Annotated in this window: 48 protein-coding genes and 1 tRNA gene (1 of these 49 only partly in view); 18 read left to right on the top strand and 31 right to left on the bottom strand. The window is 73.2% G+C overall.

From position 1 onward, the window contains the following. The 4 genes in view from ACFWOG_RS02625 to ACFWOG_RS02610 are tightly spaced (at most 35 nt apart) and all read left to right on the top strand, a layout consistent with a single transcriptional unit that may run on beyond the window. A protein-coding gene (locus ACFWOG_RS02625) for a metal ABC transporter substrate-binding protein (RefSeq protein WP_329951510.1) crosses the window boundary here: on the top strand, positions 1–921 show its 3' portion. Its footprint begins 42 nt before the window's first position; only the last 921 of its 963 coding nucleotides appear in the window; its start codon lies off the left edge, out of view; it ends in the stop codon at positions 919–921. Between the two features lie 17 nt (positions 922–938). Continuing rightward, positions 939–1,706 (top strand): metal ABC transporter ATP-binding protein, encoded by a 768-nt coding sequence (locus tag ACFWOG_RS02620; RefSeq protein ID WP_329879026.1) that lies wholly within the window; start codon positions 939–941, stop codon positions 1,704–1,706. After that, a complete protein-coding gene (locus ACFWOG_RS02615; RefSeq protein WP_355402302.1) occupies positions 1,703–2,623 on the top strand; it encodes a metal ABC transporter permease in 921 nt (306 codons plus the stop codon). The genes ACFWOG_RS02620 and ACFWOG_RS02615 overlap by 4 nt, the downstream gene beginning before the upstream one ends. Positions 2,624–2,658: 35 nt before the next feature. Further along, on the top strand, positions 2,659–3,069 hold the full coding sequence (locus ACFWOG_RS02610) for a Fur family transcriptional regulator (protein ID WP_327676752.1): 411 nt from the start codon (positions 2,659–2,661) through the stop codon (positions 3,067–3,069). A 98-nt stretch (positions 3,070–3,167) separates the two neighbouring features. Here ACFWOG_RS02610 and ACFWOG_RS02605 read toward each other — a convergent pair whose 3' ends face one another. From ACFWOG_RS02605 to leuA, 4 genes are all read right to left on the bottom strand, one after another. Beyond that, positions 3,168–4,037 carry an isoprenyl transferase gene (locus ACFWOG_RS02605; protein ID WP_329885197.1) on the bottom strand — a complete coding sequence of 290 codons (870 nt, stop codon included), beginning with the start codon at positions 4,035–4,037 and terminating at the stop codon, positions 3,168–3,170. Positions 4,038–4,041: 4 nt separating this feature from the next. Then, the gene (gene recO, locus ACFWOG_RS02600; RefSeq protein ID WP_329885196.1) at positions 4,042–4,788 is read right to left on the bottom strand and encodes a DNA repair protein RecO; all 747 of its coding nucleotides are present in this window, start codon (positions 4,786–4,788) and stop codon (positions 4,042–4,044) included. 334 nt (positions 4,789–5,122) lie between these two features. Continuing rightward, positions 5,123–5,662, bottom strand: coding sequence for a TerB family tellurite resistance protein (locus ACFWOG_RS02595; RefSeq protein ID WP_355402299.1), 540 nt, complete (start codon positions 5,660–5,662; stop codon positions 5,123–5,125). A gap of 435 nt (positions 5,663–6,097) precedes the next feature. Further along, positions 6,098–7,894: a 2-isopropylmalate synthase gene (leuA, locus tag ACFWOG_RS02590; protein WP_380353974.1), complete on the bottom strand. Its 1,797-nt coding sequence runs from the start codon at positions 7,892–7,894 to the stop codon at positions 6,098–6,100. 334 nt (positions 7,895–8,228) lie between these two features. Between leuA and ACFWOG_RS02585 the strand changes: the two genes are divergently transcribed. Continuing rightward, complete coding sequence (locus tag ACFWOG_RS02585; RefSeq protein WP_380353972.1) at positions 8,229–9,248, top strand: M4 family metallopeptidase; 1,020 nt, start codon at positions 8,229–8,231, stop codon at positions 9,246–9,248. 67 nt (positions 9,249–9,315) lie between these two features. Continuing rightward, the gene (locus ACFWOG_RS02580) at positions 9,316–9,582 is read left to right on the top strand and encodes a protealysin inhibitor emfourin (RefSeq protein ID WP_329885193.1); all 267 of its coding nucleotides are present in this window, start codon (positions 9,316–9,318) and stop codon (positions 9,580–9,582) included. 132 nt (positions 9,583–9,714) lie between these two features. On the opposite strand, the gene ACFWOG_RS02575 is transcribed toward ACFWOG_RS02580, so the two are convergent. The 15 genes from ACFWOG_RS02575 to hrcA all read right to left on the bottom strand — a co-directional run bounded on the left by ACFWOG_RS02575 (position 9,715) and on the right by hrcA (position 24,335). Beyond that, positions 9,715–10,428 carry an alpha/beta fold hydrolase gene (locus ACFWOG_RS02575; RefSeq protein WP_355402292.1) on the bottom strand — a complete coding sequence of 238 codons (714 nt, stop codon included), beginning with the start codon at positions 10,426–10,428 and terminating at the stop codon, positions 9,715–9,717. 46 nt (positions 10,429–10,474) lie between these two features. Further along, positions 10,475–11,404, bottom strand: coding sequence for a GTPase Era (gene era, locus ACFWOG_RS02570; RefSeq protein WP_329885191.1), 930 nt, complete (start codon positions 11,402–11,404; stop codon positions 10,475–10,477). A gap of 55 nt (positions 11,405–11,459) precedes the next feature. Then, complete coding sequence (locus tag ACFWOG_RS02565; RefSeq protein WP_329951505.1) at positions 11,460–11,621, bottom strand: hypothetical protein; 162 nt, start codon at positions 11,619–11,621, stop codon at positions 11,460–11,462. A 207-nt stretch (positions 11,622–11,828) separates the two neighbouring features. After that, complete coding sequence (locus ACFWOG_RS02560) at positions 11,829–12,182, bottom strand: cytidine deaminase (RefSeq protein ID WP_329885189.1); 354 nt, start codon at positions 12,180–12,182, stop codon at positions 11,829–11,831. A 35-nt stretch (positions 12,183–12,217) separates the two neighbouring features. Then, complete coding sequence (locus ACFWOG_RS02555; RefSeq protein ID WP_329885188.1) at positions 12,218–12,757, bottom strand: DUF4383 domain-containing protein; 540 nt, start codon at positions 12,755–12,757, stop codon at positions 12,218–12,220. Positions 12,758–12,769: 12 nt separating this feature from the next. After that, the gene (locus tag ACFWOG_RS02550; protein WP_329885187.1) at positions 12,770–13,006 is read right to left on the bottom strand and encodes a hypothetical protein; all 237 of its coding nucleotides are present in this window, start codon (positions 13,004–13,006) and stop codon (positions 12,770–12,772) included. 33 nt (positions 13,007–13,039) lie between these two features. After that, complete coding sequence (locus tag ACFWOG_RS02545; RefSeq protein WP_329885186.1) at positions 13,040–14,365, bottom strand: hemolysin family protein; 1,326 nt, start codon at positions 14,363–14,365, stop codon at positions 13,040–13,042. Positions 14,366–14,384: 19 nt separating this feature from the next. Continuing rightward, a complete protein-coding gene (ybeY, locus tag ACFWOG_RS02540) occupies positions 14,385–14,879 on the bottom strand; it encodes an rRNA maturation RNase YbeY (RefSeq protein ID WP_238741059.1) in 495 nt (164 codons plus the stop codon). 14 nt (positions 14,880–14,893) lie between these two features. Beyond that, complete coding sequence (locus ACFWOG_RS02535) at positions 14,894–16,012, bottom strand: PhoH family protein (RefSeq protein WP_380353965.1); 1,119 nt, start codon at positions 16,010–16,012, stop codon at positions 14,894–14,896. 230 nt (positions 16,013–16,242) lie between these two features. Beyond that, positions 16,243–17,166 carry a ribonuclease Z gene (locus tag ACFWOG_RS02530; RefSeq protein ID WP_329885185.1) on the bottom strand — a complete coding sequence of 308 codons (924 nt, stop codon included), beginning with the start codon at positions 17,164–17,166 and terminating at the stop codon, positions 16,243–16,245. A gap of 4 nt (positions 17,167–17,170) precedes the next feature. Further along, entirely contained in the window at positions 17,171–17,524 is a 354-nt protein-coding gene (locus ACFWOG_RS02525) for a histidine triad nucleotide-binding protein (protein WP_329885184.1), read from the bottom strand. A 311-nt stretch (positions 17,525–17,835) separates the two neighbouring features. Further along, a complete protein-coding gene (locus ACFWOG_RS02520; protein WP_380353962.1) occupies positions 17,836–21,111 on the bottom strand; it encodes a S41 family peptidase in 3,276 nt (1,091 codons plus the stop codon). Between the two features lie 137 nt (positions 21,112–21,248). Then, positions 21,249–21,998: a 16S rRNA (uracil(1498)-N(3))-methyltransferase gene (locus ACFWOG_RS02515; protein WP_380353959.1), complete on the bottom strand. Its 750-nt coding sequence runs from the start codon at positions 21,996–21,998 to the stop codon at positions 21,249–21,251. Positions 21,999–22,088: 90 nt separating this feature from the next. Further along, complete coding sequence (gene dnaJ, locus ACFWOG_RS02510; RefSeq protein WP_380353957.1) at positions 22,089–23,225, bottom strand: molecular chaperone DnaJ; 1,137 nt, start codon at positions 23,223–23,225, stop codon at positions 22,089–22,091. 75 nt (positions 23,226–23,300) lie between these two features. Beyond that, a complete protein-coding gene (gene hrcA, locus ACFWOG_RS02505) occupies positions 23,301–24,335 on the bottom strand; it encodes a heat-inducible transcriptional repressor HrcA (protein WP_329885179.1) in 1,035 nt (344 codons plus the stop codon). Between the two features lie 259 nt (positions 24,336–24,594). Here hrcA and htpX point away from each other — a divergent pair, with 259 nt between their 5' ends. From htpX to ACFWOG_RS02490, 3 genes are read left to right on the top strand one after another with little or no spacing between them, the layout of a single operon-like run. Then, positions 24,595–25,515, top strand: a complete 921-nt coding sequence (htpX, locus tag ACFWOG_RS02500; protein ID WP_329885178.1) for a zinc metalloprotease HtpX — start codon at positions 24,595–24,597, stop codon at positions 25,513–25,515. Between the two features lie 30 nt (positions 25,516–25,545). Next, positions 25,546–26,130, top strand: a complete 585-nt coding sequence (locus ACFWOG_RS02495) for a hypothetical protein (protein ID WP_329885177.1) — start codon at positions 25,546–25,548, stop codon at positions 26,128–26,130. Between the two features lie 30 nt (positions 26,131–26,160). Further along, the gene (locus tag ACFWOG_RS02490) at positions 26,161–26,988 is read left to right on the top strand and encodes a DUF3097 domain-containing protein (protein ID WP_329885176.1); all 828 of its coding nucleotides are present in this window, start codon (positions 26,161–26,163) and stop codon (positions 26,986–26,988) included. A 50-nt stretch (positions 26,989–27,038) separates the two neighbouring features. Here the strand turns inward: ACFWOG_RS02490 and hemW are convergent, their stop codons facing one another. Together hemW and ACFWOG_RS02480 are read right to left on the bottom strand one after the other, a co-directional pair. Next, positions 27,039–28,268 carry a radical SAM family heme chaperone HemW gene (gene hemW / locus ACFWOG_RS02485; protein WP_329885174.1) on the bottom strand — a complete coding sequence of 410 codons (1,230 nt, stop codon included), beginning with the start codon at positions 28,266–28,268 and terminating at the stop codon, positions 27,039–27,041. A gap of 57 nt (positions 28,269–28,325) precedes the next feature. Further along, positions 28,326–30,248, bottom strand: a complete 1,923-nt coding sequence (locus ACFWOG_RS02480; RefSeq protein WP_380353952.1) for an AMP-dependent synthetase/ligase — start codon at positions 30,246–30,248, stop codon at positions 28,326–28,328. Positions 30,249–30,587: 339 nt separating this feature from the next. Between ACFWOG_RS02480 and ACFWOG_RS02475 the strand changes: the two genes are divergently transcribed. From ACFWOG_RS02475 to ACFWOG_RS02460, 4 genes are all read left to right on the top strand, one after another. Then, the gene (locus ACFWOG_RS02475; protein ID WP_329885172.1) at positions 30,588–32,321 is read left to right on the top strand and encodes an ABC transporter ATP-binding protein; all 1,734 of its coding nucleotides are present in this window, start codon (positions 30,588–30,590) and stop codon (positions 32,319–32,321) included. 242 nt (positions 32,322–32,563) lie between these two features. Then, entirely contained in the window at positions 32,564–34,462 is a 1,899-nt protein-coding gene (locus tag ACFWOG_RS02470) for an ABC transporter ATP-binding protein (RefSeq protein ID WP_329885200.1), read from the top strand. A 282-nt stretch (positions 34,463–34,744) separates the two neighbouring features. After that, positions 34,745–35,683, top strand: coding sequence for an RNA polymerase sigma factor SigJ (gene sigJ, locus ACFWOG_RS02465; protein ID WP_380353949.1), 939 nt, complete (start codon positions 34,745–34,747; stop codon positions 35,681–35,683). 137 nt (positions 35,684–35,820) lie between these two features. Next, on the top strand, positions 35,821–36,888 hold the full coding sequence (locus ACFWOG_RS02460) for an FAD-dependent oxidoreductase (protein ID WP_329951498.1): 1,068 nt from the start codon (positions 35,821–35,823) through the stop codon (positions 36,886–36,888). A 79-nt stretch (positions 36,889–36,967) separates the two neighbouring features. Here the strand turns inward: ACFWOG_RS02460 and lepA are convergent, their stop codons facing one another. Next, entirely contained in the window at positions 36,968–38,836 is a 1,869-nt protein-coding gene (gene lepA / locus ACFWOG_RS02455) for a translation elongation factor 4 (protein WP_329885169.1), read from the bottom strand. A gap of 294 nt (positions 38,837–39,130) precedes the next feature. Between lepA and ACFWOG_RS02450 the strand changes: the two genes are divergently transcribed. The 3 genes from ACFWOG_RS02450 (at position 39,131) to ACFWOG_RS02440 (ending at position 41,082) form a co-directional block, all read left to right on the top strand. After that, positions 39,131–39,436: an antibiotic biosynthesis monooxygenase gene (locus ACFWOG_RS02450; protein ID WP_329951497.1), complete on the top strand. Its 306-nt coding sequence runs from the start codon at positions 39,131–39,133 to the stop codon at positions 39,434–39,436. A 180-nt stretch (positions 39,437–39,616) separates the two neighbouring features. Continuing rightward, complete coding sequence (gene rpsT, locus ACFWOG_RS02445) at positions 39,617–39,886, top strand: 30S ribosomal protein S20 (protein ID WP_329885167.1); 270 nt, start codon at positions 39,617–39,619, stop codon at positions 39,884–39,886. 509 nt (positions 39,887–40,395) lie between these two features. Then, positions 40,396–41,082, top strand: coding sequence for a hypothetical protein (locus ACFWOG_RS02440; RefSeq protein WP_380353945.1), 687 nt, complete (start codon positions 40,396–40,398; stop codon positions 41,080–41,082). Positions 41,083–41,226: 144 nt separating this feature from the next. Here ACFWOG_RS02440 and holA read toward each other — a convergent pair whose 3' ends face one another. After that, positions 41,227–42,225 carry a DNA polymerase III subunit delta gene (gene holA, locus ACFWOG_RS02435; protein ID WP_329951496.1) on the bottom strand — a complete coding sequence of 333 codons (999 nt, stop codon included), beginning with the start codon at positions 42,223–42,225 and terminating at the stop codon, positions 41,227–41,229. A gap of 71 nt (positions 42,226–42,296) precedes the next feature. On the opposite strand from holA, the gene ACFWOG_RS02430 reads away from it, so the two are divergent. Further along, positions 42,297–42,590, top strand: a complete 294-nt coding sequence (locus ACFWOG_RS02430) for a hypothetical protein (protein ID WP_329885164.1) — start codon at positions 42,297–42,299, stop codon at positions 42,588–42,590. Positions 42,591–42,814: 224 nt separating this feature from the next. Here ACFWOG_RS02430 and ACFWOG_RS02425 read toward each other — a convergent pair whose 3' ends face one another. From ACFWOG_RS02425 to ACFWOG_RS02390, 8 genes are all read right to left on the bottom strand, one after another. Then, complete coding sequence (locus ACFWOG_RS02425; RefSeq protein ID WP_380353941.1) at positions 42,815–45,184, bottom strand: ComEC/Rec2 family competence protein; 2,370 nt, start codon at positions 45,182–45,184, stop codon at positions 42,815–42,817. Positions 45,185–45,486: 302 nt separating this feature from the next. Then, positions 45,487–46,617, bottom strand: a complete 1,131-nt coding sequence (locus tag ACFWOG_RS02420; protein ID WP_380353938.1) for a helix-hairpin-helix domain-containing protein — start codon at positions 46,615–46,617, stop codon at positions 45,487–45,489. Between the two features lie 273 nt (positions 46,618–46,890). Next, positions 46,891–47,736, bottom strand: coding sequence for a DegV family protein (locus tag ACFWOG_RS02415; protein WP_380353935.1), 846 nt, complete (start codon positions 47,734–47,736; stop codon positions 46,891–46,893). 53 nt (positions 47,737–47,789) lie between these two features. Then, positions 47,790–48,587, bottom strand: coding sequence for a hypothetical protein (locus ACFWOG_RS02410; protein ID WP_380353934.1), 798 nt, complete (start codon positions 48,585–48,587; stop codon positions 47,790–47,792). Positions 48,588–48,991: 404 nt separating this feature from the next. Next, entirely contained in the window at positions 48,992–51,901 is a 2,910-nt protein-coding gene (leuS, locus tag ACFWOG_RS02405; protein WP_380353931.1) for a leucine--tRNA ligase, read from the bottom strand. Positions 51,902–52,364: 463 nt separating this feature from the next. Continuing rightward, complete coding sequence (locus ACFWOG_RS02400) at positions 52,365–53,954, bottom strand: hypothetical protein (protein WP_380353928.1); 1,590 nt, start codon at positions 53,952–53,954, stop codon at positions 52,365–52,367. 164 nt (positions 53,955–54,118) lie between these two features. Next, positions 54,119–54,191: transfer RNA gene (locus ACFWOG_RS02395), tRNA-Ala, on the bottom strand. A 206-nt stretch (positions 54,192–54,397) separates the two neighbouring features. Further along, positions 54,398–55,870 carry an MFS transporter gene (locus tag ACFWOG_RS02390; RefSeq protein WP_380353926.1) on the bottom strand — a complete coding sequence of 491 codons (1,473 nt, stop codon included), beginning with the start codon at positions 55,868–55,870 and terminating at the stop codon, positions 54,398–54,400. A gap of 103 nt (positions 55,871–55,973) precedes the next feature. On the opposite strand from ACFWOG_RS02390, the gene ACFWOG_RS02385 reads away from it, so the two are divergent. Next, entirely contained in the window at positions 55,974–56,963 is a 990-nt protein-coding gene (locus tag ACFWOG_RS02385; RefSeq protein ID WP_380353923.1) for a helix-turn-helix transcriptional regulator, read from the top strand. The last annotated feature ends 172 nt before the right edge of the window (positions 56,964–57,135 follow it).

Raw genomic sequence — 57,135 nt, 5'->3', positions numbered from 1 at the left:
GCCACCGCCCTCACCGCCGCCCTCGCCCTGACGGCCTGCGGCAGCACCGGCAGCGCCCAGGGCTCGGACGGCAAGCTGAACGTCGTCGCGTCCTTCTATCCCATGGAGTTCCTCGCCACCCAGATCGGCGGCGAGCACGTGAAGGTCACCGGCCTCACCGCCGCCGGCGTCGAGCCGCACGACCTGGAGCTCACCGCCAAGCAGGTCGCCAACGTCAAGAAGGCCGACGCGGTCGTCTACCTCAAGGGCCTCCAGCCCACCGTCGACAAGGCGGTCGCCGACTCCGGCGCCAAGCACAAGGTCGACGCCACCGCCGCCAGCCCGCTGGAGGACCACCACCTGGCGGAGGGCCACTCCGAGGGCGACGGCCACGACCACGACGAGGCCGCGGGCGACCCGCACATCTGGCTCGACCCGACCCGCTACGCGGCGGTCGCCAAGAGCGTCGGCGCCGAACTGGCCAAGGCCGACCCGGCCCACGCCGCCGACTACCAGAAGAACACCGACGAGCTGGTCGGCCGGCTGACCACCCTGGACCAGGAGTTCCGGGACGGCCTCAAGGACGTCAGGACCCGCACCTTCGTCACCAGCCACGCCGCCTTCGGCTACCTCGCCGAGCACTACGGCCTCACCCAGGTCGCCATCAACGGCGTGGACCCGGAGTCCGAGCCCACCCCGGCCCGCCTCGCCGACGTGCAGAAGGCCGCCAAGGAGAACGGCGTCACCACGATCTTCTTCGAAACCCTGGTCAGCCCCAAGCTCGCCGACACCGTCGCCAAGGACCTCGGCCTCAAGACCGCCGTCCTGGACCCGCTGGAGGGCGTCAAGGACCCGGCCAAGGACACCTACCTCACGGTCATGAAGCAGAACCTCACCAACCTCCAGGCCGCCCTCGGCGCGACCACCAGCGCCGCTAGCTGACGGGACGACACCACGCCATGACCTCCCCGACACCCCCGGCCGTCCGCCTCCACGACGCCGTCGCCTCGCGCGGCGGCCGGCCGGTGCTGCGCGGCGTCGACCTCACCGTCCGCCCCGGTGAGGTCGTCGCGCTGCTCGGCGCCAACGGCTCCGGCAAGTCCACCACCGTCAAGGCCGTCACCGGCGCCGTCCCGCTGGAGCGCGGCGGGCTGGAGCTGTTCGGCACCCCGTTCGCCCGGTTCCGCTCCTGGCACCGCATCGGGTACGTGCCGCAGCGCACCACGGCCGCCTCCGGTGTCCCGGCCACCGTCCGGGAGGTCGTCTCCACCGGGCGGCTGCCGCTGCACCGCCTGCTGCCGTTCCGGCGCCGGGACCGCGCCGCCGTCGACCGCGCCCTGGCCGCCGTCGGCATGCTGGACCGGGCCCGGGACGGCGTCGCCGACCTCTCCGGCGGCCAGCAGCAGCGGGTGCTGATCGCCCGCGCCCTGGCCGGCACCCCGGACCTGCTGATCATGGACGAGCCGATGGCCGGGGTGGACTCCGCCAGCCAGCAGGTACTCGCCGACACCCTGCGCACCGAGGTCGCCCGCGGCGCCGCCGTGCTGCTCGTGCTGCACGAACTCGGGCCGCTGGAGCCGCTGATCGACCGCGCGGTGGTGCTCCGCGACGGCTGCGTCGCGCACGACGGTCCGCCCGTCCCCAACACCGGCCTGCACGCCCTGCCCGGCCACGACCACGTCCACCCGCACGCCGATCTTCACCACACCCGGGGACTGCTGGCATGACCGAGATGCTCAGTTACGACTTCATGCAGCGGGCGCTGCTCGCCGCCGTCCTGGTCGGCATCACCGCGCCCGCCGTCGGCATCTACCTGGTCCAGCGGCGCCAGGCCCTGCTGGGCGACGGCATGGGGCACGTCGCGATGACCGGCGTCGGCCTCGGCTTCATCTTCAACACCAGCCCGGTCTGGATGGCCGTCCTGGTCTGCGTGCTCGGCGCCGTCACCATGGAGCTGGTCCGCTCCCGCGGCAACCAGCGCGGCGACATCGCCCTGGCGATGCTCTTCTACGGCGGCATGGCCTGCGGGAAGCTGCTGGTCTCCAAGTCCGCCCAGGCCGGGGCCGGCTCGCTGGAGAGCTACCTCTGGGGCTCCATCCTGACCGTCTCGCCCTCCGACCTGGCCACCATCGGCGCACTCGGCGCCGTCGTCATCGCCGTCACCCTCGGCCTGCGCCGCCAGCTCTTCGCGATCTGCCAGGACGAGGACTTCGCCAAGGTCACCGGCGTACCGGTGCGGTTCCTCAACCTGCTGCTCGCCGTGATGGCGGCGGTCACCGTCACGGTCGCCATGCGGGTGGTCGGCCTGCTGCTGGTCAGCGCGCTGATGGTGGTCCCGGTGGTCGCGGCCCAGCAGCTCACCCGGTCCTTCGCCGCCACCCAGGCCGGCTCGATCGCGGTCGGCGTGCTCGTCGCGCTGGCCGGCGTCACCGGCTCCTACCACCTGGACGTGCCCTCCGGCCCGGCCATCGTGCTGCTCGCCATCGCGGTGTTCGCCGTGTTCAGCGCGATCGCCGCACCCCTGGCCAGGCGCAGGCACCGGGACACCCCCGACGCGGGGCCGCAGGTCTGCGACGTCCAACTGCCCGGCCCGGACCGGTCCGACGCGACCGCTCCGACGTCGAGTGCGGGGCTGGCACAATGAGGTGCGAGACGCCCACCACCCCAGGAGGACCCACGGTGACCACCGCAGGCCCGTCGCCGCGTGCCCGCTCGACCCGGCAGCGAGCCGCCGTCTCGGCGGCCCTGGACGAGATCGAGGACTTCCGCAGCGCGCAGGAGCTCCACGACATGCTCAAGCACCGGGGTGACTCGGTCGGCCTGACCACCGTCTACCGGACCCTGCAGTCACTCGCCGACGCCGGCGAGGTCGACGTGCTGCGCACCGCCGACGGCGAGGCCGTGTACCGCCGGTGCAGCAGCGGGCACCACCACCACCTGGTCTGCCGCCAGTGCGGTGCCACCGTCGAGGTCGAGGGTCCGGCGGTGGAACGCTGGGCCAACTCGGTCGCCGCCGAGCACGGGTTCAGTGACATCGCACACACCCTGGAGATCTTCGGCACCTGCGCGGAGTGCGCCAAGAAGGCCTGAACCGGCCGACGCGGAAGGGCCCGTGGGAACCGTCCCACGGGCCCTTCCGCACGCCCGGGAGGACCGGGCCACCACCGCCGTGGCGCAACGCTGCGGGCTCAGCGCTGCGCCGGCAGCTCGGGCCCGGCCTCGACCTCGTTCGGCACCGCCCCGCCGAACCGGCGGTCACGCCTCGCGTACTGCTCGCAGGCCCGCCAGAGGTCCCGGCGGTCGAAGTCCGGCCAGAGCACGTCCTGGAACACGAACTCGGCGTACGCCGACTGCCAGAGCAGGAAGTTCGACGTCCGCTGCTCGCCGCTGGGGCGCAGGAAGAGGTCCACGTCCGGCATGTCCGGGTGGTACAGGTACTTGCCGAGGGTCTTCTCGTTGACCTTCTTCGGGTCCAGCTTCCCGGCCGCGACATCGGCCGCGAGGGCCGCCGCGGCGTCCGCGATCTCGGCCCGGCCACCGTAGTTGACGCACATGTACAGCGTGACGGCGTCGTTGTCCCTGGTCTGCTCCTCGGCGACCTGGAGCTCCTGGACGACGCTCTTCCACAGCTTCGGCATCCGGCCGGCCCAGCGGACCCGCACGCCCATCGCGTCCATCTCGTCCCGGCGGCGGTGGATGACGTCCCGGTTGAAGTTCATCAGGAACTTCACCTCGTCGGGCGAGCGCTTCCAGTTCTCGGTGGAGAACGCGTACAGCGAGATGTTCTTCACGCCGAGCTCGATCGCGCCCTTGAGGACGTCCAGCACCACGGCCTCGCCGACCTTGTGGCCCTCGGTGCGCGGCAGCCCGCGTTCCTTGGCCCAGCGGCCGTTGCCGTCCATGACGATCGCGACGTGGTGGGGGACCAGCTCGGCGGGGATCTGCGGGGGCCGGGCGCCGCTGGGGTGCGGGGTCGGGGGGAGGTACTCGCCCCCGGCCTTCGGCCGGGGGGACCCCCAGCTGCTTTCGCCTCCACCGAAGAGCCGTCGCGCTGCCATGTGCTCACTTCTCCACGTATCTCATCGAGCGGATGCCCCGCTCCAGGTGCCACTGCAGGTAGGCCGCGACCAGGCCGCTGCCCTCCCGCCAGTACCTCGGCTCGCAGGCGTCGGCCGTCTGCCAGTCCCCTGACAGCAGTGCCCCGAGCAGTACCAGTGTCTCAGGGGAGGGTACGGCACATCCGGGCACCCGGCAGTCCGGGCAGAGCACCCCGCCCGCCTGGAGCGAGAAGAACCGGTTGGGGCCCTCCAGGCCGCACTTGGCACAGTCGTCGAAGGTCGCGCCGTACCCGTTGACCGCCAGCGAGCGCAGCAGGAAGGCGTCCAGCACCAGGTGCGACTCGTGCAGCCCGGCGGCCAGCGTGCGCAGCCCGCCGACCAGGAGGAGGTACTGCTGGACGGCCGGCTGGCCCTCGTTCTCGGCGAACCGCTCCGCCGTCTCCAGCATCGCGGTGCCGGCGGTGTAGCGGCCGTAGTCGGTGACGATAGAGCCGCCGTACGGGGCGATCGTCTCCACCTGGGTGCAGAGCGGCAGCCCGCGGCCGATCAGGTCGCTCCCCCGGCTGAAGAACTGCACGTCCACGTGCGAGAACGGCTCCAGGCGCGCACCGAACTTGGACTTGGTCTTGCGCACCCCGCGCGCCACCGCGCGGACCTTGCCGTGGTGGCGGGTGAGCAGGGTGATGATCCGGTCGGCCTCGCCGAGCTTCTGTGCCCGGAGCACCACGCCGTCGTCCCGGAACAGGCTCATGCCACCGCCTCGCCGCGGCCGTCGAACAGTGTGGACATCCCACCATTCTCCCCCACCGGCGGGGACAGCCGTGTGCCCGCACCGGGGCCGTGGGGGGACGCCCGATCGGTGCGGGTCACGGCGGGCCCTGGGGGGGTAGGGCCCGGTTTGTGGGGGTCCGGGGTCGGCCGGAGTCGTTCCTCACGGCCAGGTGGTGCGGACGGAAGGGCGGGGACGGGAAGGCGCGGGCGGGAGAACACGGACCCGAGGGCGGGCCGGACGCGGGAGAGGACGGACGGGAGGGCGGTCGGGTCCGGGTCTAGTGCGAGGTCCGGGTCTAGTGCGAGGTGCGGGTCTAGTGCGAGGTGCGGGTCGCCGCTTCCAGCAGCACCCCGACCCGCGCCTGCGGCAGGTCCAGACAGCGCCCGACGGCGGCCAGCGCGTCCCGCTCCTGCGGCCGGTAGCGGCCGTCGGCCAGCGCGATCGCCGCGCCCTGGAGCAGCAGCCGTTCACGGCCCTGGTGGGCCAGGTGCGGGGCGAGCGGTTCGAGCACGGCGTGCAGTTCCACGGCCAGGCCGCCGGAATCGTCCAACCTGTCGCCGGGGGCTCCCCCCACCTCGTGGGCCTCGTACAGCTCCCCGCCGAGGCCGGAGAGCGCGGCCAGGGCGGCCAGCACCTGGGCCTCCCCGCAGTCCTCGAAGCCGGCGTCCCGGACGGCCGCGCAGGCCGCCTCGCGGGCCGCGCGGTGCGCGGTTCCGCCGGCCGCCAGCATGACGAGCGCCACGGTGTACTGCGCGTCGCGCAGCATCCCGCCCAGACGCACGCAGGTGGGCTGCTCCAGGCTCTCCACGCCGAACCGGCCGTGGCAGCTGGTGCACTGCACGCTGCCGACCACCGGACCGAGCGGAAGCACCGGGGTCCCCAACAACCGCAGCCACCGCCGGCCGTGCTGCCGGCGGTAGTTGCGGTCGCCGCCGCAGCCCGGACAGTAGAAGTCACCGAGAACGTCAGTCCGCCACCTCGGGCGAACACCCCACATCCCTGTCACGGCGCCACTCCCCAGACATGGCAGGCGGCCTGCACAACAATGGGCAGGTCACGCGACCGGCCACCGGGCCGTCCCACCGACCCGGCTTACCGGTGGGTCGATGTTGCCACGGTTGCCGACACGTGTCAGTACCTCGAACGGCTCGATCACCGAAAAAATGTGGCGCAGGCCACAACCTGCCAGACCGGGCCGCCCGCAGCCCCGCCCCGGCCTCCGCGAACACCACCGCGAACGCCGCCGGGCCGCCCCGCAGGACGGCCCGGCAGCCACCACCCGTACGAACTACCCGCGCTGCGCCCGGTTGACGGCGCTGATCATCGCCTTCAGCGAGGCCAGCACGGTGTTGCCGTCGATGCCCACGCCCCACAGCACCCGGCCGTCCACCGCGCACTCCACGTACGCGGCGGCCTGGGCGTCGCCGCCCTCGCTCAGCGCGTGCTCGGCGTAGTCCAGCACCCGGACGTCCACGCCGATCTGCCCCAGCGCGTCGGCGAAGGCGGAGACCGGGCCGTTGCCGGTGCCGGACAGGGGGACCGGCACGCCGTCCACCACGGCCTCGGCGGTCAGCGCGTCCCGGCCGTCCTCGGTGGTCAGGGTGCGCGAGCCGCTCAGCGCGATGCGGCCCCAGGGGTTGCCGGTGGTCGGCAGGTACTCGTCCTCGAAGACCGCCCAGATCGCGGCCGGGGTGACCTCGCCGCCCTCGGCGTCGGTCTTGGCCTGGATGATCCGGGAGAACTCGATCTGCATCCGGCGCGGCAGGTCCAGCTTGTGGTCGTTCTTCAGGACGTACGCCACGCCGCCCTTGCCGGACTGGCTGTTGACCCGGATGACCGCCTCGTAGGTGCGGCCGACGTCCTTCGGGTCGATCGGCAGGTACGGCACGCCCCAGGTGTGCTCACCGACCGGCACGCCGGCCGCCGCGGCGTCCGCCTCCAGGGCGTCGAAGCCCTTCTTGATGGCGTCCTGGTGCGAGCCCGAGAAGGAGGTGTACACCAGGTCGCCGGCGTACGGGTGGCGCGGGTGCACCTCCATCTGGTTGCAGTACTCGGCGGTGCGGCGGACCTCGTCGATGTCGGAGAAGTCGATCTCGGGGTCGACGCCCTGCGAGAACAGGTTCATGCCCAGGGTGACCAGGTCGACGTTGCCGGTCCGCTCGCCCTGCCCGAACAGGCAGCCCTCGATCCGGTCGGCACCGGCCATGTAGGCCAGCTCGGCGGAGGCGACGGCGGTACCGCGGTCGTTGTGCGGGTGCACCGACAGACAGACGGACTCGCGCCGCGACAGGTGGCGCGACATCCACTCGAACTGGTCGGCCTGGACGTTCGGGGTGGCCCGCTCGATGGTGGCCGGCAGGTTCAGGATGATCTCGCGGCCCTCGCCGGGCTGCCAGACGTCCATCACCGCCTCGCAGACCTCCAGCGCGAAGTCCAGCTCGGTGTCGACGAAGATCTCCGGCGAGTACTGGTAGCCGAAGACGGTGTCCTCGCCCAGCAGCTTGTCGGCGTACTCCATCACCAGCCGGGTGCCGTCGACGGCGATCGCCTTGGTGGCGGCCCGGTCGTTGCGGAACACCACCCGGCGGAACAGCGGCGCGGTCGCGTTGTACAGGTGGACGGTCGCGCGCGGGGCCCCGACCAGCGACTCGACGGTCTTCTCGATCAGCTCCTCGCGGGCCTGCGTCAGCACCGAGATGGTGACGTCCGCGGGGATCGCCCCCTCCTCGATCAGCGAGCGGACGAACGCGTGGTCGGTGGCCCCCGAGGAGGGGAACCCGACCTCGATCTCCTTGTAGCCCATCCGGACCAGCAGGTCGAACATCTGCCGCTTGCGGGCCGGGGACATCGGGTCGATCAGCGCCTGGTTGCCGTCCCGCAGGTCGGTGGAGAGCCAGCGCGGCGCCTTGGTGATCACCTTCGACGGCCAGGTGCGGTCCGGCAGGTCGACGGTGCCGAACGGCAGGTACCGGCCGTACCGCATGCCGGACGGCTGCTGGCGTACGGACCCGGCGGTGATCGGGGTGGGGCGGTCGACGAACGCGCGACCGGCGGTGACGGACACGGCGGAGCTCTGCTCGGTCATGGAGGTGAGTCTCGGCTTCCTGTGGTGATGCGGGGCTGGTCGGGGTGGGACGGTCACCCGACTCGGCCGGCCTGCTGCCGCTCGCGACCCGTCGTACGGTCGCCCGATTCAGCGCGCAGCACAGTCCCCGCGGCGAGGGAGCCGGCCCTTGGTGGACTACAGGCCCTCGACGCGGCAGCTAAGAAGAAGCAGCCCATTGCGCATGATGGTCCCCAGCGTAACCCAGGGCCGCACGCCCCCGAAGTGAGCCGGGCGGACATTCCACCCCTTGAGACGGCGCACGGTTCCGTCCGCGCCGGTGACAACACGTCATCAATGCCTCACGCTTGGCCACATGACAGCCGAACCGCCGCTCTGTGCGATCGTTCCGCCGTACGTCCTGGACCGCCTCGCCGAGGACGGTCACGCCCCCGCCACCCGCTCCCTCGCCCTGGACGCCGTCCACCGCACCACGCGGCTCACCGCCGTCCCCCGCCAGCCCGCCGCCGACCGTCTGGAGCGGGTGATCTCGGACGCCGGACACCGCGAGCGCCTGCCCGGCCGGGTCGTCCGGCGGGAGGGCGATCCGGCCCTCCCCGACCAGTCCGTCAACCACGCCTACGACGGCCTCGGCGCCACCTACGCGCTGTTCTCCGACGTGTACGGGCGGCACTCCGTCGACGACCAGGGTCTGCGCCTCGACGCCACCGTGCACTACGGCCGGGACTACGACAACGCCTTCTGGGACGGCCACCGGATGGTCTTCGGCGACGGCGACGGCGAGGTGTTCGGCGACTTCACCGCCTGCATCGACGTCATCGGCCACGAACTCGCCCACGGTGTCACGCAGTTCACCGCCGGCCTGGAGTACCGGGGGCAGTCCGGCGCGCTCAACGAGTCGGTCTCGGACGTCTTCGGCTCGTTGGTCAAGCAGTACGCGCTGCGGCAGGACGCCGCCGACGCGGACTGGCTGATCGGCGCCGGACTGCTCGCCCCCGGCGTGCAGGGGGTCGCGCTGCGCTCGATGAAGGCGCCCGGGACCGCCTACGACGACCCCCGGCTCGGCAAGGACCCGCAGCCCGCCCATCTGCGCGACTACGTGCACACCACCCGGGACAACGGCGGCGTGCACATCAACTCGGGCATCCCCAACCACGCCTTCTACCTGCTGGCCACCGCACTCGGCGGTCCGGCCTGGGAACGCGCGGGGCGGATCTGGTACGACGCGCTCACCGGCCGCCGGCTGCCCCCCGACGCCGACTTCACCGCCTTCGCCCGGTCCACCGTGGCCGCGGCCGCGGCCCGCTACCCGGAACCGGAGGTGGCGGACACGGTGACCGCGGCCTGGGCGAAGGTGGGCATCAGTCCGGGTTGAGCCGCGCTTAAGTCAAGGTCCGGGAAAACCCCGGCAAACGGCTTCCCCGGGTAGCACCATGGACACCATGCGCATCCAGGTGACCCGGACCGGCGGCTTCGCGGGACTCGTCCGCCACGCGGAGCTAGACACCACCGAGCGGACGGACGCCCCGCATGTGCACGCACTCGCCCGCGAGGCCGTCGCGGGCGGGCTGCGGTCCCCCTCGTACGGCGTGCCCGACGGCTTCCACTACGAGATCACCGTCGACGGGCGGACGGTGCACTGCGCCGACCCGAAACTCACCGAGTCGCAGCGCGAGCTGGTCTCCCTGGTGCTGCGCGAGGGCGCGTAGCGCTGCCCGCGTGCCCGGGGCCACTCCCCGGGCGCCGGGGCCCGGCCCCGGGCACCGGCGCGGCATCCGGACGGCCCGCAGCGGCGGCAGCACTCCCGTCCGCCCGCGCCCCCGTACGGGGGCGCGCGCCGGTCAGAGCCAGCCGTCGAGCGAGGCCAGGAAGCCCGTGAGGTCGTCACGGTGGATGGTGTGCCCGGCGCCGGGCACCCTCCGGACCTCGTACCCGACGCCGCGCAGCCGCTCGGCGTCCTCGGGCCCGGTCAGGAAGCTCCGGTCGGGGAGCTGGAGCAGCGACGGCACCGCGGGGGCGCCGGGCAGGACCGCCTGCGCGTAGAAGCCCGCGAGCCCCAGCGCGCTGTCCGGGTCCCAGGCGGCCAGCGTCGCCACTTCGACGTCCACGTCGGCCGCGTCCCAGCGCGGGGCGAGCGCGGCGATCTGCTCCCGGGTCGCCCGCTTGAAGTGGGTGAAGACGCCCGGGTCGAACAGGTCGGACTGGGCGAAGCACCAGGCCGGGTCGGAGTAGACCGCCCGGGCGGGTCGGAGCCGCTCGACCGCCTGCAGCAGGGCCAGGCCGCCGAGCGAGTGACCGACGGCGAGCTCCGCGCCGGTCGGCAGGGTGTCCACCAGGTCCTCGGCCAGCCGCTCGGGCGCGTACCGGTCGGTCGGGGTGGCGCCCTCGCCGCGCGGGCTGGCACCGTGGCCGCGGAGGTCCACGGCGATCACCCGGTAGCCGCGCGCGGCGAGCGCCGGACCGACCGACCGCCAGCTGCGGTGGTCGGACATGATCCCGTGGACCAGCAGGGCGAGCCGGTCCCCCGAGCCCCACTCACAGGTGTGCAGCTTCAATTCCCGCCCCCTGCCGTCCGGTCCGGCCCCCGCTGGTCCGGACTGCTCAGAAGCCCAGCTTACGCAGCTGCTTCGGGTCGCGCTGCCAGTCCTTGGCCACCTTGACGTGCAGGTCCAGGAAGACCGGCGTGCCGAGCAGCGCCTCGATGTGCTTGCGGGCCGTGGTGCCGACGTGCTTGAGCCGCGCGCCCTTGGCCCCGATCACGATCGCCTTCTGGCTCTGGCGCTCGATGTAGACGTTGGCGTGGATGTCCAGCAGCGGACGGTCCGCCGGCCGGCCCTCGCGCGGCAGCATCTCCTCGACGACGACCGCCAGCGAGTGCGGCAGCTCGTCCCGGACGCCCTCCAGGGCCGCCTCGCGGATCAGCTCGGCGACCATGATCTGCTCGGGCTCGTCGGTGAGGTCGCCGTCCGGGTAGAGCGGCATGCCCTCCGGGAGCAGCTTGGTGATCAGCTCGGCGACCAGGTCGACCTGCTTGTCGCCCACGGCGGACACCGGGATGATCTCGGCCCACTCGAAGCCCAGCTCGGCACCGAGCTGGTGGACGGCGATCAGCTGTTCGGCCAGCCGCTTGGAGTCGACCAGGTCGGTCTTGGTGACGATGGCGACCTTGGGGGTCTTCTTGAGCTCGGCGAGCTCCTTGACGATGAACTTGTCACCGGGGCCGAGCTTCTGGTCGGCGGGAAGGCAGAAGCCGATCACGTCGACCTCGGCCCAGGTGGAGCGGACCAGGTCGTTCAGACGCTCGCCGAGCAGGGTGCGCGGCTTGTGCAGGCCGGGGGTGTCGACCAGGACGAGCTGGGCCTCGGGACGGTGCACGATGCCGCGCACGGTGTGCCGGGTGGTCTGCGGACGGTCGGAGGTGATCGCGACCTTCGTCCCCACCAGGGCGTTGGTCAGGGTCGACTTGCCCGCGTTGGGCCTGCCGACGAAGCACGCGAAGCCGGAGCGGTACGAGGAGGAAGGGGCACTCATGCGCCCCATTCTCCCTGATCACGGGGAGCGGGACGGACCGGGCCGCCCCGGGCGGTCACTTCTTCCCCCCTCCGAGGACCGAGGCGAGGCCCCAGACCAGCACGATCAGCAGGAACGAGACCGAACCCCAGAGCCAGAACGGCGAGCCGGTCTCCTGCCATTTGCCCATCCCCATCACGCCCAGCAGCAGTCCCGCGAAGAACGCGAACGGCCCCATCGGTAAGCCCCCTCACCGCAACAACTCCCCGGTGAGATTATCCGCTGAACCGATACGGCAGGGCGCCCGGGGGCCGCCTCCCCGAGCGCCCGGAGCGGACTACGCCCGGACTGCGGACCGAACCGCGGACCGGACCGCGCACCGCCGGCCGGACGGCGCCGGAGCGGCGTCGATCGGCCGCCCCCGCGGCCGCGTCCGGTGCACCGCTCAGCGCGCCTCGACCGAGGCCCGCAGCGTCCCGTCCGGCCCCGCCAGCAGCAGCGGCGTCCCGGCGCCGCCGAGGTCCCGGACCGCGGCCAGATCGGCCTCCGAGGGCTGCTCCGCCTCGCTCACCACGGCCGCGGCCTCCAGCGACCTCGCGCCGCTGGCCACCGCCATCGCCACCGCCGTCTGCACCGCGCTGAGCCGCAGCGACTCCAGGGCGACCGTCCCGGCCACGTACGTCCGGCCGGTCTCGTCACGCACCGCGGCCCCCTCCGCGACGCCGTTGCGGGCGCGGGCGGAGCGGGCCAGGGTGATGATCTTCTTGTCTTCGGGGTCGAGTTCGACGATGTCACTCATGCCCAGGAGCATAGGCGCCCGTCCACGGCCCCGGATCAGTGCCCGATCGGGTTCGGCGGCCCCGGCCGCAGCACCTTCACGAAGGTCTTGGGACCGGACGGCAGCGGCTCCTCGTCCTCGGCCCGCCGGCGCCAGTACGGGTTGTCGTGCGGCAGGTGGCTGCTGACCCGCCCGTACATGCCGAACGTGGTGATCACCAGCCCGAAGACGAACGCGAAGAGCACGTTCGACATCCGGAAGTTCAGGATGTTGGCGTCCGGCCGGCCGAGCACCGTCAGCCCGTAGAAGCCGGAGAGCACGAACAGCACGCCGACCACCATGTTCAGGTTGGACGCGAAGTTCCCGCCGACGACCGCGCCGCCGACCAGGATCGCGCCCACCACGATGGACAGGATGCTCAACGCCCCGTTGGTCGACATCCCCGCGATGCCGTCACCGCTGGTGGACAGGAAGCCCGGATGGTCGGCCAGCCCGAGGCAGCCGAACACGATCAGGAAGATCCCGCCGAGCCCCGCCCCGATCCGCCAGACCGTCGCGAGCTTGTGGTCCACCGGCAGTTCGTCTTGCAGCTTCATGGCTACCTCCGCCTAGGCGTAGGGGTGGCTTCCGTGCATGTGCGGCACCTCGTGCATGTACAGCGAGCCGCACTGCTGGCAGCACCGGAGCCCGGTCCCCCACTCCTGTTCCGGCCGTGTCTCGGCGTCGGCGGGCATGGTGCGCCCGCACAGGGCGGTGGCCGGGTCCCCGTCCCGCACCACGTGCCAGACCTTGACCCCGCCCGCCGTCCCCTGCGGGCCGTACTCCGCGCGAAGTTGGTGAGTCATACCCCCAATCGTCGCCCCCGGAGGACGGGAGCGCTACTCGCCGGCCGCCTGCGCCGCGTCGGCCTGCGCCCTGACCGGCGCGACCACCACGGAGCCGATCCGGTTGCGGCGGCCCGCCGAGCTCTCCGCGGTCAGCCGGATCGCGGTCAGCCCGCCCGGGATCTCCTCCGGCACCGGGATCTCGCAGGACGAACCCGGGATCGGCACCCGTCCCAGGTGCTTGGCGAGCAGGCCGCCGACGGTCTCGACGTCCTCGTCCTCCAGCTCGATCCCGAACAGATCGCCCAGGTCCTCGACCAGCAGCCGCGCCGTGATCCGGTACGAGCCGTCCCCGAGGTCCTCGACCGGCGCGATCTCCCGGTCGTACTCGTCGGTGATCTCACCGACGATCTCCTCCAGGACGTCCTCGATGGTGACCAGCCCGGCGGTACCGCCGTACTCGTCGATCACGATCGCCACGTGCGAGCGCATCTGCTGCATCTCGCGCAGCAGGTCGGCGGCCGGCTTGGAGTCCGGCACGAAGACGGCCGGCCGCAGCACCGCACCCACCTCGTCGGACTCGGAGTCCCGGTTGATGTGGGTGCGCCGCACCAGGTCCTTGAGGTAGACGATGCCGACCACGTCGTCCTCGTTGTCGCCGACCACCGGGATCCGCGAGAAGCCCGAGCGCAACGCCAGGGTGAGCGCCTGCCGGACGGTCTTGTGCCGCTCGATCATCACCAGGTCGGTCCGCGGCACCATCACCTCGCGGACGATGGTGTCGCCCAGCTCGAAGACCGAGTGCACCATCCGGCGCTCGTCGTCCTCGATGACGTCGTTCTTCTCGGCGAGGTCGACCAGCGCCCGCAGCTCGGCCTCGGAGGCGAACGGCCCCTCCTTGTACCCCTTGCCGGGGGTGAGCGCGTTGCCGAGCAGGATCAGCAGCCGTGGGATCGGACCGAGGATCCGGGCCAGCGGCAGCAGCACGAAGGACGCGGCCGTCGCGGTGCTGAGCGGGTGCTGGCGCCCGATCGTGCGCGGCGAGACGCCGACCGCGACGAACGACACCAGCACCATCACCCCGAAGGCCAGCAGCACGGCCTGCCAGGTCGAGTCCAGGCTGCGCACGCAGACCACGGTGACCAGGACGGCCGCCGCCATCTCGCTGGCGACCCGGATCAGGGTCGCCAGGTTGAGGTAGCGGATCGGGTCCGACGCCAGGGCCAGCAGCCGGGCCGACCCCTTCCGGCCGGACCGGACGGCCTCCTCCGCGCGGAACCGGGAGACCCGGGAGATGCCCGCCTCGGCGCACGCGGCCAGCCAGCCGAGCACCACCAGCAGCACGGCACCGAGGATGAAACTCGTACTCTCACCACTCACAGGGGTTCGGGCTCCGCGCTCAGTGGGTGGTGGGGGCGGGCGAGATGCCGCCGAGGCCGCGCCCGGCCCGCCAGCCGTCGAGGATCGCCTTCTGGAGGCCGAACATCTCCTCCTCCTCGTCCGGCTCCTCGTGGTCGTACCCGAGGACGTGCAGCACGCCGTGGACGGTGAGCAGCTGGAGCTCCTCGTCCATCGAGTGCTTGGACGGGGCCGCCTTGCCCTGCTGCTCGGCGACCTCGGGGCAGAGCACGATGTCGCCGAGCAGGCCCTGCGGCAGCTCCTCCCCCTCCTTGCCGGGGCGCAGCTCGTCCATCGGGAACGACATCACGTCGGTCGGGCCGGGGAGGTCCATCCACTGGATGTGCAGCTCCTCCATCGCCGCTCCGTCCACCAGGATCACGGACAGTTCGGACTGCGGGTGGATCCGCATCTTGTCCAGGGCGTAGCGGGCGACGTCGAGGATGGCTTCCTCGTCTGCGTCCCAACCGGACTCGTTGGCGATGTCGATCGACATGACGGGCTGGTTACTCAGCTTTCGGTGCGATGGGACTGTCGGGGTGCGCGCGAGCCGCGCCGCTGGGCCGGCTTGGCCGGGACCGGGTGTTCCTCGGCCTCCTGCCGGGCGTCCCAGCGCTCGTACGCGTCCACGATCCGGCCGACCAGCTTGTGGCGGACCACGTCGGTGCTGGTGAGGACGGAGAAGTGGATGTCGGGCACGTCGACCAGGATCTCCTGGACGACCTTGAGACCGCTGCGGGTGCCGCCCGGGAGGTCGATCTGGCTGGTGTCGCCGGTGACGACCACCCGGGAGTTGAACCCGAGGCGGGTGAGGAACATCTTCATCTGCTCGGGCGAGGTGTTCTGGGCCTCGTCCAGGATGATGAAGGCGTCGTTGAGGGTGCGACCGCGCATGTAGGCGAGCGGGGCGACCTCGATGGTCCCGGCGGCCATCAGGCGCGGGATGGAGTCCGGGTCCATCATGTCGTGCAGCGCGTCGTACAGCGGGCGCAGGTACGGGTCGATCTTCTCGTAGAGGGTGCCGGGCAGGAAGCCCAGCCGCTCCCCCGCCTCGACGGCCGGACGGGTCAGGATGATCCGGTTGACCTCCTTGGCCTGGAGGGCCTGGACGGCCTTGGCCATCGCGAGGTAGGTCTTGCCGGTACCGGCCGGGCCGAGGCCGAAGACGATGGTGTGCTTGTCGATCGCGTCGACGTAGCGCTGCTGGTTGAGGGTCTTGGGACGGATGGTCCGGCCGCGGTTGGACAGGATGTTCGCGGTGAACACCTGCGACGGCGCCGGGCTGTCCGGGTCGTCGACGCCGCTCCGGAGCATGGCGATGGAACGCTCCACGGCGTCCTCCGTCAGGGGTTGGCCGGTGCGGAGCACCAGCATCATCTCGGTGAAGAGCTGCCGGACGAGCGCGACCTCGGCCCGCTCCCCGGTGGCGGTCACCTCGTTGCCGCGGACGTGGATGTCGGCGGCGGGGAAGCCCCGCTCGATCACGCGCAGCAGCGAGTCCGCGGTGCCGAGCAGGGTGACCATCGGATGCTTCTCGGGGATGACGATCCGGGCGCTGACGGAGCCGCCGTCGTCCGCCGGTTCGGGGCGCGACTGTCCGTTGGTACGGGTATGCGATGTGTCACTCATAGGTCGGCGCTGGGGCCTGCCTCATCCCATCCGTGTCTCGTGGGTGCCGCTCGGTCTCTCCGGGGCACCAGGGTACGCCGCGGACGTGATCGCCGCGGCGGGCGGCGGGGCCGCACGCGACGATGCTCCGGCAGATCGGGAGGCGGCGCGAGCGGTTTTCCGTGCTGTTCACGGGCCGCTCCCGACATCACCGCGACCGCCGTCGCGGCCCTGGCGGTCCGCGCGGCCCCTCACCCGCGGTGCCGGGGCGGTACTGGTACCCGCACGAGGTCCTCGGCAAGCACGATCGGGCCCTCGAAGTGCTTGCGGGCGTCGGCGAGGTGCTGGCCGAGGTCCGGGTAGCGCTGGGAGAAGTGGGTCAGCACCAGGGTCCGCGCACCGGCCTCGGCGGCGACCTTGGCGGCCTGGCCGGCGGTGAGGTGGCCGTGGTCGTCGGCGAGCCGCGCGTCGGCGTCGGTGAAGGTCGCCTCGATGACCAGCAGGTCGGCGCCCTCGGCCAGCTCGTGGACGCCCTCGCAGAGCCGGGTGTCCATCACGAAGGCGAACCGCTGGCCCGGCCTGGGCTCGCTGACCTCGTCCAGGGTGACCCGCCGGCCGTCCACCTCGGTCTCGCCCTGGTGCTGGAGCCGGCCGACGGCCGGACCGTAGACGCCCAGGTCGGCGAGGCGCTCCGGCACCAGCCGGCGGCCGTCCGGCTCGCTCAGCCGGTAGCCGAAGGACTCGACGGGGTGGGAGAGCCGGACGGCGTCCAGCACGAACCGGGCGCCGGGCGCGGGCACGGGCCCGGACTCCTCGATCGGGCGGGGGCGCAGCACGGCCGTCTCGTGGAAGGCGGTGGCGTGCCGCAGCCGCTCGAAGTAGACCTCGCCGGAGGCCGGGAAGTAGACGTCGACCGGATGCGGGACGCGGTCCAGGTTGATCCGCTGGATCACCCCGGCCAGGCCCAGGCTGTGGTCGCCGTGGAAGTGCGTGACGGCGATCCGGGTGAGCTGGGTGGCGGAGACCCCGGCGTGCAGCATCTGCCGCTGGGTGCCCTCGCCCGGGTCGAAGAGCAGCCCCTCGCCGTCCCAGCGCAGCAGGTAGCCGTTGTGGTTCCGGTGCCGGGTCGGGACCTGGCTGGCGGTGCCGAGGACGACGAGTTCGCGCTGCGACACGCGGCTAGACCATGCGCTCGGTCATCGACGTACCGCCGAGCACGTGGACGTGGGCGTGGAAGACGGTCTGCCCGGCGCCGGCCCCGGTGTTGAAGATCAGGCGGTAGTCCGCGATGCCCTCGTCCGCCGCGACCCGGCCGGCCTCGGCGAGCAGCTCACCGGCGATCTCCGGCTCGGCGTCGGCCAGCGCGGCGGCGTTCGGGTAGTGGACGTGCGGGATGACCAGCACGTGCACCGGCGCCTTCGGGGCGATGTCGCGGAAGGCCAGGACGCGGTCGGTCTTGCGCACCACGGTGGCCGGGATCTCGCCGGCCACGATCTTGCAGAACAGGCAGTCGGGCTGCGGCTCGCCGGCCATCGGGGTCTCCTCGCGCTGTCGGTCGGGGTGGGGCTGGGACCCGGGTCCGGAACCGGGCCCGGCGTCGGGCCCGCTGCCGGTCGGGGCGTACGGCGGCATGCTAGCCGAGCCGTGCCCCGGCCTGCTGGTACTCGCGCGGGTGCCTCCGGCGGACCACGCGGACCCCGGCGGCGGTGCCCTCCGGCTCCGGGCTCCTCGGTGAGCAGGCCGACCTTCGGCGGGACGGGCCCCCAGGGGCGGGTGCGCGGGGGCGGGTAGCCGGGTACGGGAGGCCGGACCCGCCGCCGGCCTCCCGCCCCGCCGGGCGGTGCCTACACCCAGGGCAGCGCCGGCGCCGCCTTGGCCGGAGCCCGGTCCAGCGCCGCCAGGGCGATCCGGACGCCCTCGGCGAGCTGCGGGTCCTCCCCCGCCGCCCACGCGTGCGGGGGGAACAGCACCTCGACGTCCGGGTCGACCCCGTGGTTCTCCACGCCCCAGCCGTACCGCTCGGACCAGAACGCGTACTTGGGCTGGGTCACCAGGGTGCCGTCCACCAGCGAGTACCGGCTGTCGATGCCGATCACCCCGCCCCAGGTGCGGGTGCCGACCACGGGGCCGATGCCGAGTGCCTGGATGGCGGCGTTGACGATGTCGCCGTCGGAACCCGAGTACTCGTCGGCCAGCGCGACGACCGGCCCGCGCGGCGCGTCCTCCGGGTACGGCGCCGGGCTGGCGATGTCCCGGGCGATGCCCCATCCGACGATCCGCCGGGCCAGCTTCTCGATCACCAGCTGGGAGGTGTGCCCGCCCCGGTTGCCCCGGATGTCGACGATCACGCCCTCCCTGGCCATCTCCGACCGCAGGTCCCGGTGGATCTGCGCCCAGCCGGTGGTCTGCATGTCGGGGATGTGCAGGTAGCCGAGCCGCCCGTCGGACAGCTCCCGGACGGCGGCCCGCCGGCCGGTGACCCAGTCGTGGTAGCGCAGCGGCTCCTCGTCGGCGAGCGGGACGACGACGGGGTGACGCCGGTCGGTGCCGTCCTTGCCGGCCACGGTCAGCTCGACCGGCTGCCCGGCGGTGCCCGCCAGCAGCGGCGCCGGGCCGGTCACCGGATCGACCGGGCGCCCGTTGACCGCCAGGACGGCGTCCCCGGGGCGGATCGCGGCACCGGGCGCCGCCAGCGGCGAGCGGGCCCGGGGGTCGGAGGACTCGCCGGGCAGGATCCGGGAGATCCGCCAGGCGTCGCCGTCCTTGACGAGGTCGGCGCCGAGCAGGCCCTGTCGGCGGGCCGGCTCGGTGTGCAGGCCGTGCGGCAGCACGTAGGCGTGCGAGGTGCCCAGCTCGCCGTGCACCTCCCAGAGCAGGTCGACCAGGTCGTCGTGGGAGCCGATCCGGTCCACCAGCGGCCGGTACCGGGCCAGCACGCCCGCCCAGTCCACGCCGTCGAGGTCCGGGCGCCAGAAGTTGTCGCGCATCAGGCGGCCGTTCTCGTCGAACATCTGCCGCCACTCGGCGGCCGGGTCGACGGTCACCCGGAGCCGGGCGAGGTCGACCTCGATCTCGTCGTCCTCGCCGACCGCCTTGTGGTCGGCGGGCACGATCCGCAGCTCGCCCTCGTCCAGCACCGCGAGCCGGGTGCCGTCGCCGCTCACCGCGAACGAGTCCAGCCCGTCCACCAGTTGCTCGGCCCGGCGCTTGCGGAGGTCGAACCGCTCCAGCGTGGGGCGCGGCCGCTCGTCCTCCAGCGAGGCCGCCTCGTCGCCGAGCTCGCCGACCAGCGGGACGCGCGTCCAGAGCACGCCGTCCTTGGCGGCCCGCAGCGAGCCGAACCGGCCGCCCTCGACCGGGAACGGCACGATCCGGTCGGCGATGCCGTCGAGGTCGACCCGGGTGACCGGCGGCGCGTCGGCCGTGCCCTCCTCGCCCTCCGTCTTCTTGCCCTTGGGCTCGTCATCCTCGCCGCCGACCGGCCGACCGGCCCGCCGCGGCCCGAACGGGGACGGCGTGTCGGCGGCCAGCGTGATCAGGTACGGGCGGCAGCCGTTCGGGAAGGACAGGTCGAAGACGTGCGAGTCGTAGACCGGGTCGAAGTTGCGCACCGAGAGGAACGCCAGGTGCCGGCCGTCCGTGGTGAAGGCCGGCGAGGTGTCGATGAACCGCTGCGGGGTGGCCTCGGACACCGTCCGGGTGGTCAGGTTGGCCAGCACGATCTGGCGCAGCGACCACGGCCCGAGGGCGGGCTGGGACCAGGCCAGCCAGGCCGAGTCCGGGCTGAACGCCAGGCCGCTGACCTCGCCGTCGGTGCTGTGCGCCAGCTCGTGCACGACGCCGTCGGTCAGGGCGACCAGCAGGACCCGGCCGTCGTGCGCGCCGACCGCCACCTGCTTGCCGTCCGGCGAGACGAGCAGCGACCGGACCCGGCCGAGCTGCCCGGCGGCCAGCCGGCGGCGCTCGGTGCCGAGCACCGCGGGGGCGTACTCGATCGCGTCCTCGCCCTCGGCGTCGGTCACCCAGACCACGCCCTGCCCGCCGTCCTCGCCCGAACCGGGCACCACGCGGGCGAGTCGGCCGCGCACGCCCGGCGACTCGTCCAGGACGCGGGCCGGGCCCTCCCGGTGGGTCAGCCAGTGCACGGTCCCGCGCACCACGACGGCGCCGGCCCGGCCGGTGCGGTCGGGCGCGGCGGTCTCCAGCCAGTGCGCGGCCGGGACCGGACGCGGGCGGCGGCCGGTGCGCGGACCCGCCAGCCGGACGTCGAGGCGCCGCGGCTCCGCGTCGGCCAGGTCGTCCAGCAGCCAGAGGTCGCCCGCGGTGTGCCAGACGACGCGGGTGCCGTCGGTGGCGGCGTTGCGGGCGTAGAAGCCGTCCGGGGAGGAGGAGTGGCGGCGCAGGTCGGTGCCGTCCGGGAGGCTGGACCAGAGGTCGCCGACGCCCTCGTGGTCGGAGAGGAAGGCGATCCTCGCCCGGTCCGCCTCCCCCACCCAGAGCGGCGAGTCGATGTTCCCGGTCAGCTCCTCGTGGATCCGGTCGAACCGCTCCGTACCGATCCACAGCTTGCCGGTCCGCCCGCCCCGGTACCGCTTCCACCAGGCCGGCTCCACGCCGAACGCGGAGACCAGCAGCACCCTCCCCCCGCCTTCGGCCGGGGGCGCCCCCGAGCCGCCCGCCTCGAAGGACAGCCCGCCGACCGGCCCGTACGGCAGCCGTTCCGGCTCACCGCCGTCCAGCGGCACCGCGTGGGCCCAGGTGCGGCGCAGCGAGCCCTGTCCGGCGGCGGTGGTGGCGATCGGCCGGCCGTCCGGGGTCCAGCCGCGCAGCTGGGTCTGGGCGTCGCCCCAGTGGGTCAGCCGTCGGGACGGGCCGCCGTCCACCGGGACGACGTGCACCTCGGGTGCGCCGTCGCGGGCGGAGGTGAAGGCGACGTGCCGCCCGTCCGGGGAGAATCTCGGGCGGCGCACCGGGAGGTGATCGGCCGTCAGTCTCCAGGCCCGGCCGCCGTCCAGCGGGGCGAGCCACACGTCGTTCTCGGCGACGAAGGTGAGGAGGTCGCCGTGGAGGTGCGGGTGGCGCAGGTAGGCGCCGGCGGGGGTGCTTTCGGGTTCGCTCACACCGCCACCCTAGGCACCCGTGCCCGGCCCACGCCCGGTTTTCGCCGACCAGGACCCCCTGTCGGGGGACCGGGGATCCGGGGGTCGCCCGGCCCGCCCGGCCCGCCGCCCCGCTCGAACGGCCCGGTGCGGTCGGCTCAGCTCCAGCGGCCGGTGCGGCCCAGCAGCAGGGCCCCGGCCGCCACCCCTGCCGTGGAGGTGCGCAGCACCGACAGGCCGAGCCGGAACGGCTTCGCCCCGGCCTCGGCGAAGGCCGCCAGCTCCTCCGGGGAGACGCCGCCCTCGGGGCCGACCACCAGCACGAGGTCCCCGGAGTCCGGGAGCACGGCCCCGGCCAGCGGCTCGGCGCCCTCCTCGTGCAGCACGGCGGCGAACGCCGCGCCGGCCAGCACCGGGACCAGTTGCCGGGTGGTCAGCGGCTCGCGGACCTCGGGGAACCGCAGCCGGCGGGACTGCTTGCCGGCCTCCCGCGCGGTGGCGCGCCACTTGGCGAGCGCCTTGGCGCCGCGGTCGCCCTTCCACTGGGTGATGCAGCGGGAGGCCGACCAGGGGATCACCACGTCCACCCCGACCTCGGTCATGGTCTCCACCGCCAGCTCGCCGCGGTCGCCCTTGGGCAGCGCCTGGACCACGACGATCCGGGGCGCCGGCTCGGCCTCGCGGCGGACGGCCGTCACCGTCACCTCGATCGCGTCCTTGCCGTGCACCGCCGCGACGGTGCCGTCCACCCCGAGGCCGAGCCCGTCGGCCAGGGTCACGGCCTCGCCCGCCTCCAGCCGCTTCACCGCCGCCGCGTGCCGCCCCTCGGGCCCGTCCAGCCGGACCAGCACGCCGGGGGCGGCGGTGGCGATCCGCTCGGTCTCGACGACGAACACGGGCGCGGTCATGGGGTCTTCCTCCGGAATGGGTCGGGCGGTGGAACGACGGCGCCCGGCACCCCGGCGACGGAGGTCGCGGAGTGCCGGGCGCCGGAGCCGTCAGCGGCCGATGAAGGCGTCCTTCAGGCGGGAGAACAGGCCCTGCTGCCCGGGCGCGAACTGGCCGGACGGCCGCTCCTCACCGCGCAGCACCGCGAGGCGGCGCAGCAGGTCCTCCTGCTCGGGGTCGAGCTTGGAGGGCGTCTGCACCTCGACGTGCACTATCAGGTCGCCCCGGCCGCCGCCGCGCAGATGGGTGATGCCGCGACCGTGCAGCGGGATCGACTGTCCGGACTGGGTGCCGGGCCGGATGTCGACCTCCTCCAGCCCGTCCAGGGTCTGCAACGGCACCTGGGTGCCGAGCGAGGCGGCCGTCATCGGGATGGTGACGGTGCAGTGCAGGTCGTCGCCGCGCCGCTGGAACACCGTGTGGGCGGTCTCGGCGATCTCGACGTAGAGGTCGCCGGCCGGGCCGCCGCCGGGGCCGACCTCGCCCTCGCCGGCCAGCTGGATCCGGGTGCCGTTGTCGACACCGGCGGGGATCTTGACGGTGAGGGTGCGGCGGGCGCGGACCCGGCCGTCGCCGGCGCACTCCGGGCACGGGGTGGGCACGACGGTGCCGAAGCCCTGGCACTGCGGGCAGGGGCGGGAGGTCATGACCTGGCCCAGGAAGGACCGGGTGACCTGGGAGACCTCGCCCTTGCCGCGGCACATGTCGCAGGTCTGCGCGGAGGTGCCGGGGGCCGCGCCCTCGCCGCTGCAGGTGGTGCAGGTGACGGCCGTGTCGACCTGGAGTTCCTTGGTGGTGCCGAAGGCGGCCTCCTCCAGGGTGATCTCCAGCCGGATCATGGCGTCCTGGCCCCGGCGGGTCCGCGACCGCGGGCCGCGCTGGCCCGAGGCGGCGCCGAAGAAGGCGTCCATGATGTCGGAGAAGCCGAAGCCCGCCGCGCCCGCGCCGAAGCCGCCCGCGCCGCCGTTCGGCGACAGCGGGTCACCGCCGAGGTCGTAGACCTGGCGCTTCTGCGGGTCGGAGAGCACCTCGTAGGCGGCGTTGATCTCCTTGAACCGCTCCTGCGTCTTCGGGTCCGGGTTGACGTCCGGGTGCAGTTCGCGTGCCAGGCGCCGGAACGCCTTCTTGATCTCGTCCTGCCCCGCATCCCGTCGGACGCCGAGTACCGCGTAGTAGTCCGTGGCCACCAAATGCTCCGCTTGTTCCGCCTGTAGAAGTGCTTGCGACTGGAACCACCGTCAGGGTCCTGACGGTGGCCGTTCCTACGACTCGGCCAGGATCTGGCCCACGTACCGTGCCACCGCTCGCACCGCCCCCATTGTGCCCGGATAGTCCATCCGGGTCGGACCGATCACACCCAGTTTGGCCACGCTCTCGTCGCCCGAACCGTAACCGACCGAGACGACGGAGGTGGAATTGAGGCCCTCGTAGGCGTTCTCACGCCCGATCCGGACCGTCATCCCGGCGTCCGCGGTCTCACCCAGGAGGCGGAGCAGGATGACCTGTTCCTCCAGTGCCTCCAGCACCGGCTGGATGGTCAACGGGAAGTCGTGGCCGAAACGGGTCAGGTTGGCCGTGCCGGCCAGCATGATCCGTTCCTCGTTCTGCTCGGCGAGCGCCTCGAAGAGCGTCGCCAGGACCGTCGCGACGGTCGGCCGGTCCCCCGCCTCGAACTGCGCGGGAAGGTCCTCCAGCAGTCCCGGGACCTCGGGGAGCCGCTGTCCGGCGGCCCGCACGTTGATCCGGGCCCGGAGGTCGGCCAGGACGGTCTCGCCCACCGCCCCGGGGCAGTCCACCATCCGCTGCTCGACCCGGCCGGTGTTGGTGATCAGCACCAGCATCACCTTGGCCGGGGCCAGCGCGACCAGCTCGATGTGCCGCACGGTGGACCGGGAGAGCGAGGGGTACTGCACCACCGCGACCTGGCGGGTCAGCTGGGCGAGCAGCCGCACCGTACGGGCGACCACGTCGTCGAGGTCGACCGCCCCGTCCAGGAAGTGCCGGATCGCCCGCCGCTCGGGCGCGCTCATCGGCTTGACCTCGGCCAGCCGGTCCACGAACAGGCGGTACCCCTTGTCGGTGGGGATGCGCCCGGCGCTGGTGTGCGGCTGGTGGATGTAACCGTCCTCCTCCAGCGCGGCCATGTCGTTGCGGACGGTCGCCGGGGAGACCCCGAGGTTGTGCCGTTCCACGAGGGCCTTGGAGCCGACCGGCTCCTCCGTCCCCACGTAGTCCTGGACGATGGCGCGAAGCACCGCGAGTTTGCGGTCGTCCAGCTGGCGGACCTCACCGGCCATGGGCACGCACCTCCGTCTTCACGCGTTGTCCGATATGACATGTGTCCGTTTCGAGCCGCTTCGCCCGTTCCGGGAGGAACCGGGCTTGGCACTCGGAACATACGAGTGCCAGGACCCTACCTGCCAGTGTAAGGCCCGGGTCCGACGGCAGGAACGGCCCGGCCGGAGTGATCCTGCCCGCAGTTCGCGGCGCGCGGGTGATGCCGCGGGCCCGGCCTGGTGGCAGCATCGGAAGCGGACGGCGAACGGAGGACCAGCGATGTCGACCTCGGGCCAGCACTCCCGTTTCGCGCCGGACCGCGGCCTGACCGGCCGGATGGTCGGCACGATGTTCGTGATCGGGCTGCTGTACGTCGGATTCACCGGGCTGTTGATCGTGCTGCTGCGCGGCGCCTGGCCGATCGTCGTCCTGATCTCGGGCGGCCTGTTCGTCGCCCAGTTCTGGTTCAGCGACAAGATCACCGAACGGGCCATGGGGGCGCACCGGGTCACCCCCGAGCAGTACCCGCAGCTGCACGGCACCGTCGACCGGCTCTGCGCGCTGGCCGACATGCCCAAACCCCGGGTGGCGGTCGCCGACAACGACATGCCGAACGCCTTCGCCACCGGCCGCAACCCGAAGAACGCGGTGGTCTGCGTCACCACCGGGCTGCTGCGCCGGCTGGAGCCGGAGGAACTGGAGGGCGTGCTCGCCCACGAGCTGTCCCACGTCGCCCACCGGGACGTCGCGGTGATGACCGTCGCCGGGTTCCTCGGTGTCCTCGCCGGAGCCATGACCCGGATCGCCATGTACGGCGGGTTCATGGGCGGCGGCCGCAACAGCAACGACTCCAACGCCGCGATCGCCGCCCTGATCGTCCCGCTGGTGTCGGTGGTCGTGTACGCGATCAGCTTCCTGCTGACCCGGCTGCTCTCCCGCTACCGGGAGCTGGCGGCCGACCGGGCCGCCGCCCAGCTCACCGGCCGTCCCAGCGCGCTGGCTTCGGCGCTCACCAAGGTGACCGGCCAGATCGCCGCCATCCCGACCAGGGACCTGCGCCAGGCGCAGGCCTACAACGCCTTCTACTTCGCCCCCGCGCTGAGCGCCCGGGAGACCGCCGGCCGGCTGCTCTCCACCCACCCGACGCTGGAGCAGCGGCTGGAGCAGCTGGCCGAGATCTCCACCCGGCTCGGCCACTGAACCGCCTCCTCCTCCGGGAAAGGGACCACCGTGGGAATCCTGGACGCCCTGTTCGGCCGCACCAAGCCCGTGCGGCCCGACCTCGACCAGCTGTTCGGCGTGCCGTCCGCCGCGATCACCCTGGAGGCCGCGGCCGGTTTCCGGCCCACCGGGGTCGGGTCGGTCTGCTTCGCCTCCGTGGAGGGCGGGGCCTTCGGCGAGGTCGAACGGCAGGTCCGGGCCCTCCTGGACGCCGACACCGAGCGCGGCGGCGTCCCCGTCGAGGCGTCCAAGGACGCGTACGGCTACTCCTGGCTGCTGGCCCGGCACGCTCCCGGGGAACTGCCGGAGCTGGTCAACGACCTGCACGCGGTCAACAGCGAGCTGGAGGCGAACGGCTTCGGGCCGCAGCTGCTCTGCTCGCTCGTCGCCTTCCGCGACGAGGGGGGCCGGCCGCTGGCGCTGGTCTACCTGTACAAGCGCGGCACCTTCTACCCCTTCGCGCCGGCGGCGGGCGGCGGGGAGAAGCGCGACAGCCCGCTGGAACTGCAGGTCAACGCCCTGCTCGGGAACGACCTGCGGCTGGAGAAGGACCTCACCCGCTGGTTCCCGGTCTGGGGCGCGCCAGGGCTCTGACCCTCCGTCCGTCTTCCCTATAGTCGCTGCATGCACAGCCGCCGGTACGGACCCGACCTGACCCCGCCGTGGAAGCGGCAGCAGCCCGCCCCCGAGGTGCCCGCCGAGCGGGACCTCGTGGTCGAGGAGGCGGAAACCGGCTTCTGCGGGGCGGTGGTGCGCTGCGAGAAGACCGCCGAGGGGTTCACCGTCACCCTGGAGGACCGGTTCGGCAAGCACCGGGTCTTCCCGCTGGTCCCGCGCGGCTTCCTGCTGGAGGGGCGTGTGGTCACCCTGGTCCGGCCCACCGGGCCGGCCCCCGCGCGCACGCCCGGCCGGACCGCCTCCGGCTCGGTCGCGGTGCCCGGCGCCCGCGCCCGGGTGGCCCGCGGGTCCCGGATCTACGTCGAGGGCCGGCACGACGCCGAGCTGGTCGAACGGGTCTGGGGCGACGACCTGCGGGTCGAGGGCGTGGTGGTCGAGTACCTGGAGGGGATCGACGACCTGCCCGCGATCGTCGCCGACTTCGCCCCCGGCCCCGGCCGGCGTCTCGGCGTCCTGGTGGACCACCTGCTGCCCGGCACCAAGGAGCACCGGATCGCCGCCCGGGTCACCGGCGAGGCCGTGCTCGTGGTGGGACACCCCTACGTGGACGTCTGGCAGGCCGTGAAGCCGTCCAGTGTCGGCATCCCCGGCTGGCCCGCCGTCCCGCGCGGCGAGGAGTGGAAGGAGGGCGTCTGCCGCCGTCTCGGCTGGCCGGTGGACACCCCCGCCGCCTGGAAGCGGATCCTCGCCTCGGTGGACTCCTACAGGGACCTGGAGCCGGAGCTGCTCGGCCGGGTCGAGGAGCTGATCGACTTCGTCACCCTGCCGGACTGAGGCGCGTCAGGCGTACGTCCGGAAGTCGGCGGTGTCGGCGCCAGCGAAGATCAGTCCACCAGGTCACGCACGACCGCGTCGGCCAGCAGGCGGCCCCGGAGGGTCAGGGTGGCGCGGCCCGCGGAGTGGGATCCGGCGTCGAGGAGGCCGTCGGCGAGGTGCTGCCGGGCGGCCTTCAGGCCGGTGTCCGTCAGCAGGTCCAGCGGGATGCCCTCGGCGAGGCGCAGCTCCAGGAGGATCCGCTCGACCCGGCGGTCCTCGGCGGTGAGCCGCTCGCGGCCCTGGGCGGGGCTGCGGTGCCCGGTGAGGGCCTGCGCGTAGGCGGCGGGGTGCTTGGCGTTCCACCAGCGGACGCCGCCGACGTGGCTGTGGGCGCCGGGGCCGGCGCCCCACCAGTCGCCGCCGGTCCAGTAGAGCTCGTTGTGACGGCAGCGGCCCTCCGGGGTGGTGGACCAGTTGGAGACCTCGTACCAGGAGTAGCCGGCGGCGGTGAGCGCCTCCTCGGCGATCAGGTAGCGGTCGGCGTGCACGTCGTCGTCGATCATCGGCAGCTCGCCGCGCTTGACCCGGGCGGCGAGCTTCGTGCCGTCCTCGACGATCAGCGAGTACGCGGAGACGTGGTCCGGCCCGGCGCCGATCGCGGCGTCCAGAGAGGCCCGCCAGTCGTCGTCGGACTCGCCGGGGGTGCCGTAGATCAGGTCGAGGTTCACGTGCTCGAAGCCGGCGGCGCGGGCCTCGGCGACGCACGCCTCGGGGCGGCCCGGGGTGTGGTGGCGGTCGAGCAGCTGGAGGACGTGCGGCCGCGCGCTCTGCATGCCGAAGGAGACCCGGTTGTAGCCGCCCGCGCGCAGTTCGGCGAGGTAGGCCGGGTCGACCGACTCCGGGTTGGCCTCGGTGGTCACCTCGGCGCCGTCGGCGAGCCCGAACTCCTCCCGGATCGCGGCGAGCATCCGCACCAGGTCGCCGGCGGGCAGGAGCGTGGGGGTGCCGCCGCCGAGGAAGACGGTGCGCACCGGCAGGTCGGCACCGCCCAGCACCTTCCGGGCGTGGCGGATCTCGGCCACCACGTTGTCGGCGTACGTCTCCTGGGAGGCGACGGTGCCCGAGGCGCGCAGCTCGGTGGCGGTGTAGGTGTTGAAGTCGCAGTAGCCGCAGCGGCTCGCGCAGTAGGGCACGTGCAGGTAGAAGCCGAACGGCCGGGAGCCGAGTCCGTCGAGCGCGGATGCGGGCAGGGAACCGTCGGACGGCACCGGTTCGCCGTCGGGGAGTGCGGAGGGCATGACCCCATTGTCCCGTACGGCCCGGGTGGTCCTCCGGTCCGTACGGGACGGCGACGGTCAGGCCTCGTTGCTGCCCGCGTACATCGCGGTGACGGCGTCCGCGTACTCGCGCTCGACCACGGGCCGCTTGATCTTCAGGCTCGGGGTGAGCTCACCGTGCTCGACGTCCAGGTCGCGCGGCAGAAGGTGGAACTTCTTCACCGTCTGCCAGCGCTGGAGGTCGGCGTTGAGCCGCTGCACGAACCCGTCGATCAGCTGGTGGACCTGCGGGTCGGCGACCACCTCGGTGTAGGACCTGCCGGCCAGGCCGCGCTCGGCGGCCCACGGCATGATCGCCGACTCGTCCAGGCCGATCAGCGCGGTGCAGTAGTTGCGGCCGTTGCCGATGACCAGGATGTTGCTGACGAACGGACAGACCGCCTTGAACTTGCCCTCCACCTCGCTGGGCGCGACGTACTTGCCGCCGGAGGTCTTGAACATGTCCTTCTTGCGGTCGGTGATCCGCAGGAAGCCGTCCGCCGACAGCTCTCCGATGTCCTCGGTGTGGAACCAGCCGTCGGCCTCCAGCACCTCGGCGGTCTTCTCCGGCAGGTTGTGGTAGCCGCGCATGATGCCGGGGCCGCGCAGCAGGATCTCGCCGTCCTCGGCGATCCTGACCTCGGTGCCGGGCAGCGGGCGGCCGACCGTGCCGACCCGGATGTCCTCCGCCCGGTTGACGCTCGAACCGGCGCTGGTCTCGCTCAGGCCGTAGCCCTCCAGGATCGGCACCCCGGCGCCGACGAAGAAGTACCCGATCTCGGGTGCGAGCGCGGCGCTGCCGGAGACCGCACCGCGCAGCCGCCCGCCGAACGCCGCCCGGATCTTCGCGTACACCAGCCGGTCGGCCAGCGAGTGCTTCAGGCCGAGGGCGAACGGGACGCGGTCGCTGCCGGTGGCGATCCGGTTGGCCTGGGCGGTCCGGGCGTACTCGCGGGCGGTCCGGGCGGCCCACAGGAAGATCCTGTACTTGGCGCCGCCCTCGGCCCGGGCCTTGCCGGCGATGCCGTTGTAGACCTTCTCGAAGATGCGCGGCGCCGAGGCCATGATGGTCGGCCGGATGACCGGCAGGTTGTGGATGATCCGCTCGACCCGGCCGTCCACGGCCATCACGTGGCCGGTGGCGATCTGCCCCGAGATCAGCGTCTTGCCGAAGACGTGCGACAGCGGCAGCCACATGAACTGCACGTCGTCGGCGGCCAGCAGCCCGCTCGCCTCCTGCGCTCTCCCCTCGTACGCCCAGCAGTCGTGCACCAGGCGCACGCCCTTCGGACGGCCGGTGGTGCCGGAGGTGTAGATGAGGGTGGCCAGCTGCTCCTTGTCGAGCGCGGCGACGGTCCGCTCGACGACGCCCGGGTGCTCGGCCAGGTAGTCGGCCCCGAGCTGCTCCAGCTCGGCGAGGGTGACGATCTTGAGCCCGGCGGCGTCGGGGGTCTCGGCCGGCGCGTCGAACAGGATCACGGTCTGCAGCTCGGGCAGCCGCTCACGCTCGGCGACCACCTTGGCCAGCTGCACGGCGTTCTCCGCGAACATCGCCCGGGAGCCCGAGTCGGAGAGGATGAACGCGGTCTCGTCGGCGTTGGTGCTCGGGTAGACGGCGGTGGTCGCCGCACCCGCGCACATGTTGCCGAGGTCGGCGAGGATCCATTCCAGCCGGGTGGAGGAGGACAGGGCGACCCGGTCCTCCGAACGGATGCCCAGCGACAGCAGGCCGGCCGCCACCGCGTACACCCGGGCCGCGGCCTGCGCCCAGGTCACCGAACGCCACTGCTCGGCGCCCGGGGCACTGTCCGCCGCCTGCTCGTCCACCGGGGCCGGGTAACGGTAGGCCTCGGCGCCCGGGGTGGCGGCGACCCGCTCCAGGAACAGGTGGGCGACGGAGGCAGGACGCCCGGCGACGATGTCGGCGCGGCCGGAGTCGATCAGGGAGTGCGCGGAACTCAACGAGGACCTCCGGGAGCGGGTGGCCGTCTGAGGGAAGGCTCTGAGGGATTGTCGCGGCGTCCGTGGGGGCGGTCACCGACCCCCTTCGGCAACCAGGCCGGTACCGGTGAGTAACAAGGGGGCAATCAGCAGCCTAGGGGGAAACCGGTCATTCCGTAAGAGGGAGCGGCCAGCTGGCACCCTCCCGATCCCCCGGTGCACGGCACCACCCCGCCCACCGGAACGTTCGGCAAAGGGCTGGACAAAGATCCGGCTCGCTTGGCGGGAATGGCCTGAACGAGCCCGCCGAAGAACGAGAATTGGGATGCCAAAGCCGCCGCCGACGACAAGAGTGAGCCAGTGCTGATCAGACTGCTCAGGGCGTACCTTCGCCCGTACACCCGACCGATCACCCTGCTGGTGCTGCTCCAGCTGATTTCCACCCTCGGCCTGCTCTACCTGCCGACGCTCAACGCCGACATCATCGACGACGGCGTGGTGAAGGGTGACACCGGATACATCCTGCGCGTGGGCGCGGTGATGATCGGCATCACCGTGCTCCAGACCCTCTGCGCCATCAGCGCCGTCTACTACGGCGCACGCACCGCGATGGCAGTCGGCCGGGACGTCCGGGCCGACATCTTCGACCGCGTGCAGAGCTTCTCCTCCCGCGAGATGGGCCAGTTCGGCGCCCCCTCGCTGATCACCCGGACCACCAACGACGTCCAGCAGGTCCAGATGCTGGTCCTGATGTCCTTCACCATGATGGTGGCCGCGCCGATCATGTGCATCGGCGGCATCATCATGGCTCTCAACCAGGACGTACCGCTCTCCGGCCTGCTGCTCGCCGTCGTGCCCACCCTCGGCGCGGTCGTCATCGTGCTGGTGCGGGCACTCCGCCCGCGCTTCCGCAGCATGCAGGAGAAGATCGACACCGTGAACCGGGTGCTGCGCGAGCAGATCACCGGTATCCGGGTCATCCGGGCCTTCGTCAAGGACGACCACGAGCAGGCCCGGTTCGCCGGCGCCAACGAGGACCTCACCGGGGTCTCGCTCCAGGTCGGCAAGCTGATGGCCTACCTGTTCCCCAGCGTGATGCTGGTCGTGAACGTCTCCAGCGTCGCCGTGCTCTGGTTCGGCGCCCACCGGATCGACAGCGGCGACATGGAGATCGGCGCTCTCACGGCCTTCCTCTCCTACCTGCTGCAGATCCTGATGAGCGTCATGATGGCCACCTTCATGTTCATGATGGTGCCGCGCGCCGAGGTGTGCGCCGAACGGATCCAGGAGGTGCTCACCACCAGCTCCAGCGTCGTCCCGCCGTCCGAGCCCGTCACCGAGGTGCTCCGCCGCGGCCACCTCGAACTGCGCGACGTCGAGTTCCGCTACCCCGGTGCCGAGGCCTCCGTCCTGCGGGGCATCGACATCGCCGCCCGCCCGGGCGAGACCACGGCCGTCATCGGTTCCACCGGCAGCGGGAAGTCCACCCTGCTCGGCCTCGTCCCCCGGCTCTTCGACGCCACCACGGGCCAGGTCCTGCTCAACGGCGTCGACGTCCGCGAACTCGCCCCCGAGACCATCGCCGACAGTGTCGGACTGGTCCCGCAGAAGCCCTACCTGTTCTCCGGCACCGTGGCCAGCAACCTCCGCTACGGCCGGCCGGACGCCACCGACGAGGAACTCTGGAAGGCCCTGGAGATCGCCCAGGCCAAGGAGTTCGTCGAACAGCTCGCCGAAGGTCTGGACGCGCCGATCGCCCAGGGCGGCGGCAACGTCTCCGGCGGCCAGCGCCAGCGCCTGGCCATCGCCCGCACCCTGGTCCGGCGGCCCGACATCTACCTCTTCGACGACTCCTTCTCCGCGCTCGACTACGCCACCGACGCCCGGCTGCGCAAGGCCCTCGCACGCGAGACCGCCGACGCCACCGTGGTGATCGTCGCCCAGCGCGTCTCCACCATCCGCGACGCCGACCGGATCATCGTCCTCGACGAAGGCGCCGTGGTCGGCAGCGGCACCCACGGCGAACTCATGGCCGGCAACCCGACGTACCGGGAGATCGTGCTCTCCCAGCTCACCGAGCAGGAGGCGGCGTGACCACGCCCGACAAGCCCGCGCCGGACCCGAAGAAGTCGCCCGCCGGCGGCCCGGGAGGTCCCGGAGGCCCGGGAGGTCCCGGAGGCCCTGGTGGTCCCGGGGGCTTCGGCGGTCCCGGCGGTCCTGGCGGTCCCGGTGGCCCCGGTGGCCCCGGCAGGGGCGGCCCCGGCGGGCCCCCGAAGGCCGCCGGCGACTCCCAGGCCGCCGCCGCCCGCCGCGGCCCGGCCGGCCCCGGACGCTTCATGGGCGGCCAGGGCGCCGAGAAGTCCATGGACTTCAAGGGCTCCGGCAAACGCCTGCTCAAACTGCTCCGCCCGGAGCGCGCCCTGATCGCCGGCGTCCTCGCCCTCGGCGTGCTCAGCATCGGCTGCGCCGTCATCGGCCCCAAGATCCTCGGCCACGCCACCGACCTGATCTTCGCCGGCGTCGTCAGCGGCCGCTTCCCCGCCGGGGCCTCCAAGCAGGAGGTCGTCGACGCCATGCGCGGACGCGGCGACACCGACATCGCCGACCTGCTCTCCTCGGTCGACTTCACCCCCGGCCAGGGCATGGACTTCGACGCCATCGGCAGCATCCTGCTCTGGGTCCTGGCGATCTACGTCGCGTCCTCCGTCTTCGGCGTCGTCCAGGGCCGGCTCGCCGCGCGTGCCATCCAGCGGGCCGGCTACCGGCTGCGCCAGAGCGCCGAGGCCAAGCTCGCCCGGCTGCCGCTCAGCTACTTCGACAAGCAGCCGCGCGGCGAGGTGCTCAGCCGGGTCACCAACGACATCGACAACATCAGCCAGACCATGCAGCAGACCACCGGCCAGGTGATCAACTCGCTGCTCACCGTCGTCGGCGTGCTCGCCATGATGTTCTGGATCTCCTGGCTGCTCGCGCTGATCGCACTGATCGCCGTACCGCTCTCCGTCGTCGTCGCCACCCGGGTCGGCAAGCGCGCCCAGCCGCAGTTCGTCCAGCAGTGGAGGTCCACCGGGCAGCTCAACGCCCACATCGAGGAGATGTACACCGGCCACACCCTGGTCAGGGTCTTCGGCCGGCAGAAGGAGTCCGCGGCCACCTTCCGCGAGCACAACGAGGCCCTGTACGCCGCCAGCTTCAAGGCCCAGTTCATCTCCGGCATCATCCAGCCCGCGATGATGCTCATCGGCAACCTGCAGTACGTGCTGATCGCCGTGGTCGGCGGTCTGCGGGTGGCCACCGGCGCGCTGTCCATCGGCGACGTCCAGGCGTTCATCCAGTACTCCCGGCAGTTCAGCCAGCCGCTCACCCAGGTCGCCAGCATGGCCAACCTGGTGCAGTCCGGCGTCGCCTCCGCCGAGCGCATCTTCGAACTCCTCGACTCGCCCGAGCAGACCCCCGAGCCGGCCATGCCGGAACGCCCCGACGCCCTGCGCGGCCGGGTCGTCTTCCAGGACGTCGCGTTCCGCTACGACCCGGGCAAGCCGCTCATCGAGGACCTCTCGCTCAAGGTCGAACCCGGTCAGACCGTCGCCATCGTCGGCCCGACCGGCGCCGGCAAGACCACCCTGGTCAACCTGCTGATGCGGTTCTACGAGGTGAGCTCCGGCCGGATCACCCTCGACGGGGTGGACATCGCCGCCATGTCCCGCGAGGACCTGCGCTCCGGCATCGGCATGGTCCTCCAGGACACCTGGCTGTTCGGTGGCACCATCGCCGACAACATCGCCTACGGCGCCGACGGCGCCACCCGCGAACAGGTCGTCGAGGCCGCCCGGGCCGCACACGTGGACCGCTTCGTCCGCACCCTGCCGGACGGCTACGAGACCGTCATCGACGACGACGGCGCCGGCGTCAGCACCGGCGAGAAGCAGCTGATCACCATCGCCCGGGCCTTCCTCGCCCAGCCGTCGATCCTCGTCCTCGACGAGGCGACCAGCTCGGTCGACACCCGGACCGAGGTGCTCATCCAGCGCGCCATGGCCCGGCTGCGCAGCGGCCGCACCAGCTTCGTGATCGCCCACCGGCTCTCCACCATCCGGGACGCCGACGTGATCCTGGTGATGGAGAACGGCTCGATCGTCGAGCAGGGCACGCACGACGAGCTGATCGCCGCCGACGCGGCGTACGGACGCCTCTACAAGGCGCAGTTCGCCGAAGCGGTCGCCGAGCGGGAATGACCCCGGCGGACGCCGGGCGGGGGGCCCGGGGGGGGGGGCCCCCCGCCGGGCCCCCCCCGGCGCCCCCCCCGCCGGGGGGGCGGGGGGGCGGGGGGGCGGGGGTGCGGGGAGGACGGCCCGACGGCCGTACCGCCCCGGGCTCCCGCGCGTCCGGGTGTCCGGGTGTCCGGGTGTCCGGGTGTCCGGGCTGACCCGGTGGCCGCGCGTCCGGACGGCCGGGCCGGCGTTTCCCGCCCCGGTCGGGTCTTCATGATCGCGACGACCGGCGCTACGGTAGGGCCCGTGAGTGACGACCCGTCGACCGCGACCGTGCACGCCCCGGCCACCGGGCCCGACCAACCGCCGTCCGACCCCTTCGAGGTGAACCGGCGCTACCTCGGGTCGGTCGCCTACCGGCTGCTGGGCTCGTTCACCGACGCCGAGGACGTCCTCCAGGAAGCCTGGCTTCGCTGGCGCTCGGTCGACCGCTCCGCCGTCGCCGACCCCCGCGCCTTCCTCACCACGGTCGTCACCCGCCTCTGCTACGACCAGCTCGGCTCCGCCCGCGCCCGCCGGGAGGCCTACTTCGGCGAGTGGCTGCCCGAACCGGCCGTCTCGTACCAGGACGCCCCCGCCTCCCCCGCCGAGGTCGCCGAACTCGGCGAGTCCGTCTCGATGGCGCTGCTCGCCGTCATGGAACAGCTCACCCCGGCCGAGCGCGCCGCGTTCGTATTGCACGACGTCTTCGCCGTCGGCTTCGACGAGATCGCCGCCTCGCTGGACCGCACCCCCGACGCCGCCCGCCAGCTGGCCTCCCGGGCCCGCCGCCGGGTCAAGGCCGGCAGCCGCCGGTCCACCGCCGACCCGGCCGAGCACCGGCAGGCCGTCGAGGCGTTCGCCGCCGCCACCGCCCGCGGCGACATCGAGGGCCTGCTGGCCGTCCTCGACCCCGACGTGGTCTGGCACTCCGACGGCGGCGGCATCGTCACCGCCGGCGCCCGCCCGGTGTTCGGCGCCGACAAGGTCTCCCGGCTCGTCCGCGGCCTGGCCGCCAAGTTCCTCGCACCCGGCTGGAGCTTCGGCTTCGCGCTGGTCAACGGCGAGCCCGGGGTGATCTGGTACCCGCAGCCCGGGCTGGTCGGCGGCGTGATCGCGTTCACCGTCACCGACGGCCGGATCACCGAGGCGTACACCGTCGTCAACCCGGAGAAGCTCGCCCACCTGAACGTGGCAGCCTCCTGACCTTCCCGTGACGCAGATCACGGTCACAGTCCGCCCGGCCGCGTCGTCCCCTTCTCGAACACGCGCAGAAGCGCTCCCGGCAACCCCGGGGACGCCGCGAGAGGGCGCCCCCGGGCGCCGCGAAGGAGCGGGACGACATGACCGAGAAGCAGATCGTCGTACTGGGCGCCGGCTACGCGGGTCTCACCGCAGCGACCCGGGCCGGCAAGCGCGACCGCGTGACCCTGATCGCCCCCGAGAGCCGCTTCCTGCACCGCGTGCGCCAGCACGAGACCGCCGCCGGCCACCCCGAACACCGGCCCGCCGTCGCCGAGGTCCTGCGCGGCCGCCGCGTGCGGCACCTCCCGGCCCGCGCCACCCGGCTCGACCTCACCGCCCGCAAGGTCTTCCTCGACAACGGCGACGCCGTCGCCTACGACACCCTCGTCTACGCGCTCGGCAGCCGGACCGCCTGGCACGGCGTCCCCGGCGCCGCCGACCACGCCTACGGCGTCGAGCGGGCCGGCGAGGTGGCCGAACGGCTGCGCACCGCCGAACGGCCCGGCACCCTCGCCGTGGTCGGCGGTGGCGCCACCGGCATCGAACTGGCCGCCGAACTCGCCGAGGCCCACCCCGGGTGGAAGGTCCGGATCGTCGCCGCCGGCCAGGTCGGCGGCTGGTTCTCGGCCAAGGGCCGCCGCCACGTCCACACCGTGCTCCGCGGACTCGGCGCCGAGATCCACGAGCACCACACCGTCACCGCCGTCGACCCCGAGGGCCTCACCACCACGGCCGGCCGGATCCCCGCCGACCTCGTCGTCTGGGCCGCCGCCATGGAACCGCACCCGCTCGCCGCCGAGGCCGGCCTCACCGTCGGCCCGACCGGCCGGGCCGTCGTCGACGGCCACCTGCGGTCGGTCTCGCACCCCGACGTGTACGTGATCGGCGACGCCGCCGAGGTCACCGTCCCCGGCACCGGCACCCTGCGGATGGGCTGCGCCACCGCCCAGCCGATGGGCCGCTACCTCGGCAACGTCCTCGCCGGACGCACCGACAAGCCGTTCGCGTTCCGGTACGCCGTGCAGTGCCTGAGCCTCGGACGGCGCGAGGGCATGGTCCAGCTGATCCACGGCGACGACTCGATGCGGACCTCCGTCCTCACCGGCCTCACCGGACGGCTGATCAAGGCGGCCATCGTCAACGGCGTGGTCATGTCGCTGCGCTGAACCGAACCGCACCTGAAGCACCCCGGAACGCCCGAGGGGCCCGGGACGTCACGTCCCGGGCCCCTCGACGGCACCGTCGTTACTTCTTCTCCTTCGGCGCCTCTGCGTCCGTCGACAGCGCGGCGATGAAGGCCTCCTGCGGGACCTCCACCCGGCCGACCATCTTCATCCGCTTCTTGCCTTCCTTCTGCTTCTCCAGCAGCTTGCGCTTACGCGAGATGTCACCGCCGTAGCACTTCGCGAGGACGTCCTTGCGGATCGCCCGGACCGTCTCGCGGGCGATCACGCGCGAGCCGATGGCGGCCTGGATCGGCACCTCGAATTGCTGGCGCGGGATCAGCTTCTGCAGCTTGCCGGCCATCATCACGCCGTAGTTGTAGGCCTTGTCCTTGTGCACGATCGCGGAGAACGCGTCCACCGCGTCACCGTGCAGCAGGATGTCGACCTTCACCAGGTCGGCCGACTGCTCGCCGATCGGCTCGTAGTCGAAGGAGCCGTAACCGCGGGTCTTGGACTTCAGGTAGTCGAAGAAGTCGAAGACGATCTCCGCGAGCGGCAGCGTGTAGCGCAGCTCGACACGGTCCTCGGAGAGGTAGTCCATGCCCTGCAGGTTGCCGCGGCGGGACTGGCACAGCTCCATGATCGCGCCGACGAACTCGTTCGGCGCCAGGATGGTCCCGCGCACGACCGGCTCGTACACCTCGGCGATCTTGCCGGTCGGGAACTCGCTCGGGTTGGTGACGGTGTGCTCCGTGCCGTCCTCCATCACCACGCGGTAGATCACGTTCGGGGCGGTGGAGATCAGGTCGAGGTTGAACTCGCGCTCCAGGCGCTCCCGGATGATCTCCAGGTGCAGCAGGCCCAGGAAGCCGCAGCGGTAGCCGAAGCCGAGCGCGACCGAGGTCTCCGGCTCGTAGACCAGCGCGGCGTCGTTCAGCCGCAGCTTGTCCAGGGCGTCGCGGAGCAGCGGGTAGTCCGAGCCGTCCAGCGGGTAGAGGCCGGAGAACACCATCGGGCGCGGGTCCTTGTAGCCGCCCAGCGCCTCGGTCGCACCCTTGTGCATCGAGGTGATCGTGTCACCGACCTTGGACTGCCGGACGTCCTTCACGCCGGTGATGATGTAGCCCACCTCACCGACGCCGAGGCCGTCCGCGACCTTCGGCTCCGGCGAGATGACGCCGATCTCCAACAGCTCGTGCGTCGCGCCGGTCGACATCATCGCGATCCGCTCACGCTTGGTGAGCTGGCCGTCGACGACACGGACGTAGGTGACCACGCCGCGGTAGGAGTCGTAGACCGAGTCGAAGATCATCGCGCGGGCGGGGGCGTTCTTCACGCCGACCGGGGCCGGGATGTTGTCGACGATGTGGTCCAGCAGCTCCTCGACGCCGAGGCCGGTCTTGGCGCTGACCTTGAGCACGTCGCCCGGGTCGCACCCGATGATGTGCGCGATCTCCGCCGCGTACTTCTCGGGCTGCGCGGCCGGCAGGTCGATCTTGTTGAGCACCGGGATGATCGTGAGGTCGTTCTCCAGCGCCAGGTACAGGTTGGCGAGGGTCTGCGCCTCGATGCCCTGGGCCGCGTCCACCACCAGGACGGTGCCCTCACAGGCCGCCAGGGAGCGGGACACCTCGTACGTGAAGTCCACGTGGCCCGGGGTGTCGATCATGTTGAGGATGTGCGTGCTGCCGGTGTTGACGCCGGTCTTCGGCGCCCACGGGAGACGGACGGCCTGCGACTTGATCGTGATGCCGCGCTCGCGCTCGATGTCCATGCGGTCGAGGTACTGGGCGCGCATCTGCCGCGGGTCGACCACACCGGTGATCTGCAGCATCCGGTCTGCGAGCGTCGACTTGCCGTGGTCGATGTGGGCGATGATGCAGAAGTTGCGGATCAGCGCCGGGTCGGTACGGCTGGGCTCTGGCACATTGCTGGGGGTCGCGGGCACCTTGGTCCGATTCTCCGTTGGTCCGGGGGCCGGGGGTGTCCGGGTCATCGCTGACCGGCTTCCCGGGCGACCGGACGGTCGTCCGATCGAGATAGTTCCTCCCATCCTCCCACTTCCCGCGAGCAGGACGCGCGCCGCCGTCCGGTTCGCCCCTGCCGGGGCGCCTCCGGGGCGCCTCCGGGGCGCCTCCGGGGACGGTCCACGCCTCCGCCGGGCGCGTTCCACGGGCCTCTCCTGCGGACCTCGGCCGTCGACTCTCCCCCGGGCGACCGGGCCCGGGCAGGATGACGTCGCATGATCCTGGAAAGCGCACTGCTCGACGTCCTGCCCGGCCAGGAGGAGGCCTTCCTCTCCGCCTTCGCCGAGGCCCGACCGCTGATCTCCGTCCAGCCCGGCTTCCGCTCACTGGAACTGCGCCGCTGCCTGGACGAGGGGCGGGGCTCACGGTTCCTGCTGCAGGTGGAGTGGGAGAGACTGGAGGACCACACCGAGGGGTTCCGCCGCTCCGCCGAGTACCAGCGGTGGCGCGAGTCGCTGCACCACCACTACCGGCCGTTCCCCGAGGTGGAGCACTACGGCGAACCGGTCCTGCGTGCCTAGACCACGCCCGGAACCGGACCGGACCGCCGTACGGACCGCCGCCCGGTTTGGGGCGGACGGTGCGCCCCTGGTAGCGTTGGCCGCTGCACCTGGCCCCGGCATGCCCTCTCAGCTGGTCCGGCGGCCGCGCGGTGCAGCCCGTTCCAACCGTTTCATTCCAGACAAGACTGAGGCTCCTTCGTGGCGAACATCAAGTCCCAGATCAAGCGCAACAAGACCAACGAGAAGGCGCGCCTGCGCAACAAGGCCGTCAAGTCCTCGCTGAAGACCGCTCTGCGCAAGGCCCGTGAGGCCGCTGCCGCCGGCGAGACCGAGAAGGCCGCCGAGCTGGCCCGCGCCGCCTCCAAGGCGCTCGACAAGGCCGTGAGCAAGGGCGTCATCCACGCCAACCAGGCCGCCAACAAGAAGTCGGCCATCACCAAGCGCGTCAACACCGCCGTCCAGGCCTGACGCCCTCGGGGCCGCATCGACGGCCCCTCCCCTCGGGACGCACCGGCCCTCTACCCGGACGCCCGAGGAGCACAGAACGACTCGCACCGCACGCGGCCTGCGTTCGCCACGCGGGTGCGGTGCACAGAGCGCCACCAGAAGTGCCGGTTCCTAGGCCCTTCCACTGCTGCCCGCCCGGTACACACCGGGCGGGCAGCAGTCGTTTTCGGAGCCCGGTGACAGCGGTCGGGCGGGGCCGCTGCGACTCCTGTCGCGTCCCGCGGCCCGACCGATAAGGTCTGGTTCCGGCACCTTCGTCGCAGGCCCAAGGGGGGCTCACATTGGGGACACCACCGCCGCCACCGCCACCGCCGCCGCCACAGAGCGGGTCGGGCTTCGCCGGCTTCCCGCAGCAGCCACCGCCCTCGTCACCGCCGACGGTCCCCGCACCGGGCGGCCCTCCCGGCTTCGGTCCGCCGCCCGGGCTGCCGAGCTCGCCCGGCGCACCCACCCCGCCCGGGACCCCCACCGTGCCCGGCGGCGCAGCCGGTGCCGCGGGCGACCGGAAGGGCGGGAACCTGCGCCGGAACGCGATCTGGGCGTTCGTCGGTGCGATCATCGCCTCGGCCGCCTGGGCCGGCGCCGTCGCCGTCGTGCCCAGCCTCGTGGACGGCGGCTCCTCGGCGCAGAGCCTCCGCGGCTACCACCCCGTCGACAAGATCTGCGAGGCGGGCAAGCTCACCGGGTTCCGGCAGAAGTACAAGATGGTGGACAACTATCCGCTGGAGCACACCGGGCGCAGCGAGTCCATGGACATCATGCGGTGCTACGCCCTGGTGAAGCGGACGGTCAGCGACAGCGACACCCCGGACTACGCCACCCTCGACATCCGTGTCGAGCTGCACAAGGCCGTCGACTCCTCACCCGAGTTCGCCGCCACCCGGCACTACTTCGAGCAGCAGAAGTACGAGATCACCGACGTGCCGAACCTCGGCGAAGAGGCCTACTTCGCCTACGGGGACGAGCCGACCAGCTCCGACAAGAGTCTGCACGACATCAACTACTACCTACAGGTCCGCGACGGCGGTATGACGTACTCGTTCTACTGGACCGACAACTACCAGGTCGGCAAGAACCACACACTGGACCGCGAGACCGTCCGGCGGACCATCCTCGACGACACCCGCGACATGCTCAAGGCCATCGGCGGCAAGTAACCGGGAGGGGCGCCGGGGCGGCGGCCGGTGTGTCCGTCCCGGAGGCCGGGGCGCCCGCGTTGGCCGAGCGGCCCGGCCGTCCCTCTCCGGCCGTCCTGGCCCCCGGGCCCTACGAGCCCTACGAGCATCCCCCGGTGGACGTGGTCAGTACGACGGGCGGGAGCCTGCCCGGGCGGCCCTGGCCACGGCGACCACCGCCCGCTCCAGTGCGAAGGCCGGGTCGTCGGAGCCGCCCTTGACGGCGGCGTCCGCCTGCGCGATCGCGGTCAGCGCCACGGCCACGGCGTCACCGGTCCAGCCGCGCATCTGCTGCCGCACCCGGTCGACCTTCCAGGGCGGCATTCCCAGCTCGCGTGCGAGGTCCGCCGGACGCATGTTCCGTCCGGTCGTCGCCAGCCGCCCGATACTCCGCACACCTGACGCCAGCGCGTAGGTGATACCGGTCGGCGGCTGCCCCACGGCGAGCGCCCAGCGCAGCCGCTCCAGCGCCTCGGCGGCCCGACCGGTGACCGCGAGGTCCGCCACCTCGAAGCCGGTCGCCTCGGCCCGGCCGCTGTAGTAGCGGGCCACCACGGTCTCGTCGATCGTGCCCTCGACGTCCGAGGTCAGCTGGCTGCACGCGGCCGCCAGTTCACGCAGATCACTGCCGAGCGCGTCCAGCAGGGCCTGGCAGGCCTCCGGCGTCGCCGAGCGTCCGAGCGTCCGGAACTCGCCTTTGACGAACGCCAGCCGCTCGTTCGCCTTGGCCAGCTTGGCACAGGCGACCTCCCGGCCTCCTGCCTTCCGCCCTGCGTCCAACAGACCCTTGCCCTTGGCGCCACCCGCGTGGACCAAGACGATGATCACTTCTTCGGCGGGGGCCTCGATGTACGCCTTGACCTCCTTCACGGAGTCGGCGGAGAGGTCCTGCGCGGCCCTGACCACGATCACCTTGCGCTCGGCGAACAACGAGGGCGTGGTGAGCTCGGCCAGGCTGCCGGGCTGGAGGCTCCCTGGCGCGAGATCCCGCACGTCGGTGTCCGGGTCCGCCGCCTTCGCCGCGGCCACCACCTGGGCGACCGCGCGATCCAGCAGCAGCTCCTCCTGGCCGACCGCGAGGGTCAGCGGGGCGAGCAGGTCGTCGGGTGCACTCTTCCTGGCCATCGCCTACCAGCATCCCACGGGGTACGGACACCGCTGGCCCACCCGTCCGCCGCTCACGGGACAATGGCCCGGTGACCGAAGATCCCACCACCGACCAGCCCGGCGGCTTCGACCCCGGCGCCCGGCAACTGCTCGTCCTGCCCGACCGCGATGCCGCCGAGGAGGCCGCGGAGGAGCTCGGCTTCGACCACCCCGACCTCGGCGAACTTGAAATCGTCCGCGACGCTCTCGCCGGCGAGGACGACGCCGAGGACGCCCAGTGGCTGGTGGTCCTGGAGCCTCCGGACTCCGGCTGGACCCCGGACCGCCTCCGCGCCCTCGACGCCCTCGCCGCCACTCACGAGGGCTGGCGGGAGCAGGGCTGACCGCCGCTGCCCCTCGCGGACGGCCTCCACCGGTGGCCTCGCACAGGAAGTCGGCGGGTCCGACTTCCTGTGCGAGGCGATCGCGAACAACAACGTGCTCCCCGGGCTTCCCTCCCCCCACCCCCCCCACCCCCACCCCCTCCCCACCTCCTCCCTGGCCCCTGGCCCGCTCCCCTGGCCCGCAGCCCTGCTCGGGGTTGGGAGGAGGGCGGAGCTCCGGGGGATCACCCCGGCGGGGCGCGCCGCCCCGGGGCCGCGTGCGGACCCTGCGCGTGGACGACGGCTCCGAGGCGGGCCGGGGAGTCCCCCGTCACCGCGATGTCACCGACGCGGTCCGTCCGCAGCACCGTGGCCCCCAACGCGCGCAACCGGTCCACCGTCCGAGGCGACGGGTGGCCGTACGGATTGCCCGCACCACAGGAGATCAACGCCAGCCGAGGGCTCAACGCCGCAGTCAGGGACCAGTCCTGATGGGCCGAGCCGTGGTGGGCCACCTTCAGCACGTCCACCCGCGCACGGCCACCGGCCGCACTGAGCCGGCTCAGCAGCGCCTCCTGCGCCGGCGGCTCCAGATCGCCCAGCAGGGCCAGCCGCAACCCGCCCGCCAACGTCACCAGCACCGCGACGCTCGCGTTGTTCGCGCCTGAGGCCACCAGCGGCTCCGCTCCGTCCGGCCACAGCACCTCCCACGACACCTCCGACCCCGCCGAGCGTCGCTCCCCGCGCCCCGCCCGCATCAGCGGCACCCCGGCCGCCGCCGCCCACGCCGCCACCCTGGCGGCCTCGCCCGGCGGGTCGTCCAGCACCGTCCCCTCCAACGCCCCGACCCGTCGGCCCCGCAGCACGCCGGGCAACCCCTCGACGTGATCGGCATGGAAGTGGGTCGCCAGGATCAGCGGCACCCGGGTGATCCCGAGGTCGCGCAGGCACCGGTCGGCCGTCCGGGGATCCGGCCCGGCGTCCACCACCACGGCACTGTCCGGCGGGTCGTGGCCCTCCCCGACGACGGGCAGCACCAGCATGTCCCCCTGCCCGACGTCGCACATGACCAGCCGCCAGCCCGGGGGCGGCCAGCCGGTCGCGACCCTGGCGAGCAGGGGTGGCCGGAACAGCACGGCGAGCAGGGCCAGCAGGAGCACGCCCGTCACCACCGGCCGGAGCCTGCCGCGCGGCGCTCGCCGTCCCCCCGGGCCGGCGCGGCGGGGCAGCAGCAGCGGAACCGTCCAGCAGAACGCGACCGTCCCCACGGCGAGCGTGGCCGTGCCGACGAGGCCGCCCGACCAGGACAACCGGGCCCCCGGAAGCTCGGCTCCGTGCCTGGCCACCGCGGCCAGCCAGCCGGCCGGCACCGCGGCCGGTTCGGCCAGCAGCCTGGCCAGCGCCGGGGAGAGCGGATCGACCGCGAGGACAGTGAACCCGAGCAGGGTCGCCGGGGCCACCGCCAGCTCGGCCAGCAGGTTGCACGGGACACCGACCAGGCTGACGTGCCCGGAGAGCAGCACCGTCACCGGCCCGCAGAGCGCCTGGGCCGCAGCCGTCGCCCCGACGGCACCCGCGAGGCGGTCCGGCCAGCCACGGGCCCGCAGGGCGTCCGCCCAGTGCGGGCCGAGAACCAGCAGTCCGGTGGTGGCGAGCACCGACAGTAGGAAGCCGAAGGAGCGAGCCAGGTACGGGTCGAGGAGGACCAGGAGCAGGGCGGTGCCCGCCAGGGCCGGCACCGCCTGGCGGGGGCGGCCGGTGGCCAGCGCCAGCAGTCCGAGCAGTCCTGTCCCCGCCGCCCTGAGCACGCTGGGTTCCGGACGGCAGATCGTGACGAAGGCCAGCGTGACAACGGCTCCGAGCAGCGCGCTGGTGCGTAGCGGGATCCCGAACAGGGCGGCCAGGCCGCGCCGTTCGGCGGTTCCGGCCCGGCCCGGCGCGCCCAGCAGTACGCCGAGCACGATCGCGAGGTTCGCTCCGCTGACGGCGACCAGGTGGGCCAGGTCGGTGCTCCGGAACGCCTCCCGGAGCTCGTCGGGCAGGCGCGAGGTGTCCCCCACCACCAGACCGGGCAGGAGCCCTCGCGCGTCCGGCGGGAGGTGGTCGGTCGCCGCGCGCAACCCGGACCGCAGGCGGCCGGCGATGCGTTGCGCGACGTTCGGCGGCGCGAGCTGTCGCGGCTCGCCGTGCACGATCAGGAGTGCCGCCGACGCGTCGTCCTGCTCCCCCGCCGGGCGGACCGTCGCCGCGACGGCCAGTTCGGTCGAGGGCAGCAGGCGCTCCCAGGTGTCCGCCCCGTCCCCTCGGACCATCACCGTGACCGGTGTGCGGGTACGGACCGTGTGCGGGCCCGGGCCGGGGAGGAGGCCGTCCGGGATGGCGACCCGGTCCACGACCGCGTCCACGGTGAGCAGACGTTGTCCGGTGCCGGACCCCCCGGTCCGTGAGGCGTGTACGTGGGGATCGCCGGTGACGGTCAGTTCGACGTCGACGTCCGGGGCGGGAAGGGCGGCGCGGGCCAGCTCGGGCAGCGGGCCCCGGTGCAGGTCGGCGGTGTGGAGGAAGGTGGCGCCCGCGGCAGCGGCCCCGGTGAGCAGCAGGGCTGCCAGTGTCACGGCGGCGGAACGGCGGCTGCCGGTGCCCGGGGGGCGGACGAGCAGGACGAGCCCGAGGAGTCCGGCCGCCCCTGCGGCCGGGAGAAGAACCGCCCCGTGACCGGGCCCCATCCCGAGGGCCGCAGCCGAGACCGCCCAGGCGGAGACGGCGGGCAGGAGCAGGCGGAAGTCGCTCGGCCGCGTCGTGGTCGGTGTCGGGCTCTTCCTCGTGACGGGGGTGAGGGCGGTGGTGGCGATGACGGCACCTCCTTCCGGGCAGGGGTGGGTACGGGAGCCGCCGGTGGGAGCGGTCCGGCCGGTCGTCAGAGGGTGAGCAGCGGTTTGATCTCCGTATAGGTCCGCTCCCCGATGCCACTCACCTGCCGGAGCTGGTCGATCGAACGGAACGCGCCGCCGTGCGAAGTGCGGAAGGCGATGATCCGCTGGGCCAGGGTCGGACCGACGCCGGGGAGGGTGTCGAGCTGTTCGAGGGTGGCGCGGTTCAAACTGACGGGCTGCTTCGGCGCACCGGCCGGCGGTGGCCCGGTCGCCGCACCGGCGGCCGGCTGGAGGCCGGGTTCGCCGACGAGGATCTGCTCACCGTCCGTCAGTACGCGGGCCAGGTTGAGGTTCCTGGTGTCCGTCCCCGGCAGCGGGCCGCCGGCCGCGCGCAGGGCGTCCGCGACCCGGGAACCGCCGGGCAGGGTGTGCAGCCCCGGCGAGTGGACCCGGCCGCCGATGTCGACCACCACCGGGGCGGACGCGCCCGCGCCCGCGGCGGTGCCGCTGTCCGCAGCGCCCGTCCCGGGGCCGCCACCGGCCTCGGGACCGGCCAGGCCCGACAGCGGGGTGCCGGGCCCCACCGAGGCGACCGCCACCGTCGGCACGTCGACGGATTGCGGCCTGGCCAGCCAGAAGTGCTGGACTCCGTAGCCCACGGCGAGCAGCAGCAGGACGAGCAGTCCCGCCACCGCCCGCCGGTCGAGGGCGTGGGCCGCGCCCGCCCACGGGTACGCGCCCGCCGGTACGACGGCCGGGCTCCCGCCGGGCGGCCCGGTCGGCAGGCTGTCGGACGGGGGTTCGCCCGGCCCGTCGGGCGGCCCGACGGGCGGCACACCGGGCGGTGGAACGGGTGCCGCGTCCGGTCGCCCGCGGGGCGGCCCGGTCCCGGCCGGTTCACCACCGGCCAGGGAGCCACCCGCAGGAAAGTCACCGATGGGAAGGTCGCCGGCGAAGAGGCCGGCGTGCAGGGGCCCGCCGCTCGGCGGCCCACCGGCCGGGGAGGCTCCGGCGCGCTCCGCCGCCTGCGCCCGGGCAGCGGGCTTCTCGTACACCGACAGCTCTTCGGGCAGCTCCTCGGCGGCCGGCAGCAGTGCCGCCATCCGCAACCCCGCGGTCTCGGTGATGTGCTGAATCCGGCGGCGCCTTGTCGCGCCGATGCGCATGCTCGTCATGCGGAGCACGGTAGGAGTCGCTGCGGAGTCGCGCGGAAATTGCCGATGCCCTGTGGAAAACCGGGGGGCTGTGGAAAGAAGATGTCACCCACAGGGGGTAGTTGACCATGTGCGCATTGACGGTACGCCGGCTCCACGGGCCCCCGAGCCTACGAAGCGTTCCGCCACCGGCCCGTTCGCAGCAACCCCCTGGCCGCGACTCACGGGAGCCGGACGGAGCCACCCGCGCCGGGCCCACCGGGCCCACCGAGGTTCACCGGAGCCCACCACGACTCACCGGGGTGAGACCACCACCGCCAGCAGCCCCGGTCCGACGTGCGCACCGATCACCGCACCGACCTCACCCACGTACAGGTCGCGCAGCCCCGGTACCCGCCCGCGCAGCCGCTCCGCGAGCGGCTCGGCCCGGTCCTCCGCGGCCAGGTGGTGGACCGCGATGTCGACCTCCTGCTCCCCCGCCCGATCGACCGCGATCTCCTCCAGCCGGGCGATCGCGCGGGACGCCGTCCGGACCTTCTCCAGGGGTTCGATCCGCCCCCCGTCCAGGTGCAGCAGCGGCTTGACCGCCAGCGCCGAACCGAGCAGCGCCCGAGCGGCACCGATCCGGCCGCCCCGGCGCAGGTACTCCAGCGTGTCGACGTAGAAGAAACCGCTGCTCACGGCCGTCCGCCGGGTGGCGGCCTCCGCGGCCTCGTCCAGGCCGCGCCCGGCCGCGATCGCCTCGGCAGCCGCGAGCACCCCGTACCCGAGCGCCATGCCGACCAGTCGGCTGTCCACCACCCGGACCGGGACGGGCGACTCCGCGGCGGCCAGCCGGGCCGCCTCCGCCGTCCCCGAGAGCTCGCCGGAGATGTGCACCGAGACGATCCCCTGCGCGCCGTTCTCGGCGGCCGACCGGTAGGCGGCCGCGAACGACTCCGGGCTGGGCCGTGAGGTGGTCACCCGGTGTTTGCCCCGCAACGCCTCGGCGACGTCCTTGGGAGAGATCTCGACCCCCTCCGCGAACACGTCGTCACCGACCGCGACGCTCAGCGGGACCACCGTGATGCTGTGCCTGTCGACCGCTTCCTGGGGCAGGTAGGCCGTGGAATCGGTGACAAGCGCGAGGTCGGCGGGCATGAGGCGGAGGTTACCCCCCGCATGGCCCGGGCGACAGCGCCCGGACGCCCTGCTCAGCTCGCCGAGGGACCGGCCGTAGGCTTCCGCAGCCGGTGCGCCAGCTTGGCCAGCGGGTCGGAGAGACCCAGCAGCTCCTCCGCGCTCGGCCGACCGCTCGTTCCGTCCGGCAGCGCGTTCCGGGCCGCCCCGTCCCGCGCGGCCTCACGCGCGGCGCCCGCACCGGCCGCCCCGCCGCTCGCCGCGCCCGAACGCGCCCCGCTGGCAGCACCCGCAGCACCCGCACCCGCAGCGCCCGCAGCAGCGTCCCAGTGGCGCAGCGCCCCCGCCTCGTTCTCGCACTCCTGGCTCAACCGGCCCAGCTCGTCGTCCGCGAACCGGTGCATCCGGTCCTGGGCGGCCCAGCGCATCGTCTCCGCGGAGTGGGTGATCCGCTCGGCCCGCTCCCGCAGCTCGGGCAGCTTCGCCGCGATCCGGCCGACGTCGGGCTCGCGCTCCAGCGTCCGCAGCTCGCCGTCCAGCTCGGCCGCGTGGGTGTCCAGCCGGGCCAGCAGCGCGAGCGACTCGGTGAGCTGGCCGTCCTGGGTGAGGCCGCCCTCCAGGACCTGCCGGGTGCCGCTCAGGGAGGTCCGCAAGCCCAGCCGGACGGCGGAGATCTGGCCCTGCGGGCCGGTCTGGGTGTAGGTCTTGGCCTTGAGCGTGACGTTCTCCACCGCACGCCGGGCTTTGGCCTCCTGGCGTTCCATCTTCTCGCCGACCGCGCGGGCCGCCTTCACCACGCCGACCACGACGAGCGCAGCCACCACGAGCCCGAACAGCAGGGCCAGTCCGACCATCACGCCGAGCACGTCCATCACGAGCCACCTTCCGCCAGCCGAACCGGCCCCCACCGGTCCCAACGCGGGCCGGACCACCGAGGGTTCCACCGTAGCCCCCGTACTCGCCGGGGAGGAGACCGATCGGGCCCGGCGGGCCCGAGATCAGGGACAGATCCGGGATCACCCCGAGAGCACCCGGCCGCTCCGGCCCCCGTTCTGCCCATACCCGCTCTGCCCGTACTCGCTCTGCCCACACCCGCTCTGCCCATACCCGCTCTGCCTGCGCGCGCCCGGCGGGGCCGGCCCCGGAACGCCGCGGGGCGGGCGCCCCCGAAGGGACACCCGCCCACAGCTCGCCGTCCGAACGTCCTCACGCCGGTCGGCGTCACCCGGTCGGCGAGGTCCGCCGGCCGAGGCCGACCGGGCGTGGCCGACCGACGTCAGCCGGTGACGATGTTGACCAGCTTCGGCGCCCGTGCGATCACCTTGCGCACCTGGGCCCCGCCGATCGCCGCGACGACCGCCGGGTCGGCCAGCGCCAGCGCCTCCAGCTCGGCGTCCGAGATCGAGGGCGCGACCTCCAGCCGGGCCTTGACCTTGCCCTTGACCTGCACGACGCAGGTCACCGACTCGTCGACCACGAACGCCGGGTCCGCGACCGGGTAGTCGGTGTGGGCCAGCGACTCGACGTGGCCCAGCCGGCGCCACAGCTCCTCGGCGATGTGCGGGGCCAGCGGGGCGACCATCAGCACCAGCTGGTCGGCCACCTCGCGCGGCGTCGAACCGCGCTTCACCAGGAAGTTGTTCAGCTCGATCGCCTTGGCGACGGCCGTGTTGAACCGCAGCCCGGCCATGTCGCCGCGGATGCCGTCGATGGCCTTGTGCAGCGCGCGCAGGGTCGGCTCGTCGGCCGGCTCGTCCACGACGACCAGCTCACCGGTCGTCTCGGAGACGACGTTGCGCCACAGCCGCTGCAGGAAGCGGTACGAGCCGACGACCGCGCGGGTGTCCCAGGGACGGGAGACGTCCAGCGGGCCCATCGACATCTCGTACAGGCGCAGCGTGTCCGCGCCGTACTCGTCGGCGATCTCGTCCGGGGCGACGGCGTTCTTCAGGGACTTGCCCATCTTGCCGGCCTCGCGCTTGACCGGCTCGCCCTGCCAGGAGTAGGCGCCGTCGCGCTCCTCCACCTCGGTGGCGGGCACCGGGAAGCCGCGCTCGTCACGGTAGACGTCGGCGGTGATCATGCCCTGGTTGAACAGCTTGTGGAACGGCTCGACGGACGAGACGTGGCCCAGGTCGTGCAGCACCTTGTGCCAGAAGCGGGCGTACAGCAGGTGCAGCACGGCGTGCTCGGCACCGCCGACGTACAGGTCGGCGCCGCCGCCCGGCTTCTGCTCGGTGGGGCCCAGCCAGTACCGCTCGTTGGCCGGGTCGACGACGTCTGCGCCGTTCGTCGGGTCGACGTAGCGCAGCTCGTACCAGCAGGAACCGGCCCAGTTGGGCATGGTGTTGGTCTCGCGGCGGTACTTCCTGACGCCGTCGCCCAGGTCCAGCTCGACGTTGACCCAGTCCTCGTTGCGGGACAGCGGGGTCTTCGGCGAGGAGGTGGCGTCGAAGGGGTCGTAGGTGTGCGGCGAGTAGTCGTCGACCTCGGGGACCTCGACGGGCAGCATCGACTCGGGCAGCGCGTGCATGACGCCGTCCTCGTCGTAGACGATCGGGAAGGGCTCGCCCCAGTACCGCTGGCGGCTGAACAGCCAGTCGCGCAGGCGGTAGTTGACGGTGCCCTCGCCGATGCCGCGCCCGGCCAGCCAGGCGGTGACGGCGGCCTTGGCGTCGACGACGCCCAGGCCGTTCAGCGAGATGCCGTCCTCGGTCCCGTCCGCGTGCGCCGAGTTGACGATGACGGAGTCGTAGGTGTCGAACGCGTCGTCCCAGTCGTGCGGGTCCTCGCTGCGGCCGTCGGTCGGCTCGACGACGCAGCGCATCGGCAGTTCGAAGGCCCGCGCGAAGGCGAAGTCGCGGTGGTCGTGGGCGGGGACGGCCATGATGGCGCCCGTGCCGTAGCCCATCAGCACGTAGTCGGCGATGAACACCGGTACGGGCTCGCCGCTGACCGGGTTGACGGCGTAGGAGCCCGTGAAGACGCCGGTCTTGACCTTGGCCTCGACCTGGCGCTCGACGTCGGACTTGGCGGCTGCCGCGGCGCGGTAGGCGGCGACGGCCTCGGCGGGGGTGGCGGCGGCGCCGGTCCACTCCTCCCGGGTGCCCTCCGGCCAGGACGCCGGCACGATCGCGTCGACCAGGTCGTGCTCGGGGGCCAGCACCATGTAGGTGGCGCCGAACAGGGTGTCGGGACGGGTGGTGAAGACGGTGATCTTCTCGGCGTCACCGGTCGGCGTGTCGACGGCGAAGTCGACCCGGGCGCCCTCGGAGCGTCCGATCCAGTTGCGCTGCTGCAGCTTGATGGCCTCGGGCCAGTCCAGCAGGTCCAGGTCCGAGATCAGCCGGTCCGAGTAGGCGGTGATCCGCATCATCCACTGGCGCAGGTTGGACTTGAACACCGGGAAGTTGCCGCGCTCGGAGCGGCCGTCCGCGGTGACCTCCTCGTTGGCCAGCACGGTGCCCAGGCCGGGGCACCAGTTGACCGGCACCTCCTTGGCGTAGGCCAGCCGGTACTCGCCCAGCACCTCGTCGCGCTCGGCGGCGCTCAGCGACGCCCAGGCCCGGCCGCCCGGTACCTCGCGCGAGCCGTCCTCGAAGCGGGCGATCAGCTCGGTGATCGGGCGGGCCTTGCCGGCCTGCGCGTCGTACCAGGAGTTGAAGATCTGCAGGAAGATCCACTGCGTCCAGCGGTAGTACTCCGGGTCGATCGTGGAGATCGAGCGGCGCGGGTCGTGGCCCAGGCCCAGCCGGCGCAGCTGCTGGCGCATGTTGGCGATGTTGGCTTCGGTGGAGATCCGCGGGTGGGTGCCGGTCTGCACCGCGTACTGCTCGGCGGGCAGGCCGAACGCGTCGTAGCCCAGGGTGTGCAGCACGTTGTGGCCGGTCATCCGCTGGTAGCGGGCGAAGACGTCGGTGGCGATGTAGCCCAGCGGGTGGCCGACGTGCAGGCCCGCGCCCGACGGGTAGGGGAACATGTCCATGATGAAGCTGTGCGGCTTCGCGGCGACGTCACCGGCTGCCGGGTCGGCCAGGTCACCGGCCGGGTTGGGGGCGTGGAACGTCCCCTCCTTCTCCCAGATGTCCTGCCAGCGGGACTCGATCTCCGCCGCCAGGGCGGCGCTGTACCGGAACGGCTCGGTCGCGGTCTCGGCCGCGCCGGACGCAGGGGTCGTCTCGCTCATGGTCCTTCAAGCTCCATCGATGTCAGTTGGCGAACCGGCGCGCCGGGCCGGCTGCGGCGAACGGCGCCCGGGCCGGGAAACCCGGGCGGAGACCGGGCGAACACCCGGGCGGAAAACAAAAAAGCCCCTCGCAGGAGGGGACGCCACGCCGACTCCGGCTCCGCCCGAGGGCGCGGCCGGTCCTGGTCAGCGCGGCCGGCTAAGGAGCAGGCGCACGGTTCGCATGGGCTCAGGGTACCGCAAGGGGGTCAGACCCCTCCCGGCCGTTCCCGCCGGTGGATCCGCAGCGCCCGCGGCAGCGGCCCGGGCGGGTATTCCGGACGGACGGCCCGGGCGTTACTCCGGGCGGTGCTCCGGACGCCGATCGGGCCCACGTTTCGGACGGCGGCCCGGCGGGCGGTCGGACGCCGGTCGGGACAGCGCTTCAGGACTGCGGTTCGGGACTGCGCTTCAGGACTGCGCTTCAGACCGCGACGGCGGTTCCGGCGGTCTCCTCCGCACCCCCACGGGTGGTTCCGGTACGGGCGCCCGCGGCAGTACCGCCGACCGCACCACCGTCACGCGGCCCTGGCACCTCCGCCACCCCCGGAACATCTGCCGAGGCCGCAGCCGCCTCCGTCGCCGTCTCCGCCGGATCGGCGGTCGCCGCCGAGGACGGCACCGTCACTGTCGCCGCCCGGAACGCCGCGTCGATGTCGCGCAGCGCCCGCGCGACCCGCTCCGACTGCATCCCTGCGGCCAGCGCCCGGGCCTCGTCCGCCGTGGCGATCGCCGAAGCCGTGTCACCCGTGCGGCGCCGGGAGTCGGCCAGCCTGACCATGAGGAGGGCCCGGGCCCGCGCCCGGTCGGGCCCGAGGCCCGCCACCGCCTCGGCCAGCAGGGCCTGGGCACGCCGGTGGTCGCCCAGGAAGAGGTACCCCTCCCCCACCATGCCCGCCAGATCGGCCCGCACCTCACCTGGGCCGACCCCGTCACCTCCGCCGAGCCCGTCACCCCCGCCGTACCCGTCCGCCTCGGCGCCCCCGGCGACCGCCCGTCCCGCACCGGCGGCGGTGCCCACCCCGACCGCGCCCAGCTCCGTGAAGGCCCGCTCCGCGGCCTCGGCCAGGGCGTCCCCGTGGCCCCGCCGTCCGTACGCGCGCGCGATCCGTCCGAACTGGAGCGCCCGGTCGGCCGGACCGAGCGCGTCCCCGGCCGCCGCCACCGCCTCCGCCAGCACGGTGACCACGTCCGGCCCGCGTCCGCCCGCCCCCTGGGTGGCCAGCACCACCAGGCCGCCCACCACCGCCACCCCCTGTCCGTGCTCGCCGCTCACGTGCGCAGCCCGCAGCGCGGCCGCGAACGCCCGCTGGGCGGCGGCCTCGTGGCCGAGGTCGTAGGCCGCCCAGCCGGCCAGCCCGGCCAGTCGGCTGGCCGCGCCGTACAGGGCCCGGCCGAGCGGTTCGTCGTAGGCGCCGAGCTCCAACAGCTTGGCGACCATGGCCAGTTCGGCACGCGCCGGTCCGAGGACGAGTCCGCCGCCGCAGGAGCGTTCCAACCGGAGCTTGCTGCGGTACCCGAGGTCGAGTTCACCGACCAGGCCGGGAGCGATGCGCAGCACGCCGTCACCGCCGGCGACGGGCGGCGGCGGGGTGGTCAGCCGGCGGGCCGCCTCGGCGAGGTCCGAGTCGCGGAAGAGGTCGGCCAGGCGGACCGGTCCGGCATCGGTGGCCGCCTCACGCAGCGCGGTCTGCGCGGTGTCGGCCGTCCACGGGTCGGTGAGCAGCCGCGGGGAGAGGATCTTGGCGCCCCGGTGGCCGCCCATCCGGCCCCAGAGCTGCTCGTAGGTGACGGCGATACCGAGGGTGCGGCTGAGTACCTCACAGACGGCCTGGTCGTGCGGACTGCGCGGGACCATGCCGCGGTCGCGCCACTTGTAGGGGGCGGTGGAGCTGATCGCCAGCCGCGCCGGCAGCGCGAGGTTGACCTCGCGGGCCAGCCGCTCCGGGTTCCAGCCGAGCTGGTGCAGTATCCGGGCGAGTTCCTCGTTGCGTCTGCGCTCCAGATCCGCCATGGCTCCGACGGTAGCGGTCCGCCGGGGCCGCACGCCCCGGCGTTGCGAAAAGCCGCGGTCGCCCCGCGCCGGCCCGGCCCCGCCCGGCGGCCCCATCCGGCGACCCCGACCCCGGAGAACGCCGAAGGCCGCCTCCCGATCCGGGAGGCGGCCTTCGACTTCTGTGGAGCTACGGGGAATTGAACCCCGGACCTCTTGCATGCCATGCAAGCGCTCTACCAACTGAGCTACAGCCCCTTGACTTGCAGTGTCACCGGGGGTTTCGTTCCGTTTCCCTCGGCGACATCGCCTACTTTACACGGTCGGAGGGGTGCTCCACGAATCCGTTCTCCGGGCTCACCGCGCAGGCCCGCCGCACGGGTCCACGGCGCAGGGCAACCGCGCCGGCCCACCGCGCGGCCGGCCCGTGCGGTGAGCACGCGGTGGGCGCGCGACCGGGCGCGCTACTCGGCCGACGCCCGCCGGACCCGCACCGCGAAGAAGGCCGCGAGCGCCGCTCCCACGCCGGCCACGACCGTGGTGACGAGTAGGGCGTACCCGGAGTCCCGGGCGGGTGCCGGCACGTCGACCGAGCCGAGGAACACCGAGCCGAGCAGCGCCACCCCGGCGACCTGGCCGAGCTGGATGGTCGTGACCATCACCCCGCTGGCATCCGCCGCGTCCGCCGGGGCGACCCGGCCGAGCGCCCGGGCGAACAGCGGCGCGTAGGAACAGCCCGCGACCAGCCCCAGCACGGCGGTCAGCAGCAGCGCGCCCGCACCGACCCCGGTACCACCGCCCAGCATCAGACCGAGCAGCACGTAGCCGGGGGCGAGGAGCGCGGTGCCGAGGACCGGCAGGGCGCCGTGCAGCCGACGGGGCAGCCGCTGCCAGTGCAGGCTCGCGACGCCGAAGCCGACCGCGATCGGCGCCGAGCAGAGTCCGGCGTGCAGCGCGCTGTAGTGGAGTCCGGTCTGCTGGTGCAGGGCGAAGGCGAACATGAAGCCCGCGAAGGCCGCCATGATCATGAACAGGGCGCCGGCCGCCGGAAGCAGACCGGCCGCTCCGAGGACCCGGCCGGAGATGAGCGGCTGCCCGCCGCGCCGCGCGATCCGCCGTTCGACCACCACGAACACGACGACCAGGGCGGTGCCGGCGCCGAGCATCGCCCAGCCCCAGGCGGGCCAGCCCAGTTCGTGGCCGAGCACCAGCGGCACCACCAGCAGGCCGAGGGCTGCGGCCAGCACGACCAGGCCGGGGACGTCGAAGCCGCGGTCGCGGTCCCCGGGCAGGTCGGGCAGCAGCCGGGCACCGGCCGCGAGGAGCAGCAGCCCGATCGGCACGTTGACCAGGAACACGGGGCGCCAGCCCGAACCGAACAGATCGGCGTTGACGAGGATCCCGCCGAGCACCTGACCGGCCGCCACGCCCCCGGCCAGCACGGCCGCGTAGAGCCCGAGCGCCCTGGTCCGGGCCGGTCCGGTGAAGGTCCGCTGCACCAGGCTCATCACCTGGGGCACCATCAGGGCCGCGCCGGCGCCCTGGAGCAGCCGGAACGCGATCAGCCAGCCGGTGGAGGGGGCGAGCCCGCAGGCCAGCGAGGCGGCGGTGAAGAGGGCCAGGCCGTGCTGGAAGAGCCGGCTGTAGCCGTACCGGGCGCCCAGCCGGGCACCGGTGATCAGGAGGACCGCGTAGGCGACGGTGTAACCGGCCACGACGAACTGGAGGGCGGCGCCGGAGGCGCCCAGGTCAGTGCGGATGGTCGGCACCGCGACGTTGACGACGGCGGTGTCGAGGACGGCCGTGAACTGGCCGCAGAGCACGAGCGCGAGGAGCAGCCCGGGCCGGGTGCCCGGCGCTGCGGCGGGTGGGGCGCCGAGCGGGTCGGCGGGTGGGGCGGCGCCGGACGGGCCGCGCCGGGTCTGGAGATCCGTCATGGACCGAGCGTCACCGAGCGCCGGTACCGGTGGTTAGAGCCTGCTGATCCTGGTACTGGCAGCACCCTGTCCGGCCCGGGCGGGCTGCGGCACGATGGCGGGTATGACCGTCCTGGACGACCGCGGCGCCGCCGGGCTCACGACCGAACGCCCCACCACTCCTCCCACCTCCACCGCCGGCGGCGCCGCGCCCGGCCGCCGGGGCCGCCGCCGGTCCGAGCTCGCCCGGTACCTGCGGGCCTGCCGGGCCCGGGTGGCCCCCGAGGAGGTCGGCCTGCCGCCGGGGCTGCGCCGCCGCACGCCGGGGCTGCGCCGGGAGGAGGTCGCACAGCTCGCCGGCGTCGGGGTGACCTGGTACACGTGGCTGGAGCAGGGGCGTCCGATCAACGCCAGCGAGCAGGTGGTGACCGCGGTGGCGCGGGCACTGCGGCTGGACGCGACCGAGCGCGAGCACCTGCTCCGGCTGGCCGAGGTAGCGGTGCGTCCGCCGGCGCAACCGGAGCCGCCCATCCTGGACCCGTCGACCCAGGTGATCCTGGACGCGCTGGTGCCGCTCCCCGCCGCCGTCTCCAACACCCGGTTCGACGTGCTGGCCTGGAACGGACCGTACGAGGCGCTGTTCGCGGCGAGCCGGGCACGGACGGACGAGGGCTGGTTCAACAGCCTCTGGTGCACGGTGACCAGCCCCACGTGCTGCAACCCCTTCCTGAACCGGGAGGAGGCGCTGCCGCAGATGGTCGCGGTGCTGCGCAACGCGTACGGCAAGCATGTCGGCGAGCCGGTCTGGGAGAACCACGTGCGGGCGCTGGCCGCGGTGAGCGAGGACTTCCGGGAGCTGTGGGCCCGGCAGGAGGTGGCGCCGCAGCGGACGTCGTTGAAGGTCTTCCGGCACCCGGACGTGGGGGTGCTGCGGCTGAACGCGACCTACCTGACGATCCCGGGGGTGCCCGAGACGTTCGTGGTGGTCTACACGCCGGACGGGCCGGCGGACCGCGAACGGATCGAGCGGCTGGCCACCCTGCCGCCCGGCGGCTGGGCCAACCCGTGCGACCACTCCGACACCTGTCCCGACCGCTCCGGCGGAACGAGCTGAGCGAGCCGAGCGACCGACCCGACCCACCCGACCGCCACGACCGCCACGACCGGCGACCGGCGACGGCGACCGGCGACCGGCGACCGGCGACCGGCGACCGGCGACCGGACAGGGCACACGCGGCGGGCGCCGCCCGGCGGCAGCGCACGGCAAGAAGGCCGCCACCCGGTGG

Origin of the sequence: Kitasatospora sp. NPDC058406 (assembly GCF_042722765.1) — a bacterium.
Classification (GTDB): Bacteria; Actinomycetota; Actinomycetes; order Streptomycetales; family Streptomycetaceae; genus Kitasatospora.
Note: the sequence above shows the minus strand (reverse complement) of the source record. Positions and strands in the feature narration are given on the sequence as shown.

Coding starts and splice junctions, on each gene's coding strand:
- ACFWOG_RS02470 (WP_329885200.1), top strand. CDS start 32,564: ATGGGCGGCCAGGGCGCCGAGAAGTCCATGGACTTCAAGGGCTCCGGC.
- leuA (WP_380353974.1), bottom strand. CDS start 7,894: ATGACCGAGCAGAGCTCCGCCGTGTCCGTCACCGCCGGTCGCGCGTTC.
- ACFWOG_RS02385 (WP_380353923.1), top strand. CDS start 55,974: ATGACCGTCCTGGACGACCGCGGCGCCGCCGGGCTCACGACCGAACGC.
- ACFWOG_RS02560 (WP_329885189.1), bottom strand. CDS start 12,182: ATGAGTGACATCGTCGAACTCGACCCCGAAGACAAGAAGATCATCACC.
- ACFWOG_RS02415 (WP_380353935.1), bottom strand. CDS start 47,736: ATGCCCGCCGACCTCGCGCTTGTCACCGATTCCACGGCCTACCTGCCC.
- hemW (WP_329885174.1), bottom strand. CDS start 28,268: ATGCCCTCCGCACTCCCCGACGGCGAACCGGTGCCGTCCGACGGTTCC.
- ACFWOG_RS02450 (WP_329951497.1), top strand. CDS start 39,131: ATGATCCTGGAAAGCGCACTGCTCGACGTCCTGCCCGGCCAGGAGGAG.
- ACFWOG_RS02410 (WP_380353934.1), bottom strand. CDS start 48,587: ATGGACGTGCTCGGCGTGATGGTCGGACTGGCCCTGCTGTTCGGGCTC.
- ACFWOG_RS02605 (WP_329885197.1), bottom strand. CDS start 4,037: ATGGCAGCGCGACGGCTCTTCGGTGGAGGCGAAAGCAGCTGGGGGTCC.
- ACFWOG_RS02390 (WP_380353926.1), bottom strand. CDS start 55,870: ATGACGGATCTCCAGACCCGGCGCGGCCCGTCCGGCGCCGCCCCACCC.
- ACFWOG_RS02460 (WP_329951498.1), top strand. CDS start 35,821: ATGACCGAGAAGCAGATCGTCGTACTGGGCGCCGGCTACGCGGGTCTC.
- ACFWOG_RS02490 (WP_329885176.1), top strand. CDS start 26,161: ATGCACAGCCGCCGGTACGGACCCGACCTGACCCCGCCGTGGAAGCGG.
- ACFWOG_RS02620 (WP_329879026.1), top strand. CDS start 939: ATGACCTCCCCGACACCCCCGGCCGTCCGCCTCCACGACGCCGTCGCC.
- leuS (WP_380353931.1), bottom strand. CDS start 51,901: ATGAGCGAGACGACCCCTGCGTCCGGCGCGGCCGAGACCGCGACCGAG.
- ACFWOG_RS02515 (WP_380353959.1), bottom strand. CDS start 21,998: ATGACCGCGCCCGTGTTCGTCGTCGAGACCGAGCGGATCGCCACCGCC.
- ACFWOG_RS02555 (WP_329885188.1), bottom strand. CDS start 12,757: ATGAAGCTGCAAGACGAACTGCCGGTGGACCACAAGCTCGCGACGGTC.
- ACFWOG_RS02585 (WP_380353972.1), top strand. CDS start 8,229: ATGACAGCCGAACCGCCGCTCTGTGCGATCGTTCCGCCGTACGTCCTG.
- ACFWOG_RS02565 (WP_329951505.1), bottom strand. CDS start 11,621: ATGGGGCCGTTCGCGTTCTTCGCGGGACTGCTGCTGGGCGTGATGGGG.
- holA (WP_329951496.1), bottom strand. CDS start 42,225: ATGGCCAGGAAGAGTGCACCCGACGACCTGCTCGCCCCGCTGACCCTC.
- ACFWOG_RS02420 (WP_380353938.1), bottom strand. CDS start 46,617: ATGACGAGCATGCGCATCGGCGCGACAAGGCGCCGCCGGATTCAGCAC.
- ACFWOG_RS02535 (WP_380353965.1), bottom strand. CDS start 16,012: ATGAGTGACACATCGCATACCCGTACCAACGGACAGTCGCGCCCCGAA.
- ACFWOG_RS02400 (WP_380353928.1), bottom strand. CDS start 53,954: ATGGCGGATCTGGAGCGCAGACGCAACGAGGAACTCGCCCGGATACTG.
- ACFWOG_RS02550 (WP_329885187.1), bottom strand. CDS start 13,006: ATGACTCACCAACTTCGCGCGGAGTACGGCCCGCAGGGGACGGCGGGC.
- ybeY (WP_238741059.1), bottom strand. CDS start 14,879: ATGTCGATCGACATCGCCAACGAGTCCGGTTGGGACGCAGACGAGGAA.
- hrcA (WP_329885179.1), bottom strand. CDS start 24,335: ATGGCCGGTGAGGTCCGCCAGCTGGACGACCGCAAACTCGCGGTGCTT.
- ACFWOG_RS02615 (WP_355402302.1), top strand. CDS start 1,703: ATGACCGAGATGCTCAGTTACGACTTCATGCAGCGGGCGCTGCTCGCC.
- recO (WP_329885196.1), bottom strand. CDS start 4,788: ATGAGCCTGTTCCGGGACGACGGCGTGGTGCTCCGGGCACAGAAGCTC.
- ACFWOG_RS02580 (WP_329885193.1), top strand. CDS start 9,316: ATGCGCATCCAGGTGACCCGGACCGGCGGCTTCGCGGGACTCGTCCGC.
- ACFWOG_RS02525 (WP_329885184.1), bottom strand. CDS start 17,524: ATGGCCGGCGAGCCGCAGCCCGACTGCCTGTTCTGCAAGATCGTGGCC.
- htpX (WP_329885178.1), top strand. CDS start 24,595: ATGTCGACCTCGGGCCAGCACTCCCGTTTCGCGCCGGACCGCGGCCTG.
- era (WP_329885191.1), bottom strand. CDS start 11,404: ATGAGTGCCCCTTCCTCCTCGTACCGCTCCGGCTTCGCGTGCTTCGTC.